The organism is Methylosinus sporium (genome assembly GCF_003113265.1).
Classification (GTDB): domain Bacteria; phylum Pseudomonadota; class Alphaproteobacteria; order Rhizobiales; family Beijerinckiaceae; genus Methylosinus; species Methylosinus sporium.
The window spans coordinates 282,101-337,438 of the sequence record NZ_PUIV01000001.1 but is presented as its reverse complement, the minus strand read 5'-3'; the positions used below and the strand labels follow the sequence as shown (position 1 = coordinate 337,438).

Below are 55,338 nucleotides of genomic sequence, written 5' to 3'. Positions count from 1 at the left end.
ACGCCGCCTTGCGGATTGGCGTTCACCACGACGCGCAATGTGCGCCCGTTCGGCATGTGCCAGACATGCTCGTGATGCTCTTCCGAGGATTGATAGGCATCGAGCAGGCGCGCCTTCCAATCCTTGTAATCGGCTTCCACCGGCAGGCGCTGCTCGGCGCGCAGACGATCGAGAATCTCGCCGTCGCTCGGCCCTTGATCGAGATAGGCGCGGTCGAGCGGCCAGAGAGTCTCATAGGCTGCGTTGCGATAGACGAGACGCTTGCTGCGATCGAAAATGGCGACGGCGATGGGCAGTTGATCCAGCGTGCGCGAATGCGCCTGCATCTGCTGCTCGAGATCGGCGCGCGTCTTGTCGATCTCCTGGCGGTCGATGGCGAGCGCGGCGCCGGCGCCGTGACAGGGCGCCTCGACGACATCGAGACGATGCCGCTCCCCGGCGACCACCGCCGTCACGCGTGCGCGCCAAACCTCGTCGCGCCCGCGCGCCGTCTGCGCTCGCAGACGCGCGTCATTGTCGAGCAGCTCGATCTGGCGCCGCAGGGCGTCGGCCGAATTCTCCGCCTCCACTGCGTGCGCATAGGCGGAGTTCACGAAAACGAGCCGACCCTCCGTGTCGCGCATCCACACCGGCGTCGGCAGCGCCTCGAGCAGAGCGCGCAACGTCTCCACCTCGCCGACGCTGCGCGTGTGGCGCTCGCGTAAGGAGAGCAGCTCGAGCCGCTCGCCGGAGACTTCACGTATGCGCAGCACGGCGCGGCCGGCGACGGCGCGGCCTTCGGCGTCGAAGCGTCGGCCTTGCAGGCTGGCGAGCGACAGATGAAAGCCCTCGCCATTCTGGCGCAGGCGATCGACGCGCTCTTGCAGAGCGCCCGCCTCCTCCGGCCCGAGCCAGGAGCCGAAGGCGAGCACGCGCCGCGCGAAGGCCGGATCATTGAGGCCGTTCTCTATGTCCGGCTCGCCGGCGGCATTGTCCCAGGAGACGAAGAGCTGCGGCTCGCTGGAGAGAAAAATCTCGGCGCGATCGAGCCGCTTGCGCGTCGCCTCCAGCTCGGCCGCGAGCCTCGCCTCGCGGCGGCTCCACGCCTTGCGCTCGCCGAGATGCGTGAAAGCGACGACGACGGCGAAAAGCGCGAGGCCGCCGGTCAGAGCGAGACTGACGAATTCCGCATTATTGGTGGTGGTGAGAAGATCGGCGAGCGTCTCCGCTCGCGCCGGCCCGCCGAGCGGCAATAGGCCGGCCGTCGCGAGCCCGCGCGCCATGCCGCGAACGAGCGACGACGACGCTCCCCGACGTCGCGCAGGCGGCAACGCTTTCGGCCCGAAGGCCGTATTGTGAAACATGCGAACCGGTCTCCACGTTCGATTTGCAAAGGCTCATCGCAAACAAACGCCGCAAGCCGTCCGCGCGCCACCGTGGCGCCGTCTCGAATCGCGTCTAATCTAAAACGCGCCGTCGAAAAGTGAAACGCGGATCGTGACCGGGAGATTGGCGCCTAGGGGTTTCGCCGAACTGGCGTCGGCGCTGCTGCGGGAAAAATTCGCCGCGGCCGCAGTTCCGCGCCGACCGTCGGGCGCATCGGTCTTTCAAAGCAATTTTGGTATGGAAAGCGCTCGCGACCTCGACCGGTACAGTATTTTTGGTTTGGAGCGAATTCTGATCGATCGAACGGAATCGTTCGATCGGAACGCGCTCTATCGACGACGAGGCGTGGCGAGAGAGACGTTCCTCGAGGCGATTCCGACCTCGCCCATTCGAGCGCGATCCATCGTCTTCTCCTTGCCCGCTCGATCGTGCGTCGTCATGCTCCGCGCTGGAATGATCCGCGCATCCCCCCGGGTCGCCGCGAGATCGCGCCCTCTCCAGAAAGCTCGATTCGCGGCGTTTCCCGACGTCGGAGCGCGCACGGAATCATGCGAGCCCGAACAAGCGCTCCGAAATTAGTGAGGTGTAAAACGTGTTTCGATGAAATAGACGTACCGAACCTGCAACGGATCATACCGAACAACGAGCGTATCGATGTTCTGCAGACGAGGGTCGGACAGAGTGACGTCCTGAATGGCTTGTGAATCGACCGTCACCAGTACCGTGTCTGCGGTCGGAATGCCGAAATGATAAGCGTAAAGAGTAAAGGTGACGGGCGTCGACATGCTCGAGGCGCCATAGGCGAACAGCTTCAGACCGGTCAAATCGAAGGACTTGCCGGGGAAGTTCGAGGCGGGAATCGTAAAGACGCCGCCGGTGCGATTGGCGAAATAAAGCCCGCCGTTTCCCGTTCGCACGTCCCAACCGTTGGGGAGAAGATGACCGAGGGCGGATACGACAAGGCCAGTTCCGTCCGTCGCAGTGCAGTTGGGACACCCGGTCAAAGGCGCCGCCGCGGTAAATGTCGCAGTGTCGGCGAGCGCCGTCGACGCTGAAAAAGCGACAAAGGTCGCCAGAGCGGTCGCTCCTAGAAAATCGATCTTCATATTATTCTCCTGACTGGCGCTTGAATGAGCGCTCGAGCGAGGACCTCGGTCCATGTGCTCATCCCCATGAGCGTCAGCCTGCATCTCCTGCTGCGCTCACGAGATCGAAGGGCTCGCTTCAGGAACGAGTCCAGGCTCTCAGCTTAGCCTCGAACATTGCAGACGTACGACAAAAAGATCGAAATCGCGTACGGGGTGGATCGCGTCGCAGTTCCTAGTCGTTGATCTTGCTCGAAAAGACGCGGCTCTCGGGGGATTTCTGCCGCGTATTGTCACGCGGCGAGCCGGCCTCCTCGTCCTGGCGAGGCCCGAAGGGGCGTTTCGCGTCTCGAAGGGCGCCGCTGCGCGTTTTGGAGCATCCTTCCCGCGCCGCCGGAGCGATCGGCCCGGAAGCATATCCAGATTACGGCCTCGCCCTCTTCACGGAGAGCGAGGCCTGAACTTTTTCGCCGAGCCGTCGGATCAATACCGATAATGTTCCGGCTTGAACGGGCCGTTCTGCGGCACGTTGAGATAGGCGGACTGCTGCTCGGTCATTTTGGTGAGCTTCACGCCGATCTTGGAAAGATGCAGCGAGGCGACCTTTTCATCCAAATGCTTGGGCAGCGTGTAGACGCCGACCGGATACTGGCCCTGCTTGGTGTAGAGCTCGATCTGCGCCAGCGTCTGATTGGTGAAGGAGGCGGACATCACGAAGGACGGATGTCCGGTCGCGCAGCCGAGATTCACGAGGCGCCCTTCGGCGAGCAGGATGATGCGCTTGCCGTCGGCGAACTCGATCTCGTCGACCTGCGGCTTCACATTGTGCCATTTGAGATTGCGCAGGCCGGCGACCTGAATCTCGCTGTCGAAATGGCCGATGTTGCAGACGATGGCGCGGTCCTTCATGACGCGCATGTGCTCGGTCGTGATGACGTCGACATTACCGGTCGCGGTGCAGAAGATATCCGCGCGCGACGCGGCGTCTTCCATCGTCGTGACCTCATAGCCTTCCATCGCGGCCTGCAGGGCGCAGATCGGATCGATCTCGGTGACCAGCACGCGGCAGCCGGCGTTGCGCAGCGAAGCGGCCGAGCCCTTGCCCACATCGCCATAGCCCGCGATGCAGGCGACCTTGCCGGCCATCATCACGTCGGTCGCGCGGCGAATGCCGTCGACCAGCGATTCGCGGCAGCCATAGAGATTGTCGAACTTCGACTTGGTGACCGAATCATTGACGTTGATCGCCGGCCAGAGCAACTTGCCTTCCTTGTGCATCACATAGAGACGATGCACGCCGGTGGTGGTCTCCTCGGTCACGCCCTTGATGGCCTCGGCATTGCGCTTGTAGAAGCCCGGATTGGCCTTGAGGCGCTTCTTGATCGCGGCGAAGAGGACTTCCTCCTCCTCATTGGTGGCCTTGTCGAGAAAAGCCGTGTCGCCATTCTCGGCGCGCAGGCCGAGATGGATGAGCAGCGTGGCGTCGCCGCCGTCGTCGAGAATCATGTTCGGCGTGCCGCCGTCGCCCCATTCGAAGATGCGGTGGGTGTAGTCCCAATAATCCTCGAGGCTCTCGCCCTTGATAGCGAAGACCGGCGTGCCGGCGGCGGCGATGGCGGCGGCGGCGTGGTCCTGCGTCGAATAAATATTGCAGGAGGCCCAGCGCACATCGGCGCCCAGCGCCTTCAGCGTCTCGATCAGCACGGCCGTTTGAATGGTCATATGCAGCGAGCCGGCGACGCGCGCGCCCTTCAGCGGCTGCGACGGACCGTATTCGGCGCGCGTCGCCATGAGGCCGGGCATCTCGGTCTCGGCGATGTTCAGTTCCTTGCGGCCCCAATCGGCGAGGCCGATGTCGGCGACGACATAATCATTGAAATGGGTGGTCATGACGCTCCCTTCAGGCGTTGTCTCGCCTTGGCTGAGGCGAGCGCGCGGGCCTGGCCGCCTATAGCAAGGCGGCGGAGCAGATGCAATAAAGATATAAACAAGTCTTTATGTGAGCGAGGGCCGACGGTCCCTCAGAAGGACGAAAGCGGCGAAAACCGCGATCACGGCGACGATCAGCAGGATCAGCAGCGTCGATTCCTCGAGCCAGGCGATCGCCGGAACGGCAAGGCCGAGCAGCAGGCCGACGAGCGACACGCGCCAAGCCTCCGCATGAATGCCCGCGGTGAAGGAGCCGAGCGCCAGCACAGTGAGCACTGTGAGCGCGCTGCTGTCAGAATTCATCATCTGCTTCACATCGCCGATGAAGATGAGGCACATGGCCGCGAGCACCGCGCCCCAATGCAAAATCTGCGTGCGCACGAGCCGCCATTTTTCTTCGGCGTTTTCCGCCTCGGGCCAGCCGGCGGCGATGCTGATCAGGCCGAAGATCGGCGCGAGCACGATCCAATAGGTCGTCATGCCCTGGCGCGTCATGCTCGTATAGGCGACGCCGAACAGCGCCAGCCCCAGCATGGCGAAATAGGGCCATTGCCGCAGAAGGAAGGACAGGACGCCGTGATGCTGCGTCTCGTGCGAAAGGATTTCCGGCGCGCGCTCGGTCACTTTGCAGGCTCCGTCTCGAACGTGTCGCGAGCGACACATGGCAGATTTATCGACCGTGTCGCGAGCGACACATGGGAGTTCACACGGGAGTTCGGCCGGCTCTCCGAGAAAATCTCGCCTCGAAATTCGCGCCTTCGGCCGCTTCGGCGCGCTATGCTCAATATAATCGCCCGATCGTCCAAAACGAGACGCGCCGTGGCGCGTCCCGCACATCGGTCGGGCCCTTCCCCTTTAGGCCGCAACCTTCTGGCACTCGTCGGCGCAGGCTTTGCAGGCGTCGCCGCAAGCTTTGCATTCGACGATATTCGGAAATTTGTCGCATTCCTTCTTGCAGGCGAGGCAAGCCTCCCCCACGGCCTTGGCGAAGGCCGGAGTGAGCGTCGAGCTCGTGCCCGCGAGCGAGGCCATGGCCTTGCAGGCGGCGACGACGTCGAAGGTGGACTTGGTGCAGGCGCCCATGCTGGCGTCATTCGCGGCGAGCATTTCGAAGCAATGACGCAGGCATTCCTCGCCGGCGGCCACGCATTTGGTGCTCGACTCGAACAGCGCCTTGTATTTTGCCGCGCTATGATGATGCGCATGATCTTCGGCCGCCAAAGTCCCCGTGGCGGCGGTTGCGGCGGCCAACGCGCCGATTGCGGTTACAAATTGCCGACGTTCCATGAATCTCCCCCTGAGTTTTAGGAACAACAACATTTTCTGGTTTAAGCTTTTTCGAGCGAGATTCAATCACAGCGATTATTCGGCGAGTAAAATTTGTCGCGATGCTCTGAAACTGTGACAGATCGACAACTCTGATTCGATGGACGGCGCGAGGGCCCTATCGGACAAAGACACGGACAGGACAATGGCGGCCATTGCGAACTTCAACGCGCCGGAATTTCTCAATTCCTTGATTTCTCTTCTGGTTGCGCTTCTTCTCGGCACGCTGATCGGGGCCGAGCGGCAATATCGGCAACGCACTGCGGGGTTGCGCACCAATGCGCTGGTCGCGCTCGGCGCAGCCGCCTTCGTCGATCTGGGGATGCGGCTCAACGGCAATCTCGGCGCCACTCAGGTGCTCGCCTATATCGCCTCCGGCGTCGGCTTTCTGGGCGCCGGCGTCATCATCAAGGACGGCGCCAACATCAGCGGGCTCAACACCGCCGCGACCATCTGGTGCTCGGCCGTCACGGGCGCCTTCTCCGGCGCCGACCGCCCCGCGGAGGCGATATTGATGGCGATCTTCACGCTGACCGGCAATATGCTGCTGCGCCCGCTGGTCCATCTCATCGAGCGCGCGCCGATCGACGAGCGCGCCACCGAGGCGATCTACCGTCTGCATGTCACTGTCTCGCAAACGCGACGCGACGCCTTGCGCGATCTGCTGGTCGAGAAGCTCGAAGCGGCGGATTATCCGGTGCGCGAAATCGAGGAATTGGAGCGTGGCGAAGGGGAGGTGGAGCTCATCGCAATATTGACCTCGACCAGCGTCGACCCCAAAGAACTCGACGCCGTCGCCGCCGATCTCGAGAAGATCGCCGGCGTCGAACATGCGAGCTGGACCGCGCAGACGAGCGAGTGAAACAATGAATTCCATAGCTTGCAGGCTATCGGATTCACACGTCACGAAATATCGCCGTCATGGCCGGGCTTGTCCCGGCCATCCACGCCAAACGGCTGATAAATCATATGAAAGAGCCCACCATCGACGGATTGTCTCCCGGCGAGAGCTTCTCGAGCGCCGACGACTTCCCCCTCACCCCGTCAATCTTCTGCACAATCCGTCGAGCTGCTCCAACGTCGTATAGCGGATGCGCAATTCGCCGCTCTCGCCATGATGGTGGATCGAGACATAGAGGCCGAGCGCGTCGGTCAGCAGCTTTTCCATCGCCACCGTATCCGCGTCCTTCTCGACACGCGGCTTGCGCGACTTCGTCTCCAGCTTGGCGCCGGAATCCTCCTGCGCGAGGCGCTCGACGTCGCGCACGGTGAGGCCCTCCTCGACGACGCGGCGCGCCACCGAATCGGGATTGTCCACCGCGAGCAGCGCGCGCGCATGGCCGGCGGAAATCGCGCCTTCCGTCACCAGGCGACGGCTCGCCTCCGGCAGATTGAGCAGCCGCAGCGTATTGGCCACATGCGAACGGCTCTTGCCGATGATCTTGGCGAGATCGGTTTGCGAATAGCCGAACTCCTTGCCCAGCCGTTCATAGCCGCGCGCCTCTTCGATCGCATTGAGATCGGCGCGCTGGACATTCTCGATAATGGCCAGCTCGAGCGCCTCGCGGTCATCCGCCTCATGCACGATGATCGGCACATCGGCGAGATTGGCGAGCTGGGCGGCGCGCCAGCGGCGCTCGCCGGCGATGATCTCATAAGCGTCGGCGACGCCGGGCACTGTGCGCACGACGATCGGCTGAATAATGCCCTTCTCGCGGATGGAGGCCGCGAGATCGGCGAGCTCCTCCTCGCGGAAAGAAACGCGCGGATTGCGCGGATTGGGCCGCAGAAATTCGATCGGCGCCCGGCGTTGGCCGCGTGCGCGCTCCACCGCCGGCGCTTCCTCGCCCGCATCGCCGATCAGAGCCGCCAGCCCCCGCCCCAATCTTCTGCGCGTCGCTTCTTCGGCCATTTCGAGAGATGTCCTTCAAACGAGAGGCGCGCTCGCAGCGCGCGACGAAACCCTGCCTCAGGCTGCCCGCAGCTGCTTCTCGCGCTGAATGACTTCCGTAGCGAGCTTCAGATAGGCTTGGCTGCCGCTGCATTTGAGATCATAGAGCAGCACCGGCTTGCCATGCGACGGCGCTTCCGACACGCGCACATTGCGCGGGATCACCGTCTCATAGACCTTGTCGCCCATGAAGCGGCGCACATCGGCGACGACCTGGGTCGCGAGATTATTGCGCGGATCGAACATGGTCAGAACAATGCCATGGATCGACAGCCGCGGATTTAGCGAGCGCTTCACCTGATCCACGGTCGACAGCAGCTGCGACAGACCTTCGAGCGCGAAGAACTCGCATTGCAGCGGCACGAGAACCGCGTCAGCGCAAGCGAGCGCATTGATGGTCAGCAGATTGAGCGAGGGCGGGCAATCGATCAGAACATAGCTGAAGGCCGGAGCCTGCTCATGGCGTTCCGCCGCGATCAGCTCGGCCACGGCGCGCTTCAGGCGAAAGGCGCGGTCCTTATCGCCGGCGATTTCCAGCTCGACGCCGAGCAGATCGAGCGTCGACGGCGCGATCGAGAGACGCGGCACGGCGGTGGCGACGATCGCCTCGGCGAGACTGCTCTCCGCGAGCAGCACGTCATAGGTCGAAATCCGGCGCGCCTTGCGGTCGACGCCGAGGCCGGTGGAGGCGTTCCCCTGCGGGTCGAGGTCGATGACCAGCACTGTCTCGCCCACGGCGGCGAGCGCCGTGCCGAGATTAATGGCGGTCGTCGTTTTGCCGACGCCGCCCTTTTGATTGGCGAGGACGAGAATTCGGGGCGGCGGAACGTCGGTCACGTCAAGCTCCAAAATCCCGCGCAAGGGCGATAATGCGGCCGGACGAATGCGTGCGGCTCTGCAATGTCCAGATCTGGAAACTATCTGCGGCGCTCGAGCCGGTCAATTCGGCAGCCCAATCTTCGCCCTTCAAAAACACGCCTTTGACGTTTTTCAACAGAAGTTCGTGCGACCACTCGATTAATTGCGGCATAGGCGCGAGCGCGCGCGCCGTGACGCCGGTCAATGAATCGGCGATGAGCGGCAATTCATTTTCGATTCGGCCGATGTGAATTTCCGCCGCCGCCCCTGTTTCACGTGAAACAGCGCGCAGAAACGCCGCCTTGCGCTGATCGCTTTCGATCAGATGCACTTTGGCGCCCGGACGATCCTTCAGGCAGATCGCCAGCACCATGCCCGGAAATCCCGCGCCCGAGCCGAGATCGACCCAGTTTTCCAGGCTCGGAAAAAACTCCCTGATCTGCGCCGAATCGGCGAAATGACGGGTCCATAATTCATCCAACGTGCCGCCGGCGACGAGATTGATGGACTTCTGCCATTTCCGCAGCAGCGATTCGTAGATTTCGAATTCGCGAATATAGCGACGCAGCGCCGGCGCGATTTGCAGCGCATTGTCACGATCGCTGACGCGATCCTCTCGCTTCCCCCCCATTTTATCGATCACCCGCGCCGCGCCCGCGCCGCCAAAAGGGTGAGCGCGGCAGGAGTGACGCCCTCTATGCGCTGCGCCTGTCCCAGCGTGCGCGGACGCAGCGCCGACAGTTTGGCGCAGAGCTCGGCGGAGAGACCGCCGATTTCCCGATAGTCGAGCGTCGAGGGGAGAGCGAGCTGCTCGTCTCGGCGATAGGAATCGATGTCGGCGCTCTGCCGATCGAGATAAACGGCGTAGCGCGCGTCGGTCTCGACCCGGGCCGCCGTCTCCGAATCGATCTCGAGAAGTTGCGGCCAAATCGATGCGAGCCGCGCCAGATCGATTCCCGGAAAGGACAGCAGAGCATAGCCGCTGCGCCTCTGCCCATCCTGATTGATCGGCAGGCCGGCGCGGGCGGCCGCCGCCGAGGTCAGAGACAATTGCTGGAGCAGAGTGCGCGCGCCGCCGAGCCGCGCCATCCGTTCCTCATGAACCCGCGCGCGCTCCCGTCCGATACAGCCGATCTCGAGTCCCTTGCCCGTCAACCGCTCATCCGCATTGTCCGCGCGCAGCGACAGTCGATATTCGGCGCGCGAGGTGAACATGCGATAGGGCTCGCTGACGCCGCGGGTGACGAGATCGTCGATCATCACGCCGAGATAGGCCTCGGCGCGATCGAAGACCACCGCCGCCGCGCCGCCCGCTCGAGCGGCGGCGTTGAGTCCAGCGACCAATCCCTGAGCCGCCGCCTCCTCATATCCTGTCGTGCCATTGATCTGACCGCCGAAGAACAGGCCTCGGACACGCTTTGTTTCCAGAGTGGCGTCGAGCTCGCGCGGATCTATGAAATCATATTCGATCGCATAGCCCGGCCGCAAAATGCGCGTGTTTTCGAGCCCCTCGATCTTTTGGATGAAAGCGCGCTGGACCTCTTCCGGCAGCGAGGTCGAAATCCCATTGGGATAGACAGTGTCGTCGTCGAGCCCTTCCGGCTCGAGAAAAATCTGATGGGCGTCGCGGTCGCCGAAGCGCGTGACCTTATCCTCGATCGAAGGACAATAGCGCGGGCCGGGCCCGGAGATCGCGCCGCTGCGCATCGGCGAATGCTCGAGATTGTCGAGAATGACCTTATGCGCGGCGGCGTTGGTGCGGGTGATATGGCAGGCGATCTGCGGATTGGCGATCGATGTCGTCAGATAGGAGAAAGGCTCCGGCGTCTCGTCACCCTTTTGTTCCTCGAGACGGGCCCAGTCGATCGTGCGGCCGTCGAGGCGCGGCGGCGTTCCGGTCTTGAGCCGGCTCGTCGCAAAGCCCATGCTGCGCAAATTCTCGGCGAGGCCGAGCGACGGGCGCTCGCCCATCCGCCCCGCCGAATATTGCGTTGCGCCGATATGAATGACGCCGTTCAAGAAAGTGCCGGTCGTCACCACCACAGCGCCGGCGGCGAACGTCGCGCCATCCAGGGTCACGCCGACGACACGTCCCTGCTGGACATCCAAACCTTCGGCCGAGCCTTCGATGACGTCGAAATTTGCGACCTCGGCGATCGCTTCTTGCATCGCGGCGCGATAGAGCTTGCGATCGGCCTGGGCGCGCGGGCCGCGCACCGCCGGGCCCTTGGAGCGATTGAGCAGGCGAAACTGGATTCCGGCGGCGTCGGCGACGCGGCCCATGAGCCCGTCCAGCGCGTCGATCTCGCGAACGAGCTGGCCCTTGCCGAGCCCGCCGATCGCCGGATTGCAGGACATGGCGCCGATCGTCGCGCGAGAATGGGTGACGAGCGCTGTGCGCGCGCCCCGACGCGCAGCCGCAGCGGCCGCCTCGCAGCCGGCATGGCCGCCGCCGATCACGATCACGTCATAGGCCACTCGACTCAATTTCCCGTCCTCGGTCCTGCTATCCTGTTTCACGTGAAACATCATTTGCCGATGCAAAATTGCGAGAAAATCGCATCCAGCACATCCTCGACATCGACGGCGCCGACGATCCGCCCGAGCGCGCGGCCCGTGACGCGCAGATCGTCTGCGACGAATTCGAGCGGCTTACCTAGATCGAGGCTTGCCTCGATCGCATCTCTCGCCTCCTGAATGAGCCGCCGATGCCGCTCGCGCGTCAGCACAGCCGTCGAGCCATCGCCCAGCCGCTGCCTGGCGCGCGCCGCCATTTCATCCAGGAGTCGCTCTATTCCAAACCCTGTTCGAGCAGAAATTGCAAGGTCATCTGATGTGCAATTCCCCAAATCCGCCTTGGTCGCGACGCGAATGAGCTCCGCCCCCTCGGCGGCCGCCAATTCGGGAGCGTCCGCCCCTTTTTCGGAGAGCCAGAGCAGCAGATCGGCCTCGGCGATTCGCGCCCGCGTCCGCTCGACCCCGATACGTTCGATCTCGTCCTTCGCCTCACGCAGGCCGGCCGTATCGACCAAAGTCACCGGAACGCCGCCGAGATCGAGATGAACCTCGATCATGTCGCGCGTCGTTCCGGGAACCGGGGAGACGATCGCGACGTCGCGCCGCGCCAGCGCGTTGAGCAGCGTCGATTTCCCCGCATTCGGCTGGCCGAGCAGCAGCACGACGAAACCATCGCGGAGCCGTTCGCTCGCCGCGCCATTCGCCAATACGGCCGACATGTCCTCGAGCAGAGGCGCGAGCAGAGGATGGAGCGCGGTCGCCGGCTCGAACACATCGCCTTCGTCAGAGAAATCGAGCTCCGCCTCCACCAAAGCCAGGGCGCGGATCAGAATCTCGCGCCAGCTCTCGACCTGCTTGCGCAAAGCCCCGCCCAGCGCCCGGATCGCCTGACGGCGCTGACACTCCGTCTCCGCCTCGATGAGATCGGCGAGGCCTTCGACCTGCGACAGATCCATTTTGCCATTGGCGAGGCTGCGCCGCGCAAACTCTCCCGGCTGCGCTTCCCGCAGGCCCGAAAACGCGCTCAGAGCCGTCAGAACCGCGCGCATCACTGCGCGGCCGCCGTGAATCTGCAATTCGGCGTAATCCTCGCCCGTCGGGGAATTGGGCGCCGGAAAATAGAGAATGAGGCCGCGATCGATCGTCTCGCCGCTTCGCGGGTCGGCGAGACGCGCATAATGCGCCGATCTCGGCTCGGGAAGCCGTCCTGCGATCCGCTCCAACACAGCGCCGACTATCGGGCCGGACAGCCGAATCACCGCGATCGCCGCGCGCCCCGCCCCTGTGGCCGAGGCAAAGATCGTTTCAATCGACATAGCTGCACATCCGACGGAACACCGGATCGCTCTACGCGAATTTCAGCGCGGGAGATAGCGCGACATCAGGGCGATCAGGTGAGGGACGATATTCCGAACCCTCGTCCCGAGGAGCCCGCGAAGCGGGCGTCTCGAAGGACGGCCACGGCGAGAATCCCGAGATTTCCGCCCGCAAACGTCCTTCGAGACGCCGCCTGCGGCGGCTCCTCAGGGACGAGGGTCGGGGATTTTATCCTTCACCCGATTGCCTGGCGGCGACATGCTTTTCTGTTCAGGCCCCACCAAAAGCAAAGGCCGAGCGACAGAGGCTCGGCCTTATTCTCCCGAAATGCGGGAGCCCTCGGACAGCGCGTCCGCGGGCCTCGCCTCAGGTGTTCATCGAATCGAAGAAGCTGGCGTTGCCCTTCGGCGTCTCGCGAAGCTTGCCGAGCAGGAATTCGATGGCGTCCACCGTGCCCATCGGATTGAGGATGCGGCGTAGCACATACATCTTTTTGAGTATGTCGGAGGGCACCAGCAGCTCTTCCTTGCGGGTGCCGGAGCGGGTGATATCGATCGCCGGGAAGACGCGCTTGTCGGAGACCTTGCGATCGAGAATAATCTCCGAATTGCCCGTTCCCTTGAACTCCTCGAAAATCACCTCGTCCATGCGCGAGCCGGTGTCGATCAGCGCCGTGGCGATGATGGTCAGCGAGCCGCCTTCCTCGATATTGCGCGCGGCGCCGAAGAAGCGCTTCGGCCGCTGCAGAGCATTGGCGTCCACACCACCGGTCAGCACCTTGCCGGAGGACGGGACGACCGTGTTGTAGGCGCGGCCGAGACGGGTGATCGAATCGAGCAGGATCACCACATCGCGGCGATGCTCGACGAGGCGCTTGGCTTTCTCGATCACCATTTCGGCGACCTGCACATGGCGCACCGCCGGCTCATCGAAGGTGGAGGAGACCACCTCGCCCTTCACCGAGCGCTGCATATCGGTCACTTCTTCCGGGCGCTCGTCGATCAGCAGAACGATCAGATAGCACTCGGGATGATTGGTGGTGATCGACTGCGCGATATTCTGCAACAGCACGGTCTTGCCGGTGCGCGGCGGCGCGACGACCAGAGCGCGCTGGCCCTTGCCGATCGGCGCGACGAGATCGATGACGCGGGCGGAAAGGTCCTTGCGCGTCGGATCGTCGATCTCGAGCTTCAAACGCTCATCGGGATAGAGCGGCGTCAGATTGTCGAAGGGGACCTTGTGCCGCACCTTCTCCGGATCTTCGAAATTGATCGAATTGACCTTGAGAAGCGCGAAATAACGCTCGCCCTCCTTGGGGCTGCGGATCATGCCCTCGACCGTGTCGCCGGTGCGCAGGCCGAAACGGCGAATCTGCGAGGGCGACACATAAATATCGTCTGGGCCGGCGAGATAATTGGCGTCTGGCGAACGCAGGAAAGCGAAGCCGTCCTGCAGCACTTCGACGACGCCTTCGCCGACGATCTCGACGTCGCGACCGGCGAATTGCTTCAATATTGCAAAGAGCAGTTCCTGGCGCCGCATGAGCGACGCGCCCTCGACCTCATGCTCCTCTGCGAAGGCGAGCAATTCGGCGGCCGATTTGGACTTCAGGTCCTGAAGCTTGATTTCCCCCATTTGGGACAATCCTCGACGATATTCGGATGAAACGCGGGCTAGGGCGCGGGATGGGCAGAAGGGATGCGGAGCCGATGCCCCGGTGCGCCGGTTTTGATCCGGCTGTCGCGTGAAACGACGATCTGCCTTGAGGTGAGTGACTCAGCAATTAATCCCTTTCGGGCGGAAACGCAAGCCATCCGCCCGAAACCTATGACATTTGCGTGAAGGACGGGGAAAACCCCCTGTCTTCAGAACGGCTTGACGATCACCAATATGACGATGCCGATCATCAGCAGCGTCGGAACCTCATTGATGAATCGAAAGAATCGCGCCGGCCTGCGATTCTCGTCGCGCTCGAAAGCGCGCTGCGTCACGCCGAAATAAAAGTGGACGCCGGTGAGCAGCACGACGAGCGCCAGTTTCGCGTGCAGCCAGCCGGCTCCATGAAAGGAGCCGAAATAGATCAGCGCCAGTCCCGCCGCCCAAGCAACGATCATCATCGGCGCCATGATGTAGAGAGCGAGCCGGCGCTCCATCTTCTTGAACAAGGCCGAGGGCGCACCCTGCCCGACTTCCGTGTGATAGACGAAGAGCCGCGGCAGATAGAGCAGCCCCGCCATCCAGCCGATAATGGCGATCACATGTAGAGCTTTGATCCAGAGATACATGACGTCAATTTCCTGCTCTGCGAACGCGCTCGATCAATTGCGAGACATGCTCTAGCGGGGTCTCCGGCAAAACGCCGTGGCCCAGGTTGAAAATATGCGGGCGCCCCGCGAAGCTCCGCAAGATCGAATCGATCTCGCGATCGAGCGCCGCTCCGCCGGCGAGAAGAGCGAGCGGATCGAGATTTCCCTGTAGCGCCGGCCCGGCGGGAATATGCTTCGCCGCCCAAACGGGATCGATCGCCGTATCCAGCCCCAGCGCGTCGGCGCCGAGCGTTTCCGCGAGACGCGGCAGATGCGTCGCCCCGCCACGCGCGAAAGCGATGATCGGAACGCCAGGACGGGCTTCCTTCACCTTGTCGATGATCTTTTTCAGCGGCGCCGCCACCCAGCGCTCGAATTCCTGCGGCGGCAGCACGCCCGCCCAGCTGTCGAAAATCTGTAGCGTCTCGACGCCGGCGTCGATCTGCCGAATGAGATAAGCGACCGAGGCTTCGACCAATATATCGATGAGCCGCGCGAAAGCCTCCGGCCGGCGATAGGCGAAGAGCCGCGCCGGCGCCTGATCCGGCGTGCCGCGGCCGGCGATCATATAGCTCGCAACCGTCCAAGGCGCGCCACAAAAGCCGATGAAGGCCACAGAGCTCGGCAGCTCGCCCTTCACCCGATCGATCGTCTCGAAAACGGGCGCGAGCTTGCCGATGTCGAAGCTACCCGAAAGCGCGTCGACGTCGCTGTCGTTCTCGAGGGGAACGAGCCGCGGGCCATGGCCCGACTCGAACCAGACCTTCTGCCCCAGCGCGTCCGGCACGACGAGAATATCGCTGAACAAAATCGCCGCGTCGAAGCCGAAGCGCTCGATCGGCTGCAAAGTGATCCGCGCCGCCGTCCGCGGATTGTAGCAGGTGTCGAGAAAACTGCCGGCCTTGGCGCGCAGCTCCTGATATTCCGGGAGATAACGGCCAGCCTGCCGCATCAGCCAAATCGGCGGAATGGCGCGCGCTTCGCCGCGTAGAACATCGAGGAGCGGCTTACGATCACTCATTGCGCTTTGGCTCCGGCAAGGTCGGGAAACGGTTGGGGAAGCGACGTCTGGCGCTCGTCCTGTCATTGGAGCTAACCCAAAACGACACAAAAAGAAAATTCAATCTTTAAGAGATTTTTTGATTTTATTGACGGTTCGTTAACGGAAGTTAATTTTCGTCAACCTTTTATCCACATGTTACGGAGCGTGAGCACAGCTGTAGAGCGATTCCCGGCGTCTTTGTGGACAAGACGGTAAATGATTTATGAACAAATGCTTGCGCGCTGATTCCCACATGCTGTCCTTTTGATGGCGGAGAATCTAGCCTTCCAATGGCCGCGCTGACGTTTATCCCCCGCCGATTTACGACTGTTGATCGGCGCGCCACGATATGCGCAGCTGTCCACACGCCTCCGGTCGGCGGCGCTATTTTTCCCCATAATGCCCGTGATCGCGCTCGGGCTGTGGGCTGCGAAGCGGAGGAGGCTTCGGTGTCGCAGGATGGTTCCGCCGCTTTCTGGCTCGCCGCCGAGCCGCTGATTCTCGCCTCCAAGAGCAAAGGCCGACGCATGGCGCTGGAGCAGAGCGGCCTCCCCTTTCTCATTCATCCGGCCGAGATCGACGAGCGCGCCATCGAGACGGAGGTCGTCGCGGCGGGCGGCGACGCGGACGCGGTGGCTGCGCGATTGGCGCGCGACAAGGCCTCGCTCGTGTCGCGCACGCGGCCCGGCGCGCTGGTCGTCGGCGCCGATCAGGTGGCGAGCTGCGAGGGCCGCCGATTCGGCAAGCCCGCGACTGTCGCCGCCGCCGCCGAGCAGCTGCGCTATCTGTCCGGCCGCACTCATCGCCTGCATTCCGCGATCGCCCTAGCGCGCGACGGACACATAATCTTCGAAACCCTCGCCCATGCGGATTTGACGATGCGCGCCGTTTCGAGCGAGTTTCTCGCCCGCTATCTCGACAGCGTCGCCGAGGAAGCGACGACCAGCGCCGGCGCCTATCAGATCGAAGGTCTCGGCGTGCATCTCTTCGAGTGCGTCGCCGGGGATCATTGGACGATCGTCGGATTGCCGATGCTGCCCTTGCTCGCGGCGCTCCGCCGTGAAGGCGCGCTTCTCTCATGAAGGCCGAAACCTCGACCCGCCCTCTCGTCATCGGCCTCACCGGCTCGATCGGCATGGGCAAATCGACAACCGCCGATCTCTTCCGCGCCGAAGGCGTCCCCGTCTATGATTCCGATCGCGCCGTACATGAAATTTATCGTGGTCCCGCAGCGGCGCGCATAGAAGAGATGTTTCCCGGAACCACTGTCGACGGCGTCGTCGATCGCGCCCGCCTCGCCGCCCGCGTGCTCGGCGATTCGGAGGCGCTCCGCCGTCTCGAAGCATTGGTGCATCCGCTCGTCGCCGCCGGCCGCGACGAATTCCTAGAGGATTGCCGCCGCGCCGGCGAGCGTTTCGTCGTCTTCGACATTCCGCTGCTCTTCGAAATCGGCGCGCAAAAGGATGTCGATGCCGTCGTCGTCGTCTCCGCCCCGCCGGACGTCCAGCGTTCGCGCGTGCTCGCGCGTCCCGGCATGACGGAGGAAAAATTCGCGGCTATTCTCGCCAAGCAGACGCCGGACGCCGAAAAGCGCGCCGGCGCCGATTTCGTGGTGCATAGCGAGCGCGGTTTGGATTCCGCTCGGCGGGAAGTTCGGCTAATTCTCGAGGAGCTGGCGCGGCGAGAGCCGTCGCGCTGATCCTTTCGAGAGAGGCGAGCAATGCGTGAGATCGTCTTCGACACGGAGACGACCGGTCTCGACCCGACCAAAGGTCATCGCATCGTCGAGATCGGCGCCGTCGAGATCTCCAATCTGATCCCTTCCGGCCGCACGTTCCATTTCTATCTCGATCCAGAACGCGACATGCCGGAGGAGGCGTTTCGCGTGCATGGCCTCTCCTCGGCCTTTCTCACCGGCCAGAAGAAATTTCGCGAAATCGCGCAGAGCTTTCTCGAATTCGTCGGCGACGCCGCCCTCGTCGCGCACAATGCCGAATTCGACATGCGCTTCGTCAATTTCGAGCTCGGCCTGTTGGGGATGGAGGCGATCCCCTTCGATCGCGTCGTCGATACGCTGACCCTCGCCCGCCGCCGGCATCCGGGCGCCTCCAACACGCTGGACGCGCTCTGCCAGCGTTATGGCGTCGATCTCACGCGCCGCGACAAGCATGGCGCGCTGCTGGACGCCGGCCTGCTGGCGGAAGTCTATGCGGAGCTGATGGGCGGCCGCCAATCCGCGCTGATATTGCAAGCGGACGCTGCGACTCTGGCGGAAGCGGGCGGCGGCGAATTGCTGCGCAGCCGTCCGCAAAAGCTCGCGCCGCTGCTCACCGAGGCGGAGCGCGCCGCCCATGAGGCCTTCATCGCCAAGCTGGGCAAGGAGCCGATGTGGCTGCGCTATTTCGCGCAGCCGGAAGAGATGGAGGCGGGATTTGCCTCGGGAATAGAGAAGCGAGCCTGAGCGGCTCGCTCCCGTAAACTCAGTTGGCGTTGGCGGGAGCCTGCTGCTCCTGGGCTGCGCGCTGCTGATAGAGCGCGAAAAAGTCGATCGGATCGACATAGAGGGGCGGGAAGCCGCCATTGCGCGTGGCGTCGGCGACGACCTGGCGCAGAAAGGGGAACAGAAGCCGCGGGCATTCGATCATCACGATCGGATGAATTTGCTCGGCGGGAATATTCACGAGGCGGAACACGCCACCGTAATCGACCTCGAGCTTGAACAGCGCCTCGCCGCCCTCGGTGGCGGAGGCTTCCAGCGTCACCGAGACTTCGAAATCCTCGGGCGACAGCTGCTTGGCGTTCACATTGACCTGAATGCCGATGTCCGGCGGATTCTGGCGCGGCTGCAAGGAGCGCGGCGCATTGGGATTCTCGAAGGAGAGATCTTTCACATATTGCACGAGCACATTGAGCGCCGGGGCGCCGGTCGGGCCGGAGCCGTTTCCATTCGTATCGGTCATCGTCGAACTCCCTGCCGATTTCGGCTCCCGACAGGCCCGACGGAATGGCGGCGCCTGCCACGGCGCCCGCCTAACACGTCCCCTCGCCTGCGACAACGGGATTTGCCGTCGAGCCGAGCGATCGGGTGAAAGAGAAGCGGCTCCCGGAAAGGCGTTCCACCTTCGCGATGCGATCACCCGGAAACCATAGGAATCCGACGGCGGGTAGCGCCTCGGCTCGAATTTCGCCGATGCGCCGGGAGCGGAGGTTCCAACCGACCCGCTGCCTTCACGATAATCGCCTCGCCTAATTGGTGGCGCGAAATTTGGCGTTGATCCGCGTCACGAAACGATGTCCCACCGGGGACCAGAATTCGAGAAAAGCATCTAATGCCGCCGGCATCTTGTCTTTTCTTGCATTCATAACGCTGTCGAAGTCCGAGACGACGAGCTTTACCTCTCTCGTTTCTCCGCTCGTCAATGCGTTATCCGAGTCGATAGACGCGGCCGACGTGTAGACGAGTTGCAGAGGATAGTTTCTCACCGGCGCAGTATAGATCCTGGGATTTAGAAAGCGGCGTTCGTCGACGATCAGTTCCCCGAATTTGACCATTTCGTCGCCGACGTTGCGGGCCTGAAATTCGAGCGTGAGCGTTTTCGCCGTCGCGTCGTAAGCGGCGTCCTTGACGATGGCCTGAATGGCCGGCGCCGCATGAACGGGGTCGAGCGCGTCGAGAAACTGGCGCTTGAGCTTTTGTTCTTGCGCTGTCTCCGCTGTTTCGGAGGCCGGCGTTTCGACGGCTTTATCGATGCGGACGGCGTAGCGGCGTCCCGTGGATGAAAAAAACGCGAGATATCCGTTTATCCTTATCGAGGAGCCTCGGCGGGAACGTGCGTTGCGTTTGCTCTGGAGGAGACGATCGAACTCGCCGATCTTCAACGTCGTCTCCCGCGTGCCGCTCGGGTAAATCGGAACCTCGTTATCGAGGCTGGCCGACTGGACAACGAATTTTTCGGGATAGGGCACAGGGAGCTTGAAAAGCGCCGGGTCGAGAAAACGGAAACCGTCCGCGACCAGTTCCCCGAAGCGCACCGCTTCCACACCGGCGTTGGTGACCGATAAGGCGATGACGAGCTCGTGTGTCGATGGAGAATATTTGGCGTCGCGAACGACGACCTTTATCTTTCCCGCCGCGTCGCTGGACATCAGGCTAGAAAGGAATTGCTTTACCTGTTGTTCGTCGGCCAATGCCGAGCCTTTCGACGTTTGCGCGTCACCAGGCGTCGTCGGGACAATTCCGAAAAAGATGGTGAGAAGGAAAAACGTCTTTGCAACTAGTTTGGCGCGCATTGAAATGTCTCGCATGGTGTAGACTGGCATCAAGACAGGAGGCGAGCAGAAGCGCAAGTTTCGCGCGCACTGGAAGCCCCGCCTTCGAAGTTGAAACCTCGGACGACGCCGGAGCTTCGGCGTTGCGCCAAGCTTCCATCACGCTTCGGTGCGCGCTGGCGTAGACAAGCCCGGCCAGGACGCCGGGGCGAGGAGGATGTGCGCATTCGCGCCCCTCGAACGGAAAAAGAGATCCGCCGGCGTCCGCCATTGTCGGCCCTTGACACATTCTGAAAATATTCCTATCTCTCCCTCGCTCCCGCTGACGCAAGGGCGCGTTTCTCGGGTCAGGGAACGCGGGCGGGGGCGGCTCCATCCGGGACGGCGACCCCCGTCCATGGACAGGCGGCGCGTCGCCGGATCGGTGTTTCTCTCCCGTCCACAGGGAAGAGCGAGAGCCGTTCCGTGAGCCCAAGCCTTCGGAAGCGATCGGATCTTGAATGCGAAAGCCCAGGATTCGCGGGTCCGAATGCGCCTCGGGACGTCGACGAGAAGGCAAAGCCGCGTTTCGGGATGCTCCGGAACCGACAGAATTTTTATAGCGCTGCGGCCAAAGGGGCCGGAGCGTCCCGAAACGCCCCTCCTCCCCCCCGCCGCCGCGAGGCGCCGGGCGCTTCGGCGCGGCCGGACGATCGTCCTACCTCGAGGCGCATATCGGAAACGTTGCGGCCGTCCTGGCCGAGCTTGTCCCGGCCCGGACGGCCGCGGCGTCTCACCCGATCAAACGACTTTCGCGGATGGCGCGCGCCGCGCGCGGACGCGGCGCTTGGGGCCTTCATCGACGATCGCTTTCCATTCGCCGGGCGAAAGATCGATCGTCTGCGGACCCTTGCGCTCGGTCTTACCGCGAATGCGATCGGCGACATGGGCGCGCACCGACGGCGATTTCAGCGCCAGTCCGACGAGATCGGAGGCGAAGCCGGGCAGGATCAGCAGCAGCGAGCCGACCGCCTCGAGCCCTCCGTCCAGCAGAGCGACGCCCGATTTCAGCTCCTCGCGGGGCTGTCCGATGCGGCCGCGCAGATAGACGAACAGACGCTTGACGTCGGCCAGTCCCAACAGCGTCGTGCCGACCCCGAGCGCGACCGCCGCCAGCACGCCGAGAAATTGCACGACGAGCACGAAGGCGACGATCTCGACGAAGAGCCAGCCGGTCAGCACATAGGCGAGGAGTTTCGACTTGTTCACGTCGCTGCGCCCTCCATCCCATCGCCGATGGTCCGGCGAGGGGTTGATTCGTGACATCTGGGACGCGACATGATACCGGACAATCCCTGCGACTGGGAGACGCCCTTTGTCGGGATCCGATTTCGACCCCTCCATCTTGGTCTTCGCCGCTCTGGCGGCTTTCGTCGTGTGGAAATTGTGGTCCGTCCTCGGCGTTCGCGTCGATCGGGAAGGTCCCGCTTCCGATCGCGCCGGGCCCGCCCGGCGGATCGGCCCCGCGCCGCAAAATTCGGCCTTCGCTCCGGCGCCGGCTTCCGGCCCGCTCGACGCCGACCGCTGGAAAGGCCTCGCCGAATCCGGCAGCAACGGCTGGCGCGGGCTGGACCAGATCGCCGCTTCCGATCGCGGCTTCTTCGCCCCGGCTTTCGTCGATGGCGCAAAGAAAGCCTATGGCATGGTCGTCGAGGCTTTCGCCAAGGGCGATCGCGACACGCTGCGAAATCTTCTCTCGACCGAAGTCTTCGACAGTTTCGCCGGCGAGATTGCCGCGCGCGAGCGGCGCAATGAAACGGCCGAGGCCCATGTCGTCTCCATAGATTCGGCGACGGTGGAGGACGCCAAGGTCGAGTTCGGCAAGGCGCAGATCACGCTTCGTTTCGTCGTCAAGCTCCAATCGGTCCGCCGCGACAGCGCCGGCGCCGTGATCGAAGGCGACCCCGAGCGTCCGCTCGCAATCGTCGACCTCTGGACTTTCGCGCGCGATGTCGCGTCGCGTGATCCGAATTGGAAGCTCGTGGCGACCGAAACGGTCCATTAGGCGGATCGAGAGTGGCGTCCGACGATATCGATCCGATCGGTTTCGATTCGATCGACGCCCTCTTTCGGGACGATCTGCGCGAGGTCTTCCACGTCTTCCGACGCTCGGCCGCCGTCACTCTTTCTGGGGCGCCGCCGATGCGCCCGGCGCTGCCGGCCGATGACGCTCTGGTCCGCGTCTGCCGCATCGCTCTGTCGATAAATGCGGACACACTCTCGCAAGACGCCGCGCGCGATTTTTTCGTTGCGCAGTTCCGGCCGTTTCGCCTGCGCGCGCCGGGATTCGTCACCGCCTATTACGAGCCTGTGATCGAGGCGCGCGAAGCGCCCGACGCCGCGTTCCGCACGCCCGTTCCCGCCCGTCCCGCCGATCTCGTCACTTTGAACGAGACGCCCATTCGCGGCGAGGCGGGCGAAACGCTCACCTCCGCCCGGCGCCGCGCGGATGGGGGCCTCGAGCCCTATCCCGATCGCCGCGCATTGGAGGAGGGCCCGCTCGACATTCGGCCGAAGCCCATCGCCTTCGTGCGCGACAGGGTCGAGCTGTTTCTCATTCAGGTGCAGGGTTCGGCGCGGCTGCGTTTTCCAGACGGCCGCGAATTGCCGCTCACCTATGACGGCCGCAATGGCCGGCCCTATACGTCGATCGGCCGCCTGCTCGTCGAGCGCGGGCGCGTGCCGCAGAGCGAAATGTCGCTCGATCGGCTGAAGGCGGAAATCCGCGCGCTCGGCCAGGAAGAGGGCGAGCCCGGCGCGCGGCTGATGCAGGAGAATCGCTCCTATGTCTTCTTCCGCGCCGATCGCTCGCCGGAGCGGCGCGATGGGCCGATCGGCGGCGAAGGCTGCGCGCTGACGCCGCTGCGCTCCATCGCGGTGGATCGCTCGCTGTGGAGCTATGGCCTGCCCTTCTGGATCGGCGCGACATTGCCCCGGCGCGGCGCGACGCCCGAACCTTTCGAGCGGCTGATGATCGCGCAGGATACGGGCTCGGCGATTTTGGGACCGGCCCGCGCCGATCTTTTTTTCGGCGCCGGGGACGAGGCCGGCGCGCTCGCCGGGCTGGTGCGCCACGGCGCCGAATTCACCGTGCTGCTGCCGCGGGCCGCGGAGCGCGGCGATGGCTGATCCGCCGCGCGACTCGCGCCGCTCGCGTTTTTTGTCCAAGGAAGAGATCGAGCTGTGGAACAAGGTGACGGCCGATGTTCGGCCGACCCGCGCGCGGCGCCGACCGCCCGAGGAGCAGCCCATCGACGCTCCCGAGTCGAAGAAGGGCGCCGCCGCGACGCCGGCCGTTCCGGTCTCGCCGCCGGCCGAGAAAAAGCAGCGGCCCCGTCCGGCGCCGCCGCCGGCGGAAATCGATCACCGCACGCGCACGAAATTGCGTCGCGGCCGGCTGGAGGTGGAGGCCAAGCTCGATCTCCACGGCCTGCGCCAGGCCGAGGCGCAGACCGCGCTCTATGATTTTCTGCGCCGCGCTCAGGCGGCGGGCGCGCGCATGGCGATCGTGGTGACGGGCAAGGGCGTTCGCAGCGAGGAGGGCGGCGTGCTGCGCCGGCTCGCGCCAATGTGGCTGAGCGCGCCGGCCATGCGCGATCTCGTCGTCGGTTTCGGCGAGGCGGCGCGCAATCACGGCGGCGAGGGCGCGCTCTATGTGCAGATCAGGCGCCCGCGCGGGATGAAATAGCAGCAGGCGACGACGCGAGCCGGAAGGCTCGTATCGCCCACGTTCGCAATCAGGCGGTCGCGCCTTCCTCTTCCGCTTTCGCCTCCAGCAGCCGTTCCGGCCGGGTCAAAAAAGCGGCGGGAATATCGGCGCGGGCGTCCTCGGTCGGGCCGCGGACGGGCTCGGGCGGCGTCGCCCAGACGAAGGCGTCGAGCTTTCCCGTGACCGGCGAGGCCGGCGCCCAGCGCCGCGAGATGACGCCATCGGCGATCCAGGCCGGATCCCGCGGCGCGCGCGAGCCACGGGCCAGCCATTCGCGCACCGGTCCGCTGGGGCCGTTCTCGGCGTCCTCGAGCTCCGCCATCAGCAGGCAGACCTGAGCGGTCGGCGTCTTGCCCTCGGCGACGAGGGGGGCGAGCGCCTTGCGCGCCGAAGCGAAATCGCGCGCCGCCAGCGCTGCGCGGGCGACCAGAATTCCCGCTTCCGGCGAATGCGAGGCGGCGGCGACGAATTTCTTCACCCGCGCCAGACGCTCGGCGTTGGATTCGCTCGGCGCCACTTCGAGAAACGCCTCGGCGATGTCGGGGTGCGGCTGTTCGGCATAGGCCTTCTCGAGAAGCTTCAACGCTTTGGCGCTGTCGCCATGATGGGCGAGCAGCCGCCCGATCAGCGCGACGGCGGGCGTAAGATCGGGCGCGCGCTTCACCGCCTGCCGGGCGAGATGCAGCGCTTCGCTCGGATGCTCCGCCTGTTTCTCCAGCGCCAACGCGGTTTCCACCACGGCGCGCAGACGCTGCGCTGTCGGCAGATCGATGGCCTTGGCTTTCAGATTGGCTTCGATGGCTATGCGCGCCTCTTCCCAATTGGCCTGCGCGCCATGATGCTCGAGCAGCGCATGGCCGGCCCAGGGCAGCGGCGTGAGCTGATGCGCCTGATCGGCGAAATGATGGGCGGCCTCTTCGTCCTTGCGGCGCTTGGCCTCTATGTGCAGCCCGCGCAGGCCGAGCAGCCGCGTTTCGGAGAGCTGCGTCATTTCGTGAAAGGCGGTTTCGGCGCCGACGCGATCGCCCTCGAGCTGCGCCACTTGCGCGCGCAGCAGATAGGTCAGCGGCTCCTTGTCGAGATTTTTGACCGCTTCCCTGGCGGCGCGTTTGGCCTCGGCGAGATGGCCGGCGCCGGCCGCCACAATGCCGCGCGAGAGCGCCTGAAAACCTCTTTCGCGGCGTTTGGCGCGCGAGCCCTGCTTCAGCCGCGCCGGCGCCTGGAAGAAATAGACGATGATCGCCCAGGCGATGATGATCGCCGCGATCGTCGCGATCAGCGCCGCCGCCCCGACGACGAGCGACGTCTCTATGTGATAGCCGCCCCAGTCGAGCGTTATCGAACCCGGCTGCTCGATGAGCCAATGCAGGCCGATGGACAGAGCGGCCAGCGCCGCAATGAAAAAGAGCAGCAGAATCATGGGTCGTCGATCCTCGCCTCGGTTCTGAGCGCTTCTGCCCAGACTTTTGTTTCAGCAGGATTTCCCATCGGAAAAACAGCTTCCGATCGTCGTAAACCCCGCTCAGTTCTTGGATTTGGCCAGCGCGTCCAGGGCGCCGGCGAGAATGGAAGCCGCAGCCTTCTCGGCCTCCACGCGGCGGCGGGCCGCCTCTTCCCACTCGCGCGCGACCGTTTTGGCGTCGTCCGGGAATTCCGCGAAGGCGGCGAGCGCCGTCTCGATCTCGCCGCGATCGAGCGCCGCCTCCAGTTTGGCGGCAATGTCGCCGATCGAGGCTTTTTCCTTCTCCGCCGCAGTGCGCACCTTCACCAGCTTCGAGGCGCCCTGCAGCAGCCGGTCGGCCAGAGGCGCGTCGGGTTTCAGCTCGACGGAGGCTTCGAGTTTACGAATCAGCGGATGGAAGGAGGCGCGCAGCGCCCGCGCGTCCGGCGCGCCTTTCTCGGCCGAAGGCGCGAGAGCGGCGAGCGCGCCCGGGTCCGCGCCATGGGCGGCGAGAACGGCGTATTCGGAGGCGAAGGGACCGCCGCGATCGAGCGCCCGTTGCAGCGAATGCGCGACGACGACGATGGTCGCGGGATTGGGGCCTTTGGCCTCTTCCGGCGCGGCGGCCACGGGAGCGGGCGGCTCCGGCGTGGGCGGCGGCGGCGGCTCCACTTCGCGTGGGGCGCGGGTCTCGTCCTTGGCGGTTTCGAGCTTCTCGCGCAGCGATTTCACCTCGTCCGAGAGCCAGTCGATACGGCCTTCGAGGCCGGCGACATTATCCTCGGCGTCTCTTATCTTCTGGTCTTGCGCCTTTTGATCCTGAGCCGGCGGCTCCGAGCGAGCGGGCCGGGCGCCGGCGCCCGCCTGTTCGGCCAGCGCCAGGGCCGAGCGTGCGATCCGCTCCAATTCCTCGATGCGCTGCGTCAGCGCCTCGATGCGAGCGTCTGGGACGGAGGCCGGGGCGGCGGGCTCCGCCACGGGCGTTCGGGCCGGCGGCTCGGGAGGCGCGACCGGGGCCGCCGCGGGCGCAGACCGGGTGACGACAGCCTCTGCGGGAGCGCGCGGCGGGGGGATCGGCTCCGGCGGCTTCGCCTCGACCGGAGCCGGCTTCGCGGGCGCCTCGATTTCACGGCGCGCGATCGGGGCAGGGGGACTCGTAGGCGCAGCGGGCTTTGCGGCCTTGCCCGTCCATTTCACGACGGTCTCGCGCAGCGCTGTGACGAGCTTCTCCGGCCGCGCGAATGTTTCGTCCACGATCGTGGCGAAGGCGGCGAGCTTCTCATGCTTGTCGCGGAAGCGATAGGCGGCGATCGACCCCGCGGTCGCCAGCAGGCCGAGCGTCGCCGCCAGCAGAGTGAAGCGATGCCAGTTCTTGCGGCGCGGTTTCGGCGCCGGCGCGGCCTCGCTCGCGGGCGCCGAAATTGCTTCCCCCTCGGGGCGCTCGGGTTCGGCGGGACGAGCGACGCTCGTCGTCGTCCAGACGTCGTCGGACGCCCTTTCCGAGGCTTCGTGGCCATCTGCTGCGGGGTCTTTGTCGTGCTGCGCCATGTTTCGGGGGCTCCTCGCCGCAGCCCCTTATAGACGAGGCGGACATTCCGCGAAACATCCGCCGCTTCGTTCCAGGCTCATCGCGCCGGGAATTTAGCGCTCACGGCGCGCCGGAAAGCGCCAATGTCCGCCGCGCGCCGTCGAGATGCAGGCGCTCCACCATGCGCCCGTCGATCTGCGCGACGCCGATCGCCGTATTCTCGGGCGCGTCGAACAGCTCGACGATCTTGCGCGCGAATTCGATCTCGGCCGGCGAGGGCGCGAATACCTCGTTGACCGTGGCGATCTGGCCCGGATGGATCAGCATTTTGCCGTCCATGCCGAGGTCGCGGCCCTGCTCGGCCTCGCGGCGCAGCCCTTCGAGATCGTTGAAATCATTGTAGATGCCGTCGATGATATCGACATTGTGCAGACGCGCCGCCAGCACCGAGGCGGAGAGCCAGGCGACGAGCGCCGGCCGGCCCGGCGTCAGTCTCGCGCGCGTCGATTTGGCGATGTCGTTCGGCCCCAGCATCATGGCGGAGAGCGGCGCCTCCTGCGTGGCGCTCGCGATCTTCTCTATGTCGAAGAGCGCGCGCGGCGTCTCGATCATCGCCCAGAGCGTGGTGTGGGCGGGGGCGCCGGCGGCTTTCATATCGCGCGCGGCGCGCAGAATATCGTCCCGGCTATTGGCCTTGGGGACGACGATGGCGTCCGGCCCCGCGGCCGCGACGGCGGCGATATCGGCCGCATACCAGGGCGAATCGAAGACATTGACTCGCACGACGATCTCGCGGGAGCCATAGCCGCCGCCCTTCACCGCGGCGACGACCTGCTCGCGCGCCGCCTCCTTGGCGGCCTCGGCGACCCCGTCTTCGAGCTCGAACATCAGCACATCGGCTGCGAGCGTCTTGCCCTTCTCCAGCGCTCTGGCGTTGGAACCCGGCATGGCCAGCACGCTGCGTCGCGGTCGCGAAATCATGGCTCTTTTTTTCTCCCCTTGCCTCGTCGGTCGCGCTCCACAATAAAGGAGCCGCCGCCGGCGCGCCATCGCCGGCCGTCACGAGGAGCGAATATGACCGAAGCCGGCCCGACAGAGCAGCCCGGCGACATTCTCCCCGTCCATCTCGCGAAAGGCTATGAGACCTTTCTGTCCGGGCGGTTTCGCGGCGAGCAGCAGCGGTTCCACGAGCTCGCCGCCGGCGGCCAGAAGCCGCGGACGATGGTCATCGGCTGCTGCGATTCCCGCGTCGCGCCGGAGGCGATCTTCGACGCCGGGCCGGGCGAGCTGTTCGTCATTCGCAATGTCGGCAATCTGGTGCCGCCCTATGCGCCGAACAATGATTATCACGGCACGTCCGCCGCGCTGGAATATGCTGTGATGGCGCTGAAGGTGAATCATCTCGTCATCCTCGGCCACGCCCAATGCGGTGGGGTGCGCGCCTATGCGGAGAGCCAGGCCGATCCCTACACGCGGCCGCTCTCGGCCGGCGATTTCATCGGCAGCTGGATCAAGCTGCTGGCCCCGGCCGCCGAGCGCGCCGGCGCAATTCCCGATCCCGTCACGTCCGATTACATCGAGCGGCTGGCGTTCGAATCGATCAAGCAGGGCATCGCCAATCTGCGCAGCTTTCCCTGGATCGCGACGCTGGAGCAGCGCCATTATCTCTCGCTGCACGGCGCCTATTTCGGCGTGATGGACGGCAGGCTGCTCGTGCTGGACGAAGCCTCGGGCGAATTCTCGCAGATCGCGCCGCAGGCCCATGCCGCCGCCTTCGCGCAGCCGCGGTTTTAAAAAATGTCCATTCCGCAAATATCCGGCCTGTCGCAGCTCGCCGATCGCTATGACGCGATCCTCTGCGACGTCTGGGGCGTGCTCATCGACGGCCGCTCGCATTTTCCCGCCGCCGCTGCGGCGCTGGAAAAATTCCGCGCGCGCGGGGGCAGAGTGGCGCTGGTCACCAACGCCTCGCGTCCGAGCGAGGAGGTCGGCCGGCAGCTCGACGGGCTCGGCCTGCCGCGCGTGGCCTATGACGATCTCGTCAGCGCCGGGCAATTGACGCTGGAGCAGATGGTCGTGCGCGAGGGAGAAGCGTGCCATCACCTCGGCCCGCCGCGCGACAATGGGCTTTTCGAGGCCGCCGATCGGCTGCTCGGCGGAAAATTCCGCCGCGTTCCACTCGAAGACGCCGATTATGTCGTCTGCACCGGGCTCATCGACGAAAGACGCGAGACGCCCGACGACTATCTGAAAACGCTGGAATATATGCGCGAGCGCGGCCTGCCCATGCTCTGCGCCAATCCCGACATCGTGGTCGGCATCGCCGGGGAGCTGGTCTATTGCGCCGGCGCTCTGGCCGAGCGTTACGCCGCGCTGGGCGGCGAGGTGGTGATGGCCGGCAAGCCCCATCCGCCGATCTATGCCGCCGCTCTCGGCCGCATCGCCGCTCTCGCCGGCGAGGCCCCCGCCCGCGTTCTGGCCATAGGCGACGGCGTGGCTACGGATTTGCTTGGAGCTTCCCGCGCCGGCCTCGACTCGCTGTTCCTGACCGAGGGCGTGCATCGCGACGAGCTCTATCCGCCGCCGGAGCGCCGGCTGGACGTCGCCGCAATGGAGGCGCTCCTGGCCCGGGCCGGAGTCAAACCGGTTGCATTTGCGCCGTTTCTGGTGTGGTAGATGGAGAAACGGCCCAGCGGCCTCTTCCGCTGGGCGACAATTGGCCGGTGACCGCATCCATGTCGACGCCCTTCAAGACCTATTATTTCGAAGACCTCGCCGTCGGAATGCGCGAGACCTTGATGAAGGCCGTCATGGATGACGATGTGATCGCCTTCGCCGATCTCTCCGGCGACCGCAATCCGATCCATTTGTCGGACCATTTCGCCAGCAAGACGCGCTTCGGCGAGCGCATCGTGCACGGCCTCTACACGGCCGCGCTGATCTCCACCGTCATCGGCATGTATCTGCCGGGGCCTGGCGCGGTCTATCTGTCGCAGACGCTCAATTTCCGCGCCCCGGTCAAGATCGGCGACGTGATCCATGTCGTGGTCGAGATCGTCGAGCTGATCGAGAAGGGCCGACGCGCCCGTCTTCATTGCGAATGCCTCGTCGACGGCAAGGTGGTGCTGGACGGCGAGGCCTGGGTCATGGTGCCGAGCCGCGAGCAGGCGACCCGCGCCGCGCAATTGGCCAAGCCCGCCGCCTCGGCTTAGAGCGCGAGGCTCTAACGGCCTTCGTCTTCCTCGTCTGCGGCCAGCACGGCGACGATTTGTCCGGCGCGCTCGCCGAGCGGTCGGCCGGGCCCGAAAATATCCCTGTCCCCGGAGAGCCAGAGCGAGGCGTCCTCGATTTCGGCGAGTGTCGGCGCGAGCGCGAGGATCGCCAGGAGCTTCTCGTCGTCGAGCGCTCCGAGAACGCCGCGAATGTCGGCGGCGCTCGCATGGGTCGGCGTCTCTTCGGGGATTTGCGTCAAATCGGCCTCCCGCTCGGGCTGTGAGCGATCGCGAGCTGTGAGCAATCACGACATGGGCCGGCCCTTCCGGCGCCGAACAAGCGCCCTTTTTCGCCGCCACGCTCACGCAAGAAAAACACCCGCGCGCGCAGCAGCATAGAAGGCGAGACCGGCACGGCTCGGACCTGGCCTTTCACGCGCAGGCGCGTCGAGACGAAAATTATGGCGGTCCGCTCCGAATGACAGGATGATGAGCGCGCGATCCCGCGACAGCCGCCGAGGAGAGAGGGATATGAAGGTAAGGCTCCCGCTGCTCGGCGCTCTGTTCGGCGCCGGCCTCGCCCCGACGGCCGGGGCGGGCGATCTCGGCTATCCGGCGTCGGCGCTCGCGGAATTTTCGGCCAAGCCGCGCGCTTCCTTCGACAATGCGCCGCCGCTCGCTCCCGCGCCCTTCGCCTCGCCCTTCGTCGCGGACCAGAGCGCGGCCTCGCCGCCGCCGGCCGCTCCGCCTGTCACGGCGCAGGCCGAGGCCGCGCCCGCCGCGTCTTCGCCCAAGCAAGCCCCGTCAGAGCAAACGCCCGCGGAGGAAACGCTCCCTGAGCGAGCGCCTTCCGAGTCCTCGCCGGCGGCGACGACCGGGCTCGACGAATATGAGGCGCGCTGCTTCGTGAAGCTCGAGGGCCGGGTCGTGACCGCCAGGCCGTGCCGCATATTGCGCGAGAAGGACAGGGAAGTGATCTTCCAGATCGAGGACGGGCCGCTGACGATCAAGCTGCGGCAGGGCCGCGTCTGGACCGCGCGGCTCAAGGAGCGCGATCTCGGCAATGTCTATAGGACCGGCCCCTGCTGGGGCGCCAAGGGCTTCTATGCCTGCGACCGCGGGAAGCTCTGATCTTTCACCGCGCTTTGACGCCCCGGCCTTCCTCCTGCGGCTCGCTGCGCAGGCCCTTGGGGCCGAGCGTCTTGGCGATGATCGCCTCGGTCGCCGAGGTCCAGCCGGGCTTCGCATGGACGATCGGCGTCGGCCCGTCTCCGGGGACGATGTGAACGAGGCGGAAGCCGCGCGCTTTTAGCTCGCGTAGAAAATCCGGCATCATCGCCGCCGTGGAGGGCCGCGGATCGTGGAACAGCACGATACCTTTTCCCGCCGCCTCCAATCGCGACATCACCAGCTCCAGCTCGGCGCGCGGCGTCATCTCCTGCCAGTCGGAGGCCCAGAGATCGGCGCCGAAGACGGCGACGTCGCGATCTTCGAGCCAGCGCACCAGCTCCGGCGTGTCGGCGAAGCCCGGAAAGCGGAAGAAAGGAAAATGCGGGCTGTCGACGGGCGGAAAGCCCGCCGCGGCGTCGACCGCCCGAAAGCCTTTTTCTATGTCGGCCTGCGCCGCTCCCTCGCTCATCAGCCGCAGCGTGCGCGCCGGGTGGCTGTAGGAATGATGGCCGGCGTTGTGCCCCTCGGCGACGATGCGCCGAACCAGCGCCGGCGCTTCCGCCGCATGGGCGCCGACGAGGAAGAAGGTCGCCCGCGCGCATTCCGCCTTCAGCGCATCCAGCACGCGCTCGGTCGCGCCATGGGCGGGGCCGTCGTCGAAGGTGAGCACCACCTCGCGATCGGCGAGCGCCAGCGTGCGCGGATAGGTCTGCAGGCCGAGCGCCAGACGCTCGCCGCCGTCGATCTCGATCACACGCGAGACGCCGAGGGCCTGCGGACCGCAGTCGGCGGCGCGGGCGGCGGGAATAATCGCGATTAGAGCCGCCGTCAGGCGAAAGAGTGCAGAAAGAACATGCATTGGCGGTTTGCTTTCCGGGCGCGGCGCGTTATGGGAGCCCTGTCCCGGTCTCGCCGGCCGGGCGGACCCCCTCGCGCATCGATCAGGGCCCCATATGTCGCAAGACCATGAAAAATCGGCGCCTGCGGATGGAAATTTTCGTGACGAGGAAACCGGCGAACCGCGCGCCGATTTCGTCGCAGCGGTGGAAGAGGCCATCGCGGAAGGCGATTCCGGCCATGTGAAGGAGCTCGTCTCCCCGCTCCATGAGGCGGATGTCGGCGCGCTGATCGAATTGCTCGATCACGAGGAGCGCCCGCGCCTCGTCGAGCTGATGGGCGATGAATTCGATTTCGCCGCTCTGACCGAGATCGGCGAGACGACGCGCGAGGAGATCCTCGAGGAGCTGCCGGTCGCGACGCTCGCCGAGGCGATGCGCGAGCTCGAGAGCGACGACGCCGTCGCCATTCTGGAGACGCTGGAGCCCGAGGAGCAGGCGCAGGTCCTGGAGGCGCTGCCGGCGCAAGAGCGCATCGTGCTGCGCCGCTCGCTGGAGGCCGCCGAGGGCACGGCCGGGCGCCTGATGCAGACGACGCTGATCGCCGTGCCGCCCTTCTGGTCGGCGGGCGAGGTGCTCGATTTCTTCCGCGCCACCGAGCCGGACGAGCTGCCCGACAATTTCTTCGAGGTCTTCGTCGTCGATCCCGCCTATCGGCTGCTCGGCACGGTTTTTCTCGACGCGCTGGTGCGCGCCCATCCCAAGACTCGCGTCGAGGAGATCATGCAGGCGGACCGCCGCCGCGTGCAATTCGACGAGGACACCGAGGAAGTGGCGCGCCTCTTCGAGCGCTATAATCTCGTCTCCGTTCCCGTGGTGGACGAGGCGGAGCGGCTCGTCGGCGTCATCACCATCGACGACGTCGTCGACGTCATTCAGGAGGCGGCCTCCGAGGAGATCAAGGCGCTCGGCGGCGTCAGCCCGGACGAGGAGCTGACCGACAGCTTCTGGTGGATCGTCAAGAGCCGCTTTCTCTGGCTGCTCATCAATCTCGGCACGGCCTTCATTTCGGCGAGCGTGCTGAAGACCTTCGAATCGCAATTGCAGCAGATGGTGGCGCTCGCCGTGCTCGCGCCCATCGTCGCCAGCCAAGGCGGCAATTCGGCGACGCAGACGATGACGGTGACGGTGCGGGCGCTGGCGACGCGCGAGCTCTCGCGCTCCAACGCGCTTCGCATCATAATGCGCGAGCTGGCGACGGGGGCCTTCAATGGCGCGGCTTTCGGCCTGCTCACCGGGCTCGTCGCGGCCAATTGGTTTCAGACCTTCGGCCTCGGCCCGGTGATGGCGCTGGCCATGTTCACCAATCTCGCCGCCGGCGCGCTGGGCGGCATTCTGGTGCCCATGCTGCTCGAGCGCTGGAAGGTCGATCCGGCCGTCGCCTCCGGCTCCTTCGTCACGACAGTGACCGATGTCGTCGGCTATGGTTCCTTTCTCACCATCGCCACATTATGGTTCCGGCTCGGATGAGTCGCGCGGCCGAGCCTGCGGCGAATCACGCGGGCTTTTGGGAATTAACGCTTCGTTACCGGCTTGCGGGATATTTTCGCGCAATGCGATCGAACGAGATTTTCGCGGCTGCGGCCGCTGCCCTCCTCTCCACGGCCCTCTCCGGCTGCGGTAGCGCCGTGGACCCGTCCTATAGCGCGCGCCCGCGCTTTGCGACCAGCGCGCCGCTGGTCAACACGCGCAAGGATCCGACCTATCTCGCTTATGCGGTGCCGGAGTCGCAGCTGCACGCCTATCCGGCGACGCGCAGCGCCGAATTCTCCGTGCATGGCGTCGATGTCTCCAAATATCAGGGCGACATCGACTGGCAGGCGGTGAAGGAATCGGGCGTCGCCTTCGCCTTCATCAAGGCGACCGAGGGCGGCGACGCGCTCGACTCCAAGTTCCAGCGCAATTGGGCGGCGGCCAAGGCGGCCGGCGTGCCGCGCGGCGCCTATCATTTCGTCTATTGGTGCCGGCCCCCGCATGAGGAGACCGGCTTCTTCAAATCGGTGGTGCCGGTGGAGCCGGACGCGCTGCCGCCGGTGCTGGATGTGGAGGCGACGCCCACATCGCGCAGCTGCAAGCGCACGCTCTATCGCGAGGAAGTGCTGCGCGACATGCGCGTCATGCTAGAGGATATGGAGCGCCATTACGGCAAGAAGCCGATCATCTACAGCTCGGTGGATTTCTATCAGGCGATCCTGCATTCCGGCGCTCTGGCGGAATATCCGATCTGGGTGCGCTCGACGAAATATCATCCGGCGGTGCGCTACGGCGACCGCAAATGGACCTTCTGGCAATATCGCTCCGATGGACATGTTCCCGGAATTCCCGTCGCCGTGGACCAGAACACATTCAACGGCAGCCATGGTCAATGGCGCGAATGGCTCGCCGGCCAGACCGGGCTGAAGGCGCAGCCGGTCGCGACCGCGGCGGCCAAGCCGATCGACGATCGTGGCATAGAGAGACTGATCGAGGAGGATCCGGCGATGCTCCCCTCCGCGATGAAAAACGCGCAGTGACGGGTTCGAGCTCACCGTGACGCCGCGGTCCGGTGAATTGAGATGTCTCGAGAAGCGCGCCTGCTGAGCGATCGGGAGCTGAAAATATTGGCGAAGCCGCCCTATTGACGCGCTCCGTCCCGTTCGCCACATCGGAGCGGGGCCTCGAGGGGCGGCCTCCTGAACCCGGTCGGAGCCGATGCGCGTCATTTCCCTCGTCTTTTTCGCCGCCTTCCTCGCCGCCGGCGCGGCGCGGGCGCAAGCTCCCGCGGCCGAGCCGCCTGCGAGCGAGGCCGGCCGCTTCGCCATGAGTCCGGCGGAGGGCGGAATGCTGCGGCTCGACAAGCAGACCGGCGCGGTCTCCTTTTGCACTGTGGAGGGCGGGCTCTCCGTCTGCCGCGTCGCGGCCGAGGAGCGCGACGCGCTTCAGGGCGAGATCGAGCGTCTCGTCCGCGAGAACGCCGAATTGCGCGCCAAGCTTCCGGGCGCCGCTCCCGAGGCCGCGCCGCGCAAGGGACTGCCGGGAGAGGAGGAGTTCGAGCGCGCCCTCTCCTTTACCGAGCGATTCCTGCGGCGCATGATGAAGCTCTTCCGCGAGGAGGCTCCCAAGGGCGAGAGCCTCTGAGCCGCGCAATCGAGAGCGAAGGACGCGCATGGCCTCCAATAGTCGACTCAATGATTTTCTCGGCGGCTCGCCGCTGCAGGTGCTGGTCAAGCTGCTGTTCGTCTCGCTCGTCGTCGGCGCGCTGCTGATGTGGCTCGAGATCGAGCCCATGGACCTCGTCCATGGCGCGCGGCGATTCTTCGATCGCATCTCCTCGCTCGGCTTCGGCGCGGTGCATACGGTCATCGGCTATGTCGTCACCGGCGCGGTGATCGTGGTGCCGATCTGGCTCGTGCTGCGGCTGTTCAATTCCGGGCGGCGCTGAACGCTCGCAGAAAATCCTTGCGCCGAGCGGCCGGCGCGCGGATGACGGCGCGAGCGCGCCGGCGGATCGTCCGTCGAGGCGCGGGGAAAGTTCGAGGAAACGAAATGTCCGCTCATCTCGACAAGAGATCGACCGTCTATCGCTATCTGACCGGTCCCGACGACGCCGAATTCTGCAAGCGCGTCACCGAGGCGCTGAGCCTCGGCTGGTCGCTCTACGGCTCGCCGACGCTGACCTTCGACGCGGCGAAAGGCCGGGTGATCTGCGGCCAGGCGATCACCAAGGACATCTATGACTTCAAATACACGCCGGACGTGACTCTCTCCGAGCTGTGACAGGATAGATGGATTGGCGGGACGAAGGGCTCGTCATCGGCGTCAAGCGCCATGGCGAATCCGCGGTCATATTGGAGCTGATGACGCGCGCGCATGGCCGTCACGCCGGCATGGTGCGCGGCGGCGCCGGCCGCGCGCTGCGCTCGGTGCTGCAGCCGGGCAATAGCGTCGAGGTCGCCTGGCGGGCGCGGCTCGAGCAGCATCTCGGCGCTTTCGCCGTCGAGCCTCTGCGTTCGCGGGCGGCGCGGCTCATCGACCGCGCCTTCGCCCTGCATGGCGTCGGCCATCTCTGCGCGCTGCTACGGTTGCTGCCGGAGCGCGATCCGCATGGCGAATTATTCGATATGGCCGAGGTCATCGCCGATCGGCTCGATTCGCTCGATCTCGCTCCGGCGCTGATGGCGCGCTTCGAGCTGGCGTTGCTGGCGGCGCTGGGCTTCGGTCTCGATCTCGAGCGCTGCGCCTTGACGGGGGAGACGGCGGACCTCGCTTATGTGTCGCCCAAGACCGGCCGGGCGGTCGCGCGCGCCGCCGCCGCGCCCTGGCGCGATCGTCTGCTGCCTTTCCCCGAATTTCTGCGCCAGCCGGCGCCGGCCGGGGCGGATGCGGAGGAGCTGGCGGCGGCCTTCCGCCTCACCGGGCATTTTCTGCAGCGCGACGTCTTCGGCCCGCGCGGACTCACGGCGCCGCAGGCGCGCGCGCTCTACGTGGCGGCTTGCGGCGCGATGCGAGCCTGAAGGCTCGCGGTCCAAGCGCCCCCGGACGCGAGCCTGCGCTCACCCGAAATGCGTCACTCTCCCTCGCACACCACCCGGCGCTCGTGACGGCTGACGCCATAGCCCTCGTCGATCGGCACTTCCACTTCCTTGCACAGAGCTTGCGGCGAACGGGCGCGGCGCGCATCCTTCTTCTCCGCGGCGTCCTCGTGCAAAAAGGGCAGCCAGTCGAACAGCGAAAATTCCAAGGCCTTGGATTGCGCGCTGGCCGCAGCCATGCCGGCGCCGATAAAAAATGCGAACAGGAGAGGCTTCTTCATGAGATTAGGCTCGAACGGACGGCGATGCGACAGGACGCCGAAAGCTCGGCTGTCTTAGTGGAAGCGCGCAGCGACGGCAATGGTTCACGCCAGAGTCGCGGCGGGCTATAAGCGCACGCAGCAAACGCCGAAAGGGCGGGAGTCGGCGATATGGCGAAAAGCGGAACGACGACGACGGAAGACGGCGGCGGAGATGCGCTGCCGGTGGAATTGCGCACCGCGCTCGAGGAGCGATACCTCACTTATGCGCTCTCGACGATCACCGGCCGCGCGCTGCCGGATGCGCGCGACGGCTTGAAGCCCGTGCATCGCCGCATTCTCTACGGAATGCAGATGCTGCGGCTGGACCCGAACACGCCGTTCAAGAAATGCGCGAAGATCGTCGGCGATGTGATGGGCTCCTTCCATCCGCATGGCGATCAGGCGATCTACGACGCGCTGGTCCGCCTCGCGCAGGATTTCTCCTCGCGCTATCCGCTCGTCGACGGACAAGGCAATTTCGGCAATGTCGATGGCGACGCCGCCGCCGCCTATCGCTACACGGAAGCGCGCATGACCGCGGTCGCGCGGCTGCTGCTCGAGGGCATAAACGAGGACGCGATCGACTTCCGCCCCAATTATTCGGGCGAGGAGCAGGAGCCGGTCGTGCTGCCGGCGGCCTTCCCCAATCTTCTCGCCAATGGCGCGCAGGGCATCGCCGTCGGCATGGCGACCTCCATTCCGCCGCATAATCTCAATGAGCTGTGTGACGCCGCGCTCTATCTGATCTCGCATCGCAGCGCGACAGCGGAGCAATTGCTCACCTTCGTGCAGGGGCCGGATTTTCCGACCGGCGGCATTGTCGTCGATCCGCGCCCCCAGATCGTCGAGACCTATCGCACCGGGCGCGGCTCCTTCCGCCTGCGTGCGCGCTGGAAAAGGGAAGAGACTGCGCGCGGGCAATGGGTCGCGGTCGTCATCGAGATTCCCTATGGCGTGCAGAAATCACGCCTCATCGAGAAGCTCGCCGAGCTGGTCGTCGAGAAGAAGGCGCCGCTCGCCGGCGATGTGCGCGACGAATCCGCCGAGGATGTGCGCATCGTCATCGAGCCGCGCGCGCGCACCGTCGATCCGGCGCTGATGATGGAGACCTTGTTCAAGCTCTCCGAGCTGGAGGTGCGTTTTCCCGTCAATATGAATGTGCTCGTCGATGGCGCCGTGCCGCGCGTCGTCTCGCTGGACGAGGCTTTGCGCCAATGGCTCGACCATCGCCGCGAGGTGCTGGAGCGCCGTTCGCGGCATCGGCTCGGCGAGATCGTGCGCCGGCTCGAGGTGCTCGAGGGCATGATCATCGTCTTCCTCAATCTCGACGAGGTGATTCGCATCATCCGCGAGGAGGACGAGCCCAAGCAGGCGTTGAAGGCGGCTTTCGAGCTGACCGACGTGCAGGTCGATTATATTCTCGACACGCGCCTGCGCGCCTTGCGCAAGCTGGAAGAAATGGAGCTGCGCAAGGAACATGCGAAGCTGCTCGAGGAGAAGACGGAGGTCGAATCGCTGCTCGCCGACGAGGGGAAGCAGTGGAAGACGATCACCACGCAGATTCGCGAGCTGAAAAAGACGATTCTCGCCGACGCCAAGCTCGCCAAGCGCCGCACCACTTTCGAGGATGCGCCGGAGGCGACCGATATCGATCTCGCCGAGGCGCTGATCGAGCGCGAGCCCATCACCATCGTCGTGACGCAAAAGGGCTGGATACGCGCGCTCAAAGGCCATGTGGCCGATCTGACGCAGCTCCAGTTCAAGGGCGACGACGCGCTGGAGACGTCCTTCTTCGCGCAGACGACGTCCAAGGTTCTGGCTCTCGCCTCCAATGGCAAGGCCTATACGCTGGACGCCGCCAAGCTGCCGGGCGGGCGCGGCCATGGCGAGCCGATAAGGCTGATGGCCGATATCGACGAAGACGCGGCGATCGTGAAAGTGCTGCCGCAGACGCCGGACGCGCTGCTGCTGCTCGTCGCGGACGACGGACGCGGCTTCGTGGTCTCGCAGAACGATCTCGTCGCGACGACGCGCAAGGGCCGCGCGGTCTTCAACGTGGAGCCGCCGTCCAAGCTGAGAATCGTGACGCCGGCGGAGGGCGACCATGTCGCCATCATCGGCGAGAATCGCAAGCTTCTGGTGTTCCCGCTCGCCGAGGCGCCGCAAATGGCGCGCGGCAAGGGCGTGCGGCTGCAACGCTACAAGGATGGCGGCGTCGCCGACGCCAAGGTCTTCGCGCTCGCCGACGGGCTGACCTGGGTCGATTCGTCCGGCCGCACCTTCACCGTGGACAAGCGCGAGCTGAGCGAGTGGATCGCCCATAGGGCGGAAGCGGGGCGGCTACCGCCGCGGGGGTTCCCGAAGAGCAATCGATTCGGGGCGTGAGGGCTCGGCTCCTGGGTCAGCGTGGCATTTGATTGGCGGCGCGGCCGCAACTCGCCTTGATCACCGGGCTGCTTTCCCACGGCCGGAGCCATCCATAGTGCCACGAGCCGTTCGCGCAATACATCCCGCGATGGACGGGGACCGACAAGTCGCCGCCTTTTACATCGGGTATCGGGTTGTAATACGTGCCCAGCGGCGCCGCGAATAGAGGCGTCACGCCAACAAGCGACAGGCCAAGCGCAATTGGAGCCAGGAGCTTGCGCATTGTGCTCTCCAGTCTTGTTGCACATGGGTCGGTAATCCGATCCACTCACGATGGTTCCAATATTTATGGCTCAGCGCGGCGGCGCGCGTGCCTCGAGACGCGGCCTTCGGCCGCTGAGGGAAAGTCCTGGCGCCGACGTGTGTGGGCTCCTACAACCCCGGATCATGCGACTCGTCGATGATCTGATCCATCGTCAGCGCCGGCTCTGCGGCGCCCACATCGCCGATGACGCGGGCCGGCACGCCGGCCACCGTCTTATGCGCCGGCACAGATTCCAGCACCACGGAGCCCGCCGCCACGCGGGCGCGCTCGCCGATCTCTATGTCGCCGAGCAGCTTGGCCCCCGCGCCGATCAGCACGCCATGGCGCACCTTTGGATGGCGCGCGCCGCCGGCGGTGCCGGAGCCGCCCAGCGTCACCCCATGCAGCATGGAGACGTCGTGCTCTATGACGCTGGTGGCGCCGATCACCACGCCGGTCGCATGATCGAGAAAGAAGCCGGCGCCGATTCGCGCCTGCGGATGGATGTCGGTCTGGAAACGCGCCGAGGCGAGGCTCTGGAGCCAGAGCGCGAGATCGCTGCGGCCGGAGCGCCACAGCCCATGCGCCAGCCGATAGCTCTGAATGGCGTGGAAGCCCTTGAAATAGAGCGCCGCCTCGAGCAGCCGGGTGCAGGCGGGATCACGGTCGAAAACGGCCATCAGATCGGCGCGCAACGCGGCGCCCAGGGCCGAATCACGGGCCATCTGATCGCGGCAGAGCCGCTCTATGACCGTCGCCGGCAGTTCCGGCGCCGCGAGACGCTGCGCGATTCGATGCGCGACCACGGCCTCGAGACTGTCCTGCGCCAGAATCGCCGCATAGAGAAAGGCCGCCATATGCGGCTCGCGGCCCGCGGCGGCTTCGGCCTCGGCGGAGAGGCGGGAAAAAAGCGGATCGACGCCGGAAAGGGCGACGAGCCGCGCGGGGCCGCTGTCGATCATGGCTCGGCTCCGCTATTCCCGCTGCGCGAGAAAATCGAGCACCGCCTGCTTGAACACGCGGTCGCCGACGGCGCGATTATGGTCGCGGCCGGGAATATCGACGATATGGGCGTCCGGGAACAAAGGCTCAAGCGGATGCGGATCGCCGGCCACCTCGTCGCGCGTGCCGACGCAGATCAGCACGGGAACCTTTATCGCGGCGAGCCGGGCGCGGTCGACGGTCTGATTCGGGCCGCGCGCGCAGGCGGCGAGAGAGGGAAGATCTGCGCGCGTCGCCTCGGCGAAGCCGCGGAACATTTTCAGCAGCGGATCGTCGATATCCTCTATGCGCTCGGCCTCCATGGCCTCGGCGAGGCCGCGCGGCAGGCCCGTGGTCACGAGATTGCCGCCGATGCCGCCGAGCACGAGGGAGCGGACGACCTCGGGATGGTCCAGCGCCAGCGTGGCGGCGATTCGCGCGCCCATGGAATAGCCCATCACATCGGCGCGCTCGACGCCGAGCTCGGCGAGGAGATTGGCGACGTCGCCGGCCATGAGCGAAAGCTCATAAGCCGCCGGATCGTGAATCTTCTCGGAACGGCCATGGCCCCGATTGTCGAGCACGATGACGCGCCGCCCGTCCTCGGTGAGCGTCTTCACCCATTGAGGGAACAGCCAATTCACGGCATGTGTCGAGGCGTAGCCGTGAATGAGGACGATCGGCTCATGGCGATCCTCCGTCAGGGGCGGAAAATCGATATAAGCGATCTGCACGCCATTCGACCCGAACTCGTCCATCATCAATCCTATTTTATTACATTCAAGGAGCGTCGCCATCAGGATCGTCGGTAATTATCGCAGCCATAAGGCGGCGCAAGCGTCTTGTCCGGGGAAATATCTTCCTATTGCCAAGCGGCCTCGCAGCCGCTAAACGAGCGGCTCACCGGTTCGACGCGCCGCTGCGGCGCAGCGCGGACCGTAGGCGCCCGTAGCTCAGCTGGATAGAGCACCAGACTACGAATCTGGGGGTCAGGAGTTCGAATCTCTTCGGGCGCGCCATTTGCGTATAAAACCGCGAACACCCTTGCCGATTTGTTCTCCGGCGACGACGCTCTGTTCGAGGCTGGTCTTGGAGCCGTGAATGCGGATGACTTGGTCGTCGACCTCGACGGCTTCGACGACCGCCCGCAAATTGGCTCTGCGGAACGAAGTTTCGCCGACTGTGATCTTTTCTCGCATGAAGACACCGAATCGCTCGAGCTGGTCTGGTTCGAGCGCGATTGACGGCGCGGCCTGGGCTTTGATCCGCTCCAGCGCGGCTTTCGCCCGTTCCCGTTCGGATTTGAGAGTGGCGAGACGGTCTCGAAGCAGATCGTCCATGTCGGTGACGCCATCCTCGACCATTTCGTAGAGGCGCTTCAGCTTGTCCTCGGCCCGAGCGACTTCTGATTGGAGGGAGTCCACCGATTCCGGACCTCGTCGTCGACAGCGGCGCGCTTCTGGACCAGGGAAGTCAAGGTGCCGGCCAGCCGGTTCGGGCCGAATAGCCGGTCGGCGAGATGGGTCGTGACCAGCCCGTCGAGCCGGTCCATCGGGATCGAGCGCCCCTTGCAGCCGGTCTTGCCGACACGGGCGGCCGTGGAGCAGCTGTAATAGCGATGCACTTTGCCGCTCTTCGAGGTCCCGGTGCGCAGCGTCATCGCACCGCCGCAAGTAGCGCAGACAGCGAGGCCGGTAAGGAGAATGGGGCCGGTGACGACGCGGGGTGGCAGGACGCGCGGGTCTCGGGCTTTCAGGCTCGCCTGGGCCTTGTCGAAGACGGCCGTTTCGATGATCGGCGGGACGGCGATCTCGATGACTTCACTTTCGGCTTTGGCTCTCCCGGTTTTGGCCTCGCGCTTGTTGAAGCGCCACCAGCTTGCATAGACCGGATCGCGCTGAAATTCGGGACGATGGTCGTCCATGGCGGAAGCGCCGGGCTCGACATATTCGGCGACGATGCGCCAGCTATGGCGTGCGCAATAGGCGCTCGTCTGCGCCTGCTGGTCGGGGATAGAGAGGTCGACCTCCGCCTGCCGCGTCGCGGCGCGCAGTATCCCGGGCGAGCTTTTGCGCGCGCCAGATCGACGGCGCGTAATGCGCCGCGAGCAGGTCTTCAGGGGGAAGAGTCCAGGAGGTCCTGGCTGCATTCGTCGGTGAGGATGGCGAGGATCAGATGGGCGTATATCCAGCTGCGCCCGCCCTTTTCGGTCTTGGCCGGCAAGCAGTCGAGCCGCAGCAGGCTCTTCAATCTCTTGAAGGCGAGCTCGATCTGCCATCGCAAGCGATACAAGGCGAGCACGTCGGCGCCGGGATGATCGTTTGGTGAGAGCGAGGTCGCCAGCACGACGAATTCAGCGGCGATCAGACTGCGTGGATCGAGCCGCTTGCCTTTGTCGCGCGCATCGCGCTTCGCTCGCTCGCGAGCGGCGCACGCCGCCGCCTCGGGCTTGCGCGCCATGACGATGCGGGTTCGCATCGGCTCTTTCCCATGTGTGTCTCCGTCTGATGAAGAAGGCGAGATAACCGGGCCAAGCCGCGGCAAGCGAATGCGCCGTCACCACTTCATGACTGGGTAACTTGATCTCGAGCACGAGGAGCGTGACGGCGATCGCGAAGACGCCGTCGCTGAATATCTCGATCCGCGTCGTCTCTTTGTCGTTCTGCATTCGTGTCCGTTCTCGGCGACTCGAGCGGCGGCGCATTGCCGACGCTACGACGGTGGCGACTGCTTCGGCTTCTCAAGGCTGCTCTGGGCTTGGAGCGCCGTCGACTGAACCCGCATCCGTCTTTGCCAGAGGGAGTGTAAAGCTGAAGATCGCTCCGCCTTTCGGATTGGATTCTGCCCATATCTTTCCGTAATGCGCTTCGACGATCGAGCGTGAAATCGACAATCCGACGCCAATCCCGCGCGCTTTCGTCGTGACGAAAGGATCAAACAGGCTTGCCTTGACCTTTTCCGACACCCCGGGACCTGTGTCGGCGACATCGATGCGAATCATGTCTCCCTCGTCCGAGGACGTCGATATCGTCAACTCCCGCTTGTCCGAATCACTCATTGCATCGATCGCGTTCCGCATCAGATTGATCAGAACCTGCTTGATCTGGACATTGTCCACGAGCGCGCGATCGTCCTTCGCATTCAAATGAAATGTTCCACGGACACCGGCCTGCTTCGCGGTCGGGAGGGTGAGGTCATAAGCCTCTCCGATCAGCTTGTGCACGCTCGAGAAGGTCTTCTTCGGCTCGTCGCGGGAGACGAATTCACGCAAATGATCGACGACCTGCGCGGCCCACATCACCTGCTCGACAGCGCTCCCCAAAATGCTTTCGATGCTCGCGGGGCGCCGCTCCGATGGTATTTTCAACGAGCGCTGCGCCGCATGGAGATAGGTCGCGGCGGCCGAGAGCGGCTGATTGATCTCATGCGCGAGGCCGGTGCCCATTTCCTTCATCGAGTTCAGACGGTCGGCTTGCAGCCTCTGCACCTTCTCTTCCGAGCGCGTCGTGCTGGTCACGTCGATGAATGTCGAAACCACTCCGTCGATTTGTTGGGAGGCGCCGCGATAAGGGGTGAGGCGCGCGAGATAATAGGGGGCGTCGACGTCGTTCTTGTGCACCCGCCGCTCGATCGAATCACCGGTTTCCAAGACCTCGAGGAGGTCGGTCGTCAATTCGGGGTAATCGAGCTTTGTCGCGAGGTCGGTGAGCGGTCGCCCGGCGTCCGAAGGGATGATGTTGAAGATTTGCGACGCCGCGGGCGTGAAGCTGCGAATGACGAGATTGCGATCCATGAAGATCGTCGCGATGCGCGTGCTCGCGAATACGTTCCGCAGATCGCTGTTGGCCCGGTCCAGTTCGTCGATCTTGCTCTCCAGCTCATGGTTGACGGTCCTCATCTCCTCATTGAGCGATTGCAGCTCTTCCTTGGAGGATTCGAGCTCCTCATTGGTCGACTGCGTTTCCTCGTTCATCGAGATCAGCTCTTCATTTGCCGATTTCAACTCCTCGAGGGCCGTCTCATATTCCTCGATCGTCGCCTGAAGCCGTTCGCGGGTATCGAACAATTCCCGTTCCAGCCGCGCCGCGTCGCCCGCCGGCTCGCGCTCGCCCGGAGAGAGCGGCGTCGCGTCCGCCGTCGATGGTTCTCTCGATTGGAACAAAATCAAGAAAAGCGCCTTGCCGCCCTCCCGGTCCGGCAGAGGCTCGGCGATCAGCGAGACGAGCTCCGTGTGGTCCTTGTCGGTTTCGACTTTCACATTCTGGCGCGTCGCCGTTCGGCGCGTCTCGATCGCCTCGCGCAGCACGCTGCGCAGATCGAGGCGTAGCCCTTTGCGCGCCATGGCGAAGATTTGACGATCCGGCGCTCCGGGCGCCGCTTCGAGATATTTGCCCGTTCGGGTAGAAAAATGAATGATATCGCCGTCCTCGTTCACGACGACATGCGAAGGCCCGAATCCTTCGGCGATACGCGTCTCCACGGCGCGACGCAATTGTGACGCGGACCCGGCGCTGGTCTTGCCTGATACAGGAGCGGGGAAGGAAAGAGCATGCAAGCCCGCCATGAAATGCGGCATGCGCACCCGCCGGCCGGGGTCGCGCGCCTCGAAAAGGCAATGTTTCTTGTCGAGCGGCGTAAAGAGATCGGAGAATTGGCCTATGCTCTCCGACATCCCCAAAAAGAGAATTCCCCCAGCGCGGAGGGAATAGTGAAATATGGGAATCACCTCCCTCTGCACATCGGCGCCGAGATAGATCAGCAGATTGCGGCAGGAGACGAGATCCATATGCGAGAAAGGCGGATCGCGCAGGATGCTGTGCGGAGAGAAGACGCAGAGATCGCGAACCGCCTTGACGACGACATAGCTGCCGGACTCGGCCGTGAAAAAACGTCTGCGTCTCTGCTCCGAAACGGCGTCCATCAGCGCGGCGGGATAGCGGGCGGCGCGCGCGATCGTCAGAGCCGCCTCGTCGATATCCGTCGCGAAAATGGTCACGCGCGGAGCGACTCTCAACCCGTCCATATGCTCGCGCAGAATGATCGCGATCGAATAGACTTCCTCGCCCGTGGAGCAACCGGGAACCCAGACCCGCACCGTATCGGCCGCGCCTTTTCCCTCGAACAGCCGCGGGATGGCGATTTTTCGGAGCGCGTCGAATGCGTCCGAATCGCGAAAAAAGCTCGTGACATTGATCAAGAGGTCGCGAAACAGCGCCGTCGCCTCTTCGGGAGCCTCGCGCAGGCGCGCCACATAGTCGCTGATCTTCTCGCATTGCTGTATATGCATGCGGCGACGGACCCGGCGCATGAACGTCTTGGTCTTGTAGCCGCTGAAGTCATGCCCCGCAGCATCACGCAGGATCGAATAGATGGCTTGGCGCGCCTCGATAACGACGCCGTCGTCCTCGTTCATTCGTTGGTCCGCCGCGAGATCGTCCGGCTCGTCGAGGTCGCGTACGATCTCGACGAGCTTTTCCGCCATCGCATCGACCGGAATCGCAAAATCGACCAGACCGCTGGCGATGGCGCTGCCCGGCATCCCCCCAAATCCCGGACCCGTCCCATCGCTCGCCTGCGCCATGGTCACGCCGCCGTGCTCTTTGATCGCCTTGATGCCGAGCACGCCGTCGCTGCCGCTCCCGGACAGGACGACCCCGATAGCCGATTCGCCACGGTCGCGAGCGAGCGCGCTGAAGAAGACGTCGATCGGCGAGCGCTCGTGATGGGCGGGGTCGGTCGCGATCATCCGAAGCCGCCCCGAGGCGATCGTCAGGACCGCGGCCGGCGGGATGACATAAATCTTGTCTTTCTCGAGCTCCTGACCGTCGCGCGCGACCTCGACGCTCATTTTGGCGTGGCGCGCCAGAATATCCGTGAGGAGGCTCTTCCGGTCGGGAGCCAGATGCATGATGATGACGAAGCTCATCCCGGGATTGGCCGGCATGGCGCGGAACAGGCTCTCCAACGCTTGGATGCCGCCGGCGGAAGCGCCGACGCCCACGATGGGGAACGATGTGTCCGGTTTCATCGGCGGCGCCTTTCGCCTCGCTTTGATATAATGCACTTCGAGGCCGTCGGTGTCACGCTGATATCTTGGCGCGGATAAATTAGTTTAGGTAATTGCTTGTCGAAGCGCGTCACGGAACCGTTGAAGCCATCAAATTCATTCCGCAGAATTGGCAGCGTTGTCAGACAGATTGCGGATCTCGGCGCCGACGTAGCGCGTGTCGCCCACCTCGAGAGAGCAACTGCGCAACATGTCGGAGGAGGCATTTTCCATTGCGAAGCGGATCGCGTTCGCCGACCGGGCGAACCTCTTATAGCATAGGCTATCCTGATGAGATTTTGGCCCCTTGTAAGAGAACAGTCCCGCCTCCACGCCGTAGTCGAACGCGCTCATTGTTCTATCCCCATGGTTCCACGCGGAGTCCCGACGCCGAACTTGTGCGCCGCCGCCTTGACGCGATGAGGCATGTGCGGGAGGATTCGTTGTCGTTCGCGCTCATATCCGCCCCTCTTCTCGACCGTGCCAAAGTTGAAGAACCGGCTTTTCGCCGACCACGAGTGTGAGGCCACTCAGGCGGCGACCTGAATATGATCCGCGGAAGACTTTCCGCTGCGCGAATCGACCACGATCTCATAGGAGACCTTTTGTCCCTCTGCGAGGCCACGCGAGCCGGAGCGCTCCACCGCGGTGATATGGACGAAGATATCGGCTTCGCCGGTGTCGGGCTGTATGAACCCGAAGCCCTTGTGAGCGTTAAACCATTTTACGATCCCGATCTGCATGACGACATACCCTTCTCCCGAATGAGGAATGGGGCGCTCGCTGCGTGCGACGCCCATATGGATCGGTGCTTGAAGAGGAGGTATGCGCTTCACGCGCCCAGGCTCGGCGCAACGGCAAGGTCATCCGACCGACACCCGGTCGGATTCACATGGCGCATCGTCGCCCGAGGTTCAAGTGCCGTTCGGGCGCCAGCTTCTTCGAAGCAGTCCAGCATAGCGGCGGCGGACATGGTAGAAGTCGAGAGAATCGAGCGGCGCCACGGTGTCGCTGCCCAGTCGCCGAGCCAATCCGACGGACCTACGTACGATGGGCGCGTCTTGCGTGAACCGCTGGACAGGCAACATCGGAGACGCTCGTCATGGTCGATGTCGAAGCATGTCGGATCGCATTCCAATGTCCGCAATGCGGGCGCGAGCTCGAGCAGACCATTGGAAAATTGAAGTCACAAGCTCGGATGATCTGTCCGGGATGTAGTATCGGAATAAACATCGACGCGACCCGGCTGTCGAATGTCGTCGAGGAAATCAGACATGCCGTTGAAAAGGTTCCTCCTGAAATCACGATCAAATTTTATCGATAGCGAGACGAGACACTCCGAGACGAGACACTCATGGCGTCGATACAATCGCGCTGAGAGCGATCGAAATATGACGCGGACATCATGGTGCTGATATGGACGAGTTCAAGATCAAGGTCGCGCGCATCGAGGCGGCGGCGCCGAGCTCGAAAGGAGACCGTGTTCGGATTACGTTTCAGGTCGAGCGCGAGCCCTTGGTGTTCCAAATCCCGATTCTTCTCGAGATGGAAGAATTCGACGATACAGAGATGATTCAGGTAGCGAGGTACGAACTACATCGAACATTTGACGAATTGAGAATTCAGACCGAGAAGTGGACACTGAGTGTGGACGACGTGCAGCTGCTTTCCAATATCAGTTTACGTCCGAAGACATGACGCCTTCGAAGGAGACGAGCGCCTAAGCACGGTCGAACGGGCGCTTCCCCGAAGCCAACTCCAGCTCATGCAACGCCTCGGCGACGTGTTTCGCCACGCTTTCGACGTGACCCTGCTTGTGCTCCGCCAGCGCGCTCTCGAGGCGCCGGACCGCGCTTGCGGTATGTGGATCGATTCTGGCCTTGTCGGCCGCCTCGACATCCGCCAGTGCGAGGTCGGCATGGACCGAAAGGAGACTGAACAGCTTGAGCATTTCGAGCGCCAGAGGTTCATATTGCCGCAACGCCGTCACCGCTTCGTCGTGGGCGCGCTCGGAACGCGCATAAGCGATTTTTCGGGCGGTCTCGGCATCACGCCTTTTCGCATCCGAGAGGCGTTTGGCGGCGTCTTCGTGAGCAACCTGCGCACGCAGTAATTCACGCTCTTCGACCTCGATCGGCGGCGGCGCCCCAGAAGATGCGCTCTCCTCATGACCTGCGACCGATGCGACGAACGCGGCATGTGCTCGAGCGAGAGACTCGGTCGCTTGCGCCAATGTTCGGCGCGCTTCGTCTTCAACGGCTTCGAGAGAAGGCAATTGCCAGCTTCCGCCGGCGAGTGTCTCGACGATTGGCGCCATGCCGGACGTTCTCGCGTCGCGACGCATCTCGGCGGCCGACTCCAACGCCATCAAGACGGCGACGACGGTGTCCTTTTCTCGCTTTGCGTCGGGAGTCGTTTCGGATCCATCGTGATTTTCTATTTGCTGGAGGTTTTCGACTCGGCGACTCAGGATCTCCACGAGCGCCGTGACGTCCGCGCGACGGAGCGTCAACTCGAGCGTGATGTTGTCGTCCTATTCCGCCCTCCCCTGTATCGAGAACAAAAGATAGGGCTGCAAGTTCAAATCTGGGGGCTCGTAACGATTCACGGCGACGGGGGCGCGGACGGCGGATCCGACTTCAGGACTTCGGCGGCGGTATGTTATTACCTCTACCAAAATTCTCGGCACCATCTCGTCTCTCGCCGAGTTCATAGGTCAACTTCAATGACATAGGTGTTCGCATCTTTATCCCGACCGGCACGCCATTTTTCCGCTCGAGCTGCGCGTGTGGCTCTTTGTCCACCGGGTAAAAGAGCTTTCCGACGTCTGGTCGAGCTCGCAGGGCGGCTCGGGTCATCCGCCTCCGCTCGCGGCCCAATATGTGGGCCATTTCGCCGGCGCGCGCTCTCGCGGTCAAATCCTGCGAGAAACGATCGAGCGCGGGCTGGCCGCGGGTCTCGCCCGCGCCGATCTCGAGCGCGCGGCAGTCCTGAAAAGGCGAGTCGGCGCGTCCCATCGCTCGCCGAGCCGTGTCGGATGCGTCCAATGGCGGACGGCGCCGGGATGATCTCGCTCGTCATGGACATTGGTCGTGGGAATGCGCTCGGGTCATGGGAATGCGCACGCGATATCGATGCGATCGTCGGCGAATTCGCTGCGTCTGACAAGCTGCGCTGCGTCGCCGCGGCTCAGGAGAAAGGGACGCGCGGAGCGGCGCGAAACGAATCGGGCCGCGCGCGGCGCCATGCGGCGGAAAAGCGCGCGTCCATCTCGCCGCGAAGAAAAGCGCCGGACGCGGGCGCCGGATAGAGATCGGCGAAGCTCGCCGCCTCATGCGCGGAAATGCGGCGGCAGAAATGTTCCGACGCGAACTCGCTCGGATGGTCGAGGCCCGTCGCGGCGGCGAGCTCGGCGAGCGCCATCAGCGTCGCGCGATGGAAATTGCGGACGCGCTCGGCCTTGTCCGACACCACCAGCGCACGGGCGCGCGAGGGATCCTGCGTGGCGACGCCGGTCGGGCAGCGATCCGTGTGGCAGGACAGCGATTGAATGCAGCCGAGCGCGAACATGAAGCCGCGCGCGCTATTGCACCAATCCGCGCCGAGCGCGAGCGCCCGCGCCATGTCGAAGCCGCTCGCGATCTTGCCGGCGGCGCCGATGTGGATCGTCTCGCGCAGGCCGACGCCGATCAGCGCATGATGCACGAAAGCGAGGCCGTCGCGCATCGGCATTCCGATATGATCCATGAATTCGAGCGGCGCCGATCCCGTCCCGCCCTCCTTGCCGTCGACGACGATGAAATCGGGCCGCAGCCCGGTCTCCAGCATCGCCTTGCAGATGGCGAGAAACTCGGAAGGCTGGCCGACACAGAGCTTGAAGCCGACCGGCTTGCCGCCGGAGAGTTCGCGCAGCCGCGTGAGGAATTGCAGCAGCTCGATCGGCGTCGAAAAGGCGGTATGCGCCGCCGGCGACACGCAATCCTCGCCCATCGGCACGCCGCGAATGCGCGCGATCTCCGCGCTCACTTTCGCGGCCGGAAGCATTCCGCCATGGCCGGGCTTGGCGCCCTGGCTCAATTTCACCTCGATCATCTTGATCTGCTCTCGCGCGGCGACCGCGGCGAATTTCTCCGCGTCGAAACCGCCTTCGCGCGTGCGGCAGCCGAAATAGCCGGAGGCGATCTGCCAGATGACGTCGCCGCCGCTCTCGGCGTGATAGGGGCTGAAGCCGCCTTCGCCCGTGTCCTGCGCGAACTCGCCTTTGCGCGCGCCGAGATTGAGCGCGCGAATGGCGTTGCCGCTCAAGGCGCCGAAGCTCATCGCCGAAACATTGAGGAGCGATATGTCATAAGGCTGCGCGCAAAGATCGGCGCCGACGCGCGTGCGAAAATGTTCGCGCGAGACGGGCTGCGCCGCGATGGAGTGACGCAGCCATTCGAAACCCTCCTCGTAAACATCGATCTCCGTGCCGAAGGGCCGCTTGTCCATGTCCATCTTGGCGCGCTGATAGACGATGGCGCGCTTGTCGCGACTGAAGGGACGACCGTCCTTATTGTCCTCGAAAAAATATTGCCGCAGCTCCGGCCGCACATTCTCGAGCAAAAAGCGCAGATGCGCGGAAATAGGATAGGAGCGCAAAATCGCATGTTTGCGCTGATAGAGATCATGCGCGCCGAGCGCGACGAGAACGCCGAAGACGAGCGCTGGGAGAAAGAAAGCGCTCGACCAGTCGCCTTTCGACGCGATGACGCAGCCGAGAAAACCGGCGACGCTGAGGGTGAGCGCGACGAAGCGCGGCGTGAAGGGGAGAAGGAGCGGGCGCAGCATGGTCGAATTCTCGTCCGGGAATATGACAGGCGAACCGCGCCGCGAGGGCCGCTCGGCGGCTTTTCCGCGGCGGCCGGGCGAATGCGCCGAGAGCTTTCATATCCGATGTCTTTTTGCAACGATCACGCTCGGTCCGCCGCGGCGCCGCTCGTCTATCGCACCATGAGCATCGGCGGTTCGTCGATCGGCCGACGCCGTCCGCGCCGCGCGATTTCGCGCGTTCGGTCGTTGGGCGCGGCGTCGGCGCGCAGGCGGTGGGCGGGGCGTCCACTGCGGAGGAGGAGGACGGCGCATCCGCTTCGGGCGACGGCGGGCCGACGATCACGCCGCTGACCTCCAAATCCGTGGCCATCGGCCCGGGCCAGAGCGCGCATATCCTCCTCACCCCCGCGACGCAGCGTTTCGCGATGTGTGAATCCGATAGTCCCTCGAGGGGAGGTGGAAGCGCTCCTGAGCAAAGGACGCTCACTTTGGGGCGCCGCGCCGAAAAGGCGCGGCTTTTTTTGAGCCTTTGTCGGCTGTGTGATCTACGAGCGCGCCGATAGACGGCGTGCGACTTTGTCGCATCCTTGACGCGCTGGTCGCCGCGACTAGCTGACATGGGCCGAATATGCGTTTTGCGGCGTTTTTTCCGCCAAGATGAAACAGGCGCATTGTTTGCGTCTTCGTCGGCAATACCGCATTGTTTTCGCATATTGCGAGCCTCTTCGATGCAATCTACCAACTGGCGCGTAGTCGACGACAACAGACAAAGGACGAAAGGCGTCTCTATGGCCCATACGACAGCAGAGCTCGAGGCGATCCTCATGCAAAGGTCGCTCACCGACGCGGAGCTTCTCGCAGCGGCGGACAAGGCGGAGGATTTTCGAATCCTGCCGGACGCGACTGTGATCAAGATCGGCGGCCAGAGCATCATCGACCGCGGCCGTTCGGCGGTGTTTCCGCTGGTCGACGAGATCGTCGCCGCCCGCAAGACGCATCAGATGCTGATCGGGACCGGGGCCGGCACGCGCGCGCGTCACCTTTATTCCATAGCGGCGGGAGTCGGTCTGCCGGCCGGCGTGCTCTCGCAGCTCGGCGCCTCCGTCGCCGACCAGAATGCGGCCATGCTCGGTCAGCTGCTCGCCAAGCACGGCATTTCGGCGGTCGACGGCGCCGGCCTCTCCGCCGTGCCGCTCTATCTCGAGGAGGTGAACGCCGTCGTGTTCAGCGGGATGCCGCCGTATAATTTGTGGATGCGTCCGGCCGCCGAGGGCGTCATTCCGCCCTATCGCACCGACGCCGGCTGCTTCCTGCTCGCCGAGCAATTCGGCTGCAAGGCGATGATCTTCGTCAAGGACGAGCAGGGCCTGTTCACGGCCAATCCCAAGACCGACAAGAATGCGAAATTCATCCCGAAAATCTCGGTCGACGAGATGAAGGAGCGCGGCCTGCAGGATTCGATTCTCGAATTCCCGCTGCTCGATCTTTTGAAGGCGGCGCGTCACGTCAAAGAGGTGCAGGTCGTCAACGGCCTCGTTCCCGGCAATATGACCCGCGCTCTTTCCGGAGAGCATGTCGGCACCATCATCACCGCGAGCTGAAGATATCATGACCCACAGCTACAACATCAAGCATGTCGCCTCTCCGCTCGCGCGGCAGACCCTGCTCGACTCCGAGCTGACCCGTCCCGTCGCCGGCAAGCGTCCGATTCGCGTGCTGCCCTGGCTGCAGGTGGTCAAGATCGGCGGGCGCTCCATCATGGATCGCGGCGCCGAGGCGATCCTGCCGCTCGTCGAGGAGATCAGGCGGCTGATGCCCGAGCATCGGCTGCTGTTCCTCACCGGCGCCGGCGTGCGCGCGCGCCATCTCTATGGCGTGGGTCTCGATCTCGGCCTGCCGGTCGGCTCGCTGGCCCCGCTCGCCGCGAGCGAGGCGGGGCAGAACGGCCATATTCTCGCCTCGCTGCTCGCGCCGGAGGGCGTCTCCTATATCGAGCATCCGACCATCGCCAATCAGCTGGCGATCCATCTCAGCGCGACCCGCGCCGTGGTGGGCAGCGGCTTCCCGCCCTATCACCATCACGAGTTCCCGGGCTCGCGCATTCCGCCGCATCGCGCCGACACGGGCTCCTTTCTGCTCGCCGACGCCTATGGCGCCGCCGGCCTCACCATCGTGGAGGATGTGGACGGCGTCTACACGACCGATCCCAACGGCCCCGACGGCGAGAAGGCGCAGCTCATCCGCGAGACGAGCTGGGCCGATCTGGCCGAGCACGAGGGCCCGCTGCCGATCGACCGGGCGATGCTCGAGGTGATGGCGACGGCGCGCCATATCGAGCATGTGCAGATCGTGAACGGCCTCGTTCCCGGCCGGCTCACGGCGGCGCTGCGCGGCGAGCATGTCGGCACGTTGATCCACACGGCCGCGCGCCGCAACGATTGACGAAATCGCCGGTCGAGGGGCGGAAGGCGTCCCTCGGCCGGCCTCTCCGTGACCGGCCCGAGCCGCAAAGCTTCGCGAATCGATAGCCGATTGTCCGGGCGTCGATCTTTTCCGATGAGCGACTTTCATCTCTCCCGGCGCAAATCCCTCTCCTCCATTCGCGCGAGGAAGAAGAAGCACAGCGCGATGAATAGCGCGCCGATCAGAAAAGCCGTGCGGAAGGTCTCGCGCAGCGCTTCCACGCCCGCTCCGGTGGCGACCTCGGCCGCGAGAGCGCCATGGCCGGCGCCGATGACGATCGCGCCCATGATCGCGACGATCAGCGCCGCGCCCAGCTGACGCGAGAATTGCATCACCGCGGTCGCCGTGCCGAGATTATGCCCCGGCGCCGCGCTCTGCACGCAGACCGTCGTCACCGGCAGCATGGCTCCGACGCCGAAGCCGACGATCGCCAGCAGCGCATCGAGCGCTGCGAGCGGCAGATCGGCGAGAAATTGCCGCGCAATGAGCAGAGCGACGAAAGCGAGCGCGAGCGCCGTCAGCGGCGCCGCCTTGTAATGGCGCAGGCGGCTGAGCAACCGTCCCGAGAGGGCGGCGCCGGTCACTGTCGCCACGGTGAGTGGGATCAGCGCCAGGCCGGACTGGTCGGCGGAGAGGCGCAGCGCGCCCTCGAAATATATGGGCATGTACATCGTCAGCGCGACGAAGGTTCCGAGCCCGAAGCCGCCCGCGAGAATGGCGTTGCGAATGACGTCGTCGGCCAGCACGGCGAGCGGGATCAAAGGCTCCTCGGCCGTCTTGGTGCGCCAGGCGAAGATCGCCCAGCCGGCGAGCGCCGTGGCGATCAGCGCGAGAATGGGCGGCGAGCCCCAGGGATAGCGCACGCCGCCCCAGGAGAGCGCGAGCAGCGAGGCGACAGAGGCGATGATGAGCAGCGCCGCGCCGCCGATATCGACGCGATGCGGATGGCGGCGCAGCGGCAGCCGCGCCAGCTTGAAATAGGTCATGAAGAAAGCCGCGAGGCCGAGCGGCAGATTGATCCAGAAGATCAGCGACCAGTGCAGATATTCGGCGAAAACGCCGCCGAGGATCGGCCCGCCGACGCTGGCGCCGGCGAAGACGACAGAGAAATAGGCGAGCGCCCGGCCGCGCTCGCGCACGCTGACGAGATCGGCGATGATCGTCTGCGCCAGCGCGATGAGCGCGCCGCCGCCCGCGCCCTGCGCCGCGCGCGCGATGGCGAGCCAGGTCAGGCTCGGCGACACGGCGCAGGCGATAGAGCCGAGCACGAAGGTGAAAATGCCGATCAGCAGCATCACGCGCACGCCGTGAATATCGGCGAGTTTGCCATAGAGCGGCGTCAGCGCGGTGGCGGCCACGAGATAGGCGGTGACGATCCAGGGCAGATGCTCGAAATCGCCGAGGTCCTGGCCGATCGTCGGCAGAGCGGTGGCGACGATGGTCTGGTCCAGCGCCGAGAGCAGCATGGCGAGGCCGAGCCCGATCATGATCTGCAGCATCTCGCCTCGGCTGAGATCGGCGTGCGAGAAGCCGGCGGCGGGCTTGTTCACTTTTGGGGGTCCTCTCCACGAATCGCTGGGCGAAAGCCTGAGCGT

Annotated in this window: 57 protein-coding genes, 1 tRNA gene and 1 pseudogene (2 of these 59 only partly in view); 22 read left to right on the top strand and 37 right to left on the bottom strand. The window is 64.7% G+C overall.

Annotated elements, in window-relative coordinates; all coding sequences use genetic code 11:
* The 5 genes from C5689_RS01595 to C5689_RS01565 all read right to left on the bottom strand — a co-directional run.
* Nucleotides 1-1,343 carry the 5' portion of a sensor histidine kinase gene (locus tag C5689_RS01595; protein ID WP_108915492.1) on the bottom strand. Its footprint begins 1,192 nt before the window's first position, so only the first 1,343 of its 2,535 coding nucleotides appear in the window; the start codon lies at nt 1,341-1,343; its stop codon lies beyond the left edge, outside the window.
* A gap of 597 nt (nt 1,344-1,940) precedes the next feature.
* The gene (locus C5689_RS01585) at nt 1,941-2,471 is read right to left on the bottom strand and encodes a hypothetical protein (protein WP_142862900.1); all 531 of its coding nucleotides are present in this window, start codon (nt 2,469-2,471) and stop codon (nt 1,941-1,943) included.
* A gap of 462 nt (nt 2,472-2,933) precedes the next feature.
* Nucleotides 2,934-4,340: an adenosylhomocysteinase gene (gene ahcY / locus C5689_RS01575; protein WP_108915488.1), complete on the bottom strand. Its 1,407-nt coding sequence runs from the start codon at nt 4,338-4,340 to the stop codon at nt 2,934-2,936.
* A 105-nt stretch (nt 4,341-4,445) separates the two neighbouring features.
* Nucleotides 4,446-5,003 carry a hypothetical protein gene (locus C5689_RS01570; RefSeq protein ID WP_108915487.1) on the bottom strand — a complete coding sequence of 186 codons (558 nt, stop codon included), beginning with the start codon at nt 5,001-5,003 and terminating at the stop codon, nt 4,446-4,448.
* 231 nt (nt 5,004-5,234) lie between these two features.
* A complete protein-coding gene (locus C5689_RS01565) occupies nt 5,235-5,666 on the bottom strand; it encodes a four-helix bundle copper-binding protein (protein WP_108915486.1) in 432 nt (143 codons plus the stop codon).
* A 184-nt stretch (nt 5,667-5,850) separates the two neighbouring features.
* Between C5689_RS01565 and C5689_RS01560 the strand changes: the two genes are divergently transcribed.
* On the top strand, nt 5,851-6,567 hold the full coding sequence (locus C5689_RS01560; protein ID WP_108915485.1) for an MgtC/SapB family protein: 717 nt from the start codon (nt 5,851-5,853) through the stop codon (nt 6,565-6,567).
* Between the two features lie 174 nt (nt 6,568-6,741).
* Here the strand turns inward: C5689_RS01560 and C5689_RS01555 are convergent, their stop codons facing one another.
* From C5689_RS01555 to hemE, 8 genes are all read right to left on the bottom strand, one after another.
* Nucleotides 6,742-7,617, bottom strand: a complete 876-nt coding sequence (locus tag C5689_RS01555; protein WP_108915484.1) for a ParB/RepB/Spo0J family partition protein — start codon at nt 7,615-7,617, stop codon at nt 6,742-6,744.
* A gap of 57 nt (nt 7,618-7,674) precedes the next feature.
* A complete protein-coding gene (locus C5689_RS01550; protein WP_108915483.1) occupies nt 7,675-8,493 on the bottom strand; it encodes a ParA family protein in 819 nt (272 codons plus the stop codon).
* A gap of 1 nt (nt 8,494) precedes the next feature.
* Entirely contained in the window at nt 8,495-9,145 is a 651-nt protein-coding gene (rsmG, locus tag C5689_RS01545) for a 16S rRNA (guanine(527)-N(7))-methyltransferase RsmG (protein ID WP_108915623.1), read from the bottom strand.
* A gap of 8 nt (nt 9,146-9,153) precedes the next feature.
* A complete protein-coding gene (gene mnmG, locus C5689_RS01540) occupies nt 9,154-11,043 on the bottom strand; it encodes a tRNA uridine-5-carboxymethylaminomethyl(34) synthesis enzyme MnmG (protein WP_108915482.1) in 1,890 nt (629 codons plus the stop codon).
* Nucleotides 11,043-12,347 (bottom strand): tRNA uridine-5-carboxymethylaminomethyl(34) synthesis GTPase MnmE, encoded by a 1,305-nt coding sequence (gene mnmE, locus C5689_RS01535; protein WP_108915481.1) that lies wholly within the window; start codon nt 12,345-12,347, stop codon nt 11,043-11,045. The genes mnmG and mnmE overlap by 1 nt, the downstream gene beginning before the upstream one ends.
* A 367-nt stretch (nt 12,348-12,714) precedes the next feature.
* Entirely contained in the window at nt 12,715-13,983 is a 1,269-nt protein-coding gene (rho, locus tag C5689_RS01530) for a transcription termination factor Rho (RefSeq protein WP_108915480.1), read from the bottom strand.
* Nucleotides 13,984-14,213: 230 nt separating this feature from the next.
* A complete protein-coding gene (gene hemJ, locus C5689_RS01525; RefSeq protein WP_108915479.1) occupies nt 14,214-14,633 on the bottom strand; it encodes a protoporphyrinogen oxidase HemJ in 420 nt (139 codons plus the stop codon).
* 4 nt (nt 14,634-14,637) lie between these two features.
* Nucleotides 14,638-15,675, bottom strand: coding sequence for a uroporphyrinogen decarboxylase (gene hemE, locus C5689_RS01520; protein WP_108915478.1), 1,038 nt, complete (start codon nt 15,673-15,675; stop codon nt 14,638-14,640).
* 470 nt (nt 15,676-16,145) lie between these two features.
* Between hemE and C5689_RS01515 the strand changes: the two genes are divergently transcribed.
* From C5689_RS01515 to dnaQ, 3 genes are read left to right on the top strand one after another with little or no spacing between them, the layout of a single operon-like run.
* Nucleotides 16,146-16,778: a Maf family protein gene (locus C5689_RS01515; RefSeq protein ID WP_280176401.1), complete on the top strand. Its 633-nt coding sequence runs from the start codon at nt 16,146-16,148 to the stop codon at nt 16,776-16,778.
* A complete protein-coding gene (coaE, locus tag C5689_RS01510; RefSeq protein WP_108915476.1) occupies nt 16,775-17,395 on the top strand; it encodes a dephospho-CoA kinase in 621 nt (206 codons plus the stop codon). The genes C5689_RS01515 and coaE overlap by 4 nt, the downstream gene beginning before the upstream one ends.
* Nucleotides 17,396-17,416: 21 nt before the next feature.
* Nucleotides 17,417-18,157 carry a DNA polymerase III subunit epsilon gene (gene dnaQ, locus C5689_RS01505; RefSeq protein WP_108915475.1) on the top strand — a complete coding sequence of 247 codons (741 nt, stop codon included), beginning with the start codon at nt 17,417-17,419 and terminating at the stop codon, nt 18,155-18,157.
* A 19-nt stretch (nt 18,158-18,176) separates the two neighbouring features.
* On the opposite strand, the gene secB is transcribed toward dnaQ, so the two are convergent.
* The 3 genes from secB to C5689_RS01490 form a co-directional block, all read right to left on the bottom strand.
* On the bottom strand, nt 18,177-18,656 hold the full coding sequence (gene secB, locus C5689_RS01500; protein WP_108915474.1) for a protein-export chaperone SecB: 480 nt from the start codon (nt 18,654-18,656) through the stop codon (nt 18,177-18,179).
* A 286-nt stretch (nt 18,657-18,942) separates the two neighbouring features.
* Nucleotides 18,943-19,986, bottom strand: a complete 1,044-nt coding sequence (locus C5689_RS01495; protein WP_158271726.1) for a methane monooxygenase/ammonia monooxygenase subunit B — start codon at nt 19,984-19,986, stop codon at nt 18,943-18,945.
* A 759-nt stretch (nt 19,987-20,745) separates the two neighbouring features.
* Nucleotides 20,746-21,213, bottom strand: coding sequence for an FxsA family protein (locus C5689_RS01490; protein WP_108915472.1), 468 nt, complete (start codon nt 21,211-21,213; stop codon nt 20,746-20,748).
* Nucleotides 21,214-21,319: 106 nt separating this feature from the next.
* On the opposite strand from C5689_RS01490, the gene C5689_RS01485 reads away from it, so the two are divergent.
* From C5689_RS01485 to C5689_RS01475, 3 genes are read left to right on the top strand one after another with little or no spacing between them, the layout of a single operon-like run.
* Nucleotides 21,320-22,009, top strand: a complete 690-nt coding sequence (locus tag C5689_RS01485) for a Tim44/TimA family putative adaptor protein (RefSeq protein WP_108915471.1) — start codon at nt 21,320-21,322, stop codon at nt 22,007-22,009.
* Nucleotides 22,010-22,020: 11 nt separating this feature from the next.
* Nucleotides 22,021-23,133: a murein transglycosylase A gene (gene mltA / locus C5689_RS01480; RefSeq protein ID WP_108915470.1), complete on the top strand. Its 1,113-nt coding sequence runs from the start codon at nt 22,021-22,023 to the stop codon at nt 23,131-23,133.
* Nucleotides 23,126-23,692 carry a Smr/MutS family protein gene (locus C5689_RS01475; RefSeq protein WP_108915469.1) on the top strand — a complete coding sequence of 189 codons (567 nt, stop codon included), beginning with the start codon at nt 23,126-23,128 and terminating at the stop codon, nt 23,690-23,692. The genes mltA and C5689_RS01475 overlap by 8 nt, the downstream gene beginning before the upstream one ends.
* Nucleotides 23,693-23,741: 49 nt before the next feature.
* Here the strand turns inward: C5689_RS01475 and C5689_RS01470 are convergent, their stop codons facing one another.
* The 3 genes from C5689_RS01470 to C5689_RS01460 form a co-directional block, all read right to left on the bottom strand.
* Nucleotides 23,742-25,133 carry a heme biosynthesis protein HemY gene (locus C5689_RS01470; protein WP_108915468.1) on the bottom strand — a complete coding sequence of 464 codons (1,392 nt, stop codon included), beginning with the start codon at nt 25,131-25,133 and terminating at the stop codon, nt 23,742-23,744.
* 102 nt (nt 25,134-25,235) lie between these two features.
* Entirely contained in the window at nt 25,236-26,702 is a 1,467-nt protein-coding gene (locus C5689_RS01465; RefSeq protein ID WP_108915467.1) for a COG4223 family protein, read from the bottom strand.
* 100 nt (nt 26,703-26,802) lie between these two features.
* Complete coding sequence (locus tag C5689_RS01460; protein ID WP_108915466.1) at nt 26,803-27,663, bottom strand: HpcH/HpaI aldolase/citrate lyase family protein; 861 nt, start codon at nt 27,661-27,663, stop codon at nt 26,803-26,805.
* A 93-nt stretch (nt 27,664-27,756) separates the two neighbouring features.
* Between C5689_RS01460 and C5689_RS01455 the strand changes: the two genes are divergently transcribed.
* Genes C5689_RS01455 through C5689_RS01445 form a run of 3 tightly spaced genes read left to right on the top strand, consistent with a single transcriptional unit; the run spans nt 27,757 to nt 29,894 of the window.
* Nucleotides 27,757-28,476, top strand: a complete 720-nt coding sequence (locus tag C5689_RS01455) for a carbonic anhydrase (RefSeq protein WP_108915465.1) — start codon at nt 27,757-27,759, stop codon at nt 28,474-28,476.
* Between the two features lie 3 nt (nt 28,477-28,479).
* Entirely contained in the window at nt 28,480-29,358 is an 879-nt protein-coding gene (locus tag C5689_RS01450; protein WP_108915464.1) for a TIGR01459 family HAD-type hydrolase, read from the top strand.
* A 59-nt stretch (nt 29,359-29,417) separates the two neighbouring features.
* Nucleotides 29,418-29,894 (top strand): MaoC family dehydratase, encoded by a 477-nt coding sequence (locus C5689_RS01445; RefSeq protein ID WP_108915622.1) that lies wholly within the window; start codon nt 29,418-29,420, stop codon nt 29,892-29,894.
* An 11-nt stretch (nt 29,895-29,905) separates the two neighbouring features.
* On the opposite strand, the gene C5689_RS01440 is transcribed toward C5689_RS01445, so the two are convergent.
* Complete coding sequence (locus C5689_RS01440) at nt 29,906-30,154, bottom strand: hypothetical protein (RefSeq protein ID WP_108915621.1); 249 nt, start codon at nt 30,152-30,154, stop codon at nt 29,906-29,908.
* Between the two features lie 271 nt (nt 30,155-30,425).
* Between C5689_RS01440 and C5689_RS01435 the strand changes: the two genes are divergently transcribed.
* Nucleotides 30,426-31,025, top strand: a complete 600-nt coding sequence (locus C5689_RS01435) for a hypothetical protein (RefSeq protein WP_108915463.1) — start codon at nt 30,426-30,428, stop codon at nt 31,023-31,025.
* A 4-nt stretch (nt 31,026-31,029) separates the two neighbouring features.
* On the opposite strand, the gene C5689_RS01430 is transcribed toward C5689_RS01435, so the two are convergent.
* Nucleotides 31,030-31,923 carry a polysaccharide deacetylase family protein gene (locus C5689_RS01430; protein WP_108915462.1) on the bottom strand — a complete coding sequence of 298 codons (894 nt, stop codon included), beginning with the start codon at nt 31,921-31,923 and terminating at the stop codon, nt 31,030-31,032.
* A gap of 94 nt (nt 31,924-32,017) precedes the next feature.
* Between C5689_RS01430 and mgtE the strand changes: the two genes are divergently transcribed.
* From mgtE to recO, 6 genes are all read left to right on the top strand, one after another.
* On the top strand, nt 32,018-33,430 hold the full coding sequence (gene mgtE / locus C5689_RS01425; protein WP_108915461.1) for a magnesium transporter: 1,413 nt from the start codon (nt 32,018-32,020) through the stop codon (nt 33,428-33,430).
* Between the two features lie 83 nt (nt 33,431-33,513).
* Nucleotides 33,514-34,473, top strand: coding sequence for a glycoside hydrolase family 25 protein (locus tag C5689_RS01420; RefSeq protein WP_108915460.1), 960 nt, complete (start codon nt 33,514-33,516; stop codon nt 34,471-34,473).
* Between the two features lie 178 nt (nt 34,474-34,651).
* Nucleotides 34,652-35,077, top strand: coding sequence for a hypothetical protein (locus tag C5689_RS01415; RefSeq protein WP_108915459.1), 426 nt, complete (start codon nt 34,652-34,654; stop codon nt 35,075-35,077).
* A gap of 28 nt (nt 35,078-35,105) precedes the next feature.
* On the top strand, nt 35,106-35,381 hold the full coding sequence (locus tag C5689_RS01410) for a DUF6460 domain-containing protein (protein ID WP_108915458.1): 276 nt from the start codon (nt 35,106-35,108) through the stop codon (nt 35,379-35,381).
* A gap of 104 nt (nt 35,382-35,485) precedes the next feature.
* On the top strand, nt 35,486-35,716 hold the full coding sequence (locus tag C5689_RS01405) for a DUF1737 domain-containing protein (protein ID WP_108915457.1): 231 nt from the start codon (nt 35,486-35,488) through the stop codon (nt 35,714-35,716).
* Between the two features lie 8 nt (nt 35,717-35,724).
* Nucleotides 35,725-36,453, top strand: a complete 729-nt coding sequence (recO, locus tag C5689_RS01400; RefSeq protein ID WP_108915456.1) for a DNA repair protein RecO — start codon at nt 35,725-35,727, stop codon at nt 36,451-36,453.
* A 53-nt stretch (nt 36,454-36,506) separates the two neighbouring features.
* Here recO and C5689_RS01395 read toward each other — a convergent pair whose 3' ends face one another.
* Nucleotides 36,507-36,752, bottom strand: a complete 246-nt coding sequence (locus C5689_RS01395; RefSeq protein WP_108915455.1) for a hypothetical protein — start codon at nt 36,750-36,752, stop codon at nt 36,507-36,509.
* Nucleotides 36,753-36,902: 150 nt separating this feature from the next.
* Here C5689_RS01395 and parC point away from each other — a divergent pair, with 150 nt between their 5' ends.
* Nucleotides 36,903-39,158, top strand: coding sequence for a DNA topoisomerase IV subunit A (gene parC / locus C5689_RS01390; protein WP_108915454.1), 2,256 nt, complete (start codon nt 36,903-36,905; stop codon nt 39,156-39,158).
* A 16-nt stretch (nt 39,159-39,174) separates the two neighbouring features.
* Here the strand turns inward: parC and C5689_RS18100 are convergent, their stop codons facing one another.
* The 3 genes from C5689_RS18100 to C5689_RS01380 all read right to left on the bottom strand — a co-directional run bounded on the left by C5689_RS18100 (nt 39,175) and on the right by C5689_RS01380 (nt 41,183).
* Nucleotides 39,175-39,423, bottom strand: coding sequence for a hypothetical protein (locus C5689_RS18100; RefSeq protein WP_142862873.1), 249 nt, complete (start codon nt 39,421-39,423; stop codon nt 39,175-39,177).
* 149 nt (nt 39,424-39,572) lie between these two features.
* On the bottom strand, nt 39,573-40,406 hold the full coding sequence (cysE, locus tag C5689_RS01385) for a serine O-acetyltransferase (RefSeq protein ID WP_108915453.1): 834 nt from the start codon (nt 40,404-40,406) through the stop codon (nt 39,573-39,575).
* Between the two features lie 12 nt (nt 40,407-40,418).
* Complete coding sequence (locus tag C5689_RS01380; protein WP_108915452.1) at nt 40,419-41,183, bottom strand: alpha/beta fold hydrolase; 765 nt, start codon at nt 41,181-41,183, stop codon at nt 40,419-40,421.
* Nucleotides 41,184-41,367: 184 nt separating this feature from the next.
* On the opposite strand from C5689_RS01380, the gene C5689_RS01375 reads away from it, so the two are divergent.
* A tRNA-Arg gene (locus tag C5689_RS01375) sits at nt 41,368-41,444 on the top strand.
* Here the strand turns inward: C5689_RS01375 and C5689_RS18765 are convergent.
* The 7 genes and pseudogenes from C5689_RS18765 to C5689_RS01350 all read right to left on the bottom strand — a co-directional run bounded on the left by C5689_RS18765 (nt 41,415) and on the right by C5689_RS01350 (nt 47,214).
* Nucleotides 41,415-41,789: a hypothetical protein gene (locus C5689_RS18765; protein ID WP_244594528.1), complete on the bottom strand. Its 375-nt coding sequence runs from the start codon at nt 41,787-41,789 to the stop codon at nt 41,415-41,417. The two genes, C5689_RS01375 and C5689_RS18765, sit on opposite strands and share 30 nt — an antisense overlap.
* A 14-nt stretch (nt 41,790-41,803) precedes the next feature.
* The gene (locus C5689_RS18760) at nt 41,804-42,349 is read right to left on the bottom strand and encodes a recombinase zinc beta ribbon domain-containing protein (RefSeq protein WP_244594539.1); all 546 of its coding nucleotides are present in this window, start codon (nt 42,347-42,349) and stop codon (nt 41,804-41,806) included.
* Between the two features lie 191 nt (nt 42,350-42,540).
* Complete coding sequence (locus C5689_RS01365; protein ID WP_146188297.1) at nt 42,541-42,903, bottom strand: transposase; 363 nt, start codon at nt 42,901-42,903, stop codon at nt 42,541-42,543.
* A 40-nt stretch (nt 42,904-42,943) separates the two neighbouring features.
* Nucleotides 42,944-43,093, bottom strand: a pseudogene (locus C5689_RS19025) (TMEM175 family protein); the annotation flags it as partial.
* 72 nt (nt 43,094-43,165) lie between these two features.
* Nucleotides 43,166-46,453, bottom strand: coding sequence for a CheR family methyltransferase (locus tag C5689_RS01355; RefSeq protein WP_146188296.1), 3,288 nt, complete (start codon nt 46,451-46,453; stop codon nt 43,166-43,168).
* A 135-nt stretch (nt 46,454-46,588) separates the two neighbouring features.
* Nucleotides 46,589-46,825, bottom strand: coding sequence for a hypothetical protein (locus C5689_RS18095; RefSeq protein WP_146188295.1), 237 nt, complete (start codon nt 46,823-46,825; stop codon nt 46,589-46,591).
* 176 nt (nt 46,826-47,001) lie between these two features.
* Nucleotides 47,002-47,214: a cold-shock protein gene (locus C5689_RS01350; RefSeq protein ID WP_108915620.1), complete on the bottom strand. Its 213-nt coding sequence runs from the start codon at nt 47,212-47,214 to the stop codon at nt 47,002-47,004.
* Nucleotides 47,215-47,887: 673 nt separating this feature from the next.
* On the opposite strand from C5689_RS01350, the gene C5689_RS01345 reads away from it, so the two are divergent.
* Nucleotides 47,888-48,169: a hypothetical protein gene (locus C5689_RS01345; RefSeq protein WP_108915449.1), complete on the top strand. Its 282-nt coding sequence runs from the start codon at nt 47,888-47,890 to the stop codon at nt 48,167-48,169.
* A 22-nt stretch (nt 48,170-48,191) separates the two neighbouring features.
* Here C5689_RS01345 and C5689_RS01340 read toward each other — a convergent pair whose 3' ends face one another.
* From C5689_RS01340 to C5689_RS01330, 3 genes are all read right to left on the bottom strand, one after another.
* Complete coding sequence (locus C5689_RS01340) at nt 48,192-48,950, bottom strand: hypothetical protein (RefSeq protein WP_146188294.1); 759 nt, start codon at nt 48,948-48,950, stop codon at nt 48,192-48,194.
* A 160-nt stretch (nt 48,951-49,110) separates the two neighbouring features.
* A complete protein-coding gene (locus tag C5689_RS01335) occupies nt 49,111-49,488 on the bottom strand; it encodes a hypothetical protein (RefSeq protein WP_108915447.1) in 378 nt (125 codons plus the stop codon).
* Nucleotides 49,489-49,660: 172 nt separating this feature from the next.
* On the bottom strand, nt 49,661-51,298 hold the full coding sequence (locus C5689_RS01330; RefSeq protein ID WP_244594527.1) for an FMN-binding glutamate synthase family protein: 1,638 nt from the start codon (nt 51,296-51,298) through the stop codon (nt 49,661-49,663).
* Between the two features lie 770 nt (nt 51,299-52,068).
* Between C5689_RS01330 and C5689_RS01325 the strand changes: the two genes are divergently transcribed.
* Both C5689_RS01325 and C5689_RS01320 read left to right on the top strand, forming a co-directional pair.
* Nucleotides 52,069-52,881, top strand: a complete 813-nt coding sequence (locus tag C5689_RS01325; RefSeq protein ID WP_108915446.1) for an amino acid kinase family protein — start codon at nt 52,069-52,071, stop codon at nt 52,879-52,881.
* Nucleotides 52,882-52,888: 7 nt separating this feature from the next.
* The gene (locus C5689_RS01320; RefSeq protein ID WP_108915445.1) at nt 52,889-53,722 is read left to right on the top strand and encodes an amino acid kinase family protein; all 834 of its coding nucleotides are present in this window, start codon (nt 52,889-52,891) and stop codon (nt 53,720-53,722) included.
* A gap of 125 nt (nt 53,723-53,847) precedes the next feature.
* Here C5689_RS01320 and C5689_RS01315 read toward each other — a convergent pair whose 3' ends face one another.
* Complete coding sequence (locus tag C5689_RS01315; protein WP_108915444.1) at nt 53,848-55,293, bottom strand: MFS transporter; 1,446 nt, start codon at nt 55,291-55,293, stop codon at nt 53,848-53,850.
* A protein-coding gene (locus C5689_RS01310) for a cobalt-precorrin-5B (C(1))-methyltransferase (RefSeq protein WP_108915618.1) crosses the window boundary here: on the bottom strand, nt 55,290-55,338 show its end. Its footprint extends 1,082 nt past the window's final position; 49 of the gene's 1,131 nt are visible here — the last part of the coding sequence; its start codon lies off the right edge, out of view; its stop codon occupies nt 55,290-55,292. Before C5689_RS01310 ends, C5689_RS01315 begins: the two co-directional genes overlap by 4 nt.

Excerpts from the sequence above, each read along its gene's own strand:
- C5689_RS01585 (WP_142862900.1), bottom strand. The coding sequence starts at position 2,471 with ATGAAGATCGATTTTCTAGGAGCGACCGCTCTGGCGACCTTTGTCGCT.
- ahcY (WP_108915488.1), bottom strand. The coding sequence starts at position 4,340 with ATGACCACCCATTTCAATGATTATGTCGTCGCCGACATCGGCCTCGCC.
- C5689_RS01565 (WP_108915486.1), bottom strand. The coding sequence starts at position 5,666 with ATGGAACGTCGGCAATTTGTAACCGCAATCGGCGCGTTGGCCGCCGCA.
- C5689_RS01560 (WP_108915485.1), top strand. The coding sequence starts at position 5,851 with ATGGCGGCCATTGCGAACTTCAACGCGCCGGAATTTCTCAATTCCTTG.
- C5689_RS01555 (WP_108915484.1), bottom strand. The coding sequence starts at position 7,617 with ATGGCCGAAGAAGCGACGCGCAGAAGATTGGGGCGGGGGCTGGCGGCT.
- rsmG (WP_108915623.1), bottom strand. The coding sequence starts at position 9,145 with ATGGGGGGGAAGCGAGAGGATCGCGTCAGCGATCGTGACAATGCGCTG.
- mnmG (WP_108915482.1), bottom strand. The coding sequence starts at position 11,043 with ATGTTTCACGTGAAACAGGATAGCAGGACCGAGGACGGGAAATTGAGT.
- mnmE (WP_108915481.1), bottom strand. The coding sequence starts at position 12,347 with ATGTCGATTGAAACGATCTTTGCCTCGGCCACAGGGGCGGGGCGCGCG.
- rho (WP_108915480.1), bottom strand. The coding sequence starts at position 13,983 with ATGGGGGAAATCAAGCTTCAGGACCTGAAGTCCAAATCGGCCGCCGAA.
- hemJ (WP_108915479.1), bottom strand. The coding sequence starts at position 14,633 with ATGTATCTCTGGATCAAAGCTCTACATGTGATCGCCATTATCGGCTGG.
- hemE (WP_108915478.1), bottom strand. The coding sequence starts at position 15,675 with ATGAGTGATCGTAAGCCGCTCCTCGATGTTCTACGCGGCGAAGCGCGC.
- coaE (WP_108915476.1), top strand. The coding sequence starts at position 16,775 with ATGAAGGCCGAAACCTCGACCCGCCCTCTCGTCATCGGCCTCACCGGC.
- dnaQ (WP_108915475.1), top strand. The coding sequence starts at position 17,417 with ATGCGTGAGATCGTCTTCGACACGGAGACGACCGGTCTCGACCCGACC.
- secB (WP_108915474.1), bottom strand. The coding sequence starts at position 18,656 with ATGACCGATACGAATGGAAACGGCTCCGGCCCGACCGGCGCCCCGGCG.
- C5689_RS01495 (WP_158271726.1), bottom strand. The coding sequence starts at position 19,986 with ATGCGCGCCAAACTAGTTGCAAAGACGTTTTTCCTTCTCACCATCTTT.
- C5689_RS01475 (WP_108915469.1), top strand. The coding sequence starts at position 23,126 with ATGGCTGATCCGCCGCGCGACTCGCGCCGCTCGCGTTTTTTGTCCAAG.
- C5689_RS01470 (WP_108915468.1), bottom strand. The coding sequence starts at position 25,133 with ATGATTCTGCTGCTCTTTTTCATTGCGGCGCTGGCCGCTCTGTCCATC.
- C5689_RS01465 (WP_108915467.1), bottom strand. The coding sequence starts at position 26,702 with ATGGCGCAGCACGACAAAGACCCCGCAGCAGATGGCCACGAAGCCTCG.
- C5689_RS01460 (WP_108915466.1), bottom strand. The coding sequence starts at position 27,663 with ATGATTTCGCGACCGCGACGCAGCGTGCTGGCCATGCCGGGTTCCAAC.
- C5689_RS01455 (WP_108915465.1), top strand. The coding sequence starts at position 27,757 with ATGACCGAAGCCGGCCCGACAGAGCAGCCCGGCGACATTCTCCCCGTC.
- C5689_RS01450 (WP_108915464.1), top strand. The coding sequence starts at position 28,480 with ATGTCCATTCCGCAAATATCCGGCCTGTCGCAGCTCGCCGATCGCTAT.
- C5689_RS01445 (WP_108915622.1), top strand. The coding sequence starts at position 29,418 with ATGTCGACGCCCTTCAAGACCTATTATTTCGAAGACCTCGCCGTCGGA.
- C5689_RS01435 (WP_108915463.1), top strand. The coding sequence starts at position 30,426 with ATGAAGGTAAGGCTCCCGCTGCTCGGCGCTCTGTTCGGCGCCGGCCTC.
- C5689_RS01430 (WP_108915462.1), bottom strand. The coding sequence starts at position 31,923 with ATGCATGTTCTTTCTGCACTCTTTCGCCTGACGGCGGCTCTAATCGCG.
- mgtE (WP_108915461.1), top strand. The coding sequence starts at position 32,018 with ATGTCGCAAGACCATGAAAAATCGGCGCCTGCGGATGGAAATTTTCGT.
- C5689_RS01420 (WP_108915460.1), top strand. The coding sequence starts at position 33,514 with ATGCGATCGAACGAGATTTTCGCGGCTGCGGCCGCTGCCCTCCTCTCC.
- C5689_RS01415 (WP_108915459.1), top strand. The coding sequence starts at position 34,652 with ATGCGCGTCATTTCCCTCGTCTTTTTCGCCGCCTTCCTCGCCGCCGGC.
- C5689_RS01410 (WP_108915458.1), top strand. The coding sequence starts at position 35,106 with ATGGCCTCCAATAGTCGACTCAATGATTTTCTCGGCGGCTCGCCGCTG.
- C5689_RS01405 (WP_108915457.1), top strand. The coding sequence starts at position 35,486 with ATGTCCGCTCATCTCGACAAGAGATCGACCGTCTATCGCTATCTGACC.
- recO (WP_108915456.1), top strand. The coding sequence starts at position 35,725 with ATGGATTGGCGGGACGAAGGGCTCGTCATCGGCGTCAAGCGCCATGGC.
- C5689_RS01395 (WP_108915455.1), bottom strand. The coding sequence starts at position 36,752 with ATGAAGAAGCCTCTCCTGTTCGCATTTTTTATCGGCGCCGGCATGGCT.
- parC (WP_108915454.1), top strand. The coding sequence starts at position 36,903 with ATGGCGAAAAGCGGAACGACGACGACGGAAGACGGCGGCGGAGATGCG.
- C5689_RS18100 (WP_142862873.1), bottom strand. The coding sequence starts at position 39,423 with ATGCGCAAGCTCCTGGCTCCAATTGCGCTTGGCCTGTCGCTTGTTGGC.
- cysE (WP_108915453.1), bottom strand. The coding sequence starts at position 40,406 with ATGATCGACAGCGGCCCCGCGCGGCTCGTCGCCCTTTCCGGCGTCGAT.
- C5689_RS01380 (WP_108915452.1), bottom strand. The coding sequence starts at position 41,183 with ATGGACGAGTTCGGGTCGAATGGCGTGCAGATCGCTTATATCGATTTT.
- C5689_RS18765 (WP_244594528.1), bottom strand. The coding sequence starts at position 41,789 with ATGGTCGAGGATGGCGTCACCGACATGGACGATCTGCTTCGAGACCGT.
- C5689_RS18760 (WP_244594539.1), bottom strand. The coding sequence starts at position 42,349 with ATGGACGACCATCGTCCCGAATTTCAGCGCGATCCGGTCTATGCAAGC.
- C5689_RS01365 (WP_146188297.1), bottom strand. The coding sequence starts at position 42,903 with ATGCGAACCCGCATCGTCATGGCGCGCAAGCCCGAGGCGGCGGCGTGC.
- C5689_RS01355 (WP_146188296.1), bottom strand. The coding sequence starts at position 46,453 with ATGAAACCGGACACATCGTTCCCCATCGTGGGCGTCGGCGCTTCCGCC.
- C5689_RS18095 (WP_146188295.1), bottom strand. The coding sequence starts at position 46,825 with ATGAGCGCGTTCGACTACGGCGTGGAGGCGGGACTGTTCTCTTACAAG.
- C5689_RS01350 (WP_108915620.1), bottom strand. The coding sequence starts at position 47,214 with ATGCAGATCGGGATCGTAAAATGGTTTAACGCTCACAAGGGCTTCGGG.
- C5689_RS01345 (WP_108915449.1), top strand. The coding sequence starts at position 47,888 with ATGGACGAGTTCAAGATCAAGGTCGCGCGCATCGAGGCGGCGGCGCCG.
- C5689_RS01335 (WP_108915447.1), bottom strand. The coding sequence starts at position 49,488 with ATGGGACGCGCCGACTCGCCTTTTCAGGACTGCCGCGCGCTCGAGATC.
- C5689_RS01330 (WP_244594527.1), bottom strand. The coding sequence starts at position 51,298 with ATGCTGCGCCCGCTCCTTCTCCCCTTCACGCCGCGCTTCGTCGCGCTC.
- C5689_RS01325 (WP_108915446.1), top strand. The coding sequence starts at position 52,069 with ATGGCCCATACGACAGCAGAGCTCGAGGCGATCCTCATGCAAAGGTCG.
- C5689_RS01320 (WP_108915445.1), top strand. The coding sequence starts at position 52,889 with ATGACCCACAGCTACAACATCAAGCATGTCGCCTCTCCGCTCGCGCGG.